The organism is Arsenicicoccus piscis (assembly GCF_022568835.1).
In the GTDB taxonomy this organism is placed as follows: domain Bacteria; phylum Actinomycetota; class Actinomycetes; order Actinomycetales; family Dermatophilaceae; genus Arsenicicoccus; species Arsenicicoccus piscis.
Window position 1 is genome coordinate 112,652 of record NZ_JAKZHV010000006.1, and the last position, 55,511, is coordinate 168,162.

Here is a 55,511-nt window from a genome sequence, read left to right on the forward strand (position 1 = left end):
GTGCGCGCGGGTCCAGCCCGGACCGTCCAGGAAGCGCCACTGGAAAAACTGTCCCGCCGAGGTCGGCAGCCGGTCGAGGTCACGACCGCGGACGGTGACGGTGGTCGTGGTGGGGTTCACGTGCTCTACCGACTCCACCCGCAGACCGTGGCGCCAGGAGGTGTACAGCGGCCGACCGATCCGGAACACGACGACCGCGACGGCAGCGGCGATCCACAGCCCCCACCAGAAGAGGGTGGCCGCCGGGCTGGCGCTGAAGTCGGCGCCCGTCCAGAGCTGGTGCGGCAGAGCAAGACCCGCGCCGAGGTAGCCGTACAGGTGGATCAGGTGCCACGACTCGTAACGCAGCCGGCCGCGTGCGTTCTTGATGCTGGTGGCGACCACCATGCACAGCGCCACGGTGCCACCGACCGCAAGCAGCATGCCCGGGTAGTTCAGCACCAGGTCGACGATCGTCCCCCAGAGGCCCGCCGAGCTGTCGGCGGCGTACCCCAGGGTGATCAGCACGATGTGCGCGACCATCAGGGTGAAGCTCGTGAAGCCGATCAGCCGGTGCCGGCGAGCGAGCTCGTCCTGGCCGTAGGCCCGCTCGGCGAGGGGGATCCGCGCCATCATCAGCACCTGGATCAGCAGCAGGTCCGAGGCCAGCAGACCGGTCAACCGGCCCCAGCTGTCGAGGATCCCGCCGAGCGAGCTCATCTGCTGCAGCTGACCGCCCGCGACCCACAGGCCCGTGACGAACAGCAGCGAGCCCCACATCGCGGCGGCGGCGAGATCACGCCACCTGGTCGGTGCGGCGACGCGGCGGGGACGGTCGGGAGTGGTGCGGATCGTCGGCTGCGGGGCGGTCGGCAGGTCCGTGGTGAGGGGCATGGTCTCGGTGGTCACGCTTCCACGATCGAGGCGATTCCTGTGCCGTTCCTATGCAGGGCCTCTGCCGCTCCCGTGCGCTTCGGGTGGGCCTCAGGTGCGCTTCAGCCCGGCGCCACCACGACCGCCGCGACCAGCCCGGCAGTCAGGCCGACCTCGACGAGAGCGCCCAGCATGTCGCCGCTCATCCCGCCGAGCCGAGTCGTCACGCGCCGCAGCAGCGCCGTCACGACGACCGCGGGCACGACCCCGATCGCGACGGCCGGCGGGATCCCGAGCCCGAGTGCGGACACCGCCACGCACAGCCCCCAGCCCGCAGCGGCGGCGGGCACCGGCACGGTGCCCGCGACAGCCGCCCCCAGTCCCGTAGACCGTGCGGCCGGCACGAGCGGGTTGCAGGCCCACGCGACCAGCTGGCGCGAGAGCACCACGGCGACGCCGCCGGCGACCAGTCCCCACCAGCCGTGCTGGGCCAGCTCGCCGAAGCAGGCCGCCTGCACCAGCACGACGAGCGCGATGGCGGCGGCGCCGCTCGGTCCGACGTCGCCGGTCTTCATCACGGCCAGCGCCCGCTCGCGGTCGTAGGACGCAGACAGCCCGTCGCACGTGTCGGCGAGCCCGTCGAGGTGCAGGCCTCGGGTCGCGAGCGCGAGGTACGCCACGCTGAGGCCGCCGGTGACCAGCGCGGGCAGGCCGGACCGACCGAGCAGGATCCCCGCGAGGCCGATCACGACCCATCCGGCCGCCAGCAGGATCCCCGGCAGCGGGGCGAGCACCATCGCCCGCCCGGCGACGCGTCGGTCGATCCGGGTGGGCGCGGGGACCGGCAGCGCCGTGAGCGTCCCGAAGGTCATCCGCAGGGCGTCACGCATCACGCGTGCTCACCACCAGGCACGACATCACCGACCACGGGTGCCGACGAGAGGTCGAGCACCCGACCGGCCACCACCAGGGACACCCGGTCGCAGGCGGCGGAGACGGCGGCGTTCAGCCGGCCGAGCTCGTCGCGGAAGACGCGCCCGGACGCGTGCGCCGGCACGACCCCGAGGCCCACCTCGTTGCTGACCACCACGACGTCGAGCGGCGAGTCCCGCAGGGCGGCAACGAGATCCGCTGTGGCCGTGCGCACCACGACAGCCGCATCCGCAGCCGAGTCCCACGCCCCGGCGTCGTCGATCAGCCGCGTCATCCAGGTGCCGAGGCAGTCGATCAGCAGCGCCCCCGGCCCACGCGTTGAGTCGTCAGCACGAGCCTCATCACCAGCCACGAGCGCGGCCAGGTCGGCCGACTCGACCGTGTCCCACTGCGCCGGCCGGCTCGCCCGGTGGGCCGCGACGCGGGCGCGCCAGTCGGGGTCGTCCAGCGGGATGAGCCCCGGTGCCACGTAGGTCACGTCGGCACGACCGGCGAGCAGCGACTCCGCATAGCGGCTCTTCCCGCTGCGGACGCCACCGAGGACGAGGTGGGTCGTCATGGCTCCTCCTGAGTGGTGACCGTGGCTGCGGTGGTTGCAGGGGCAGCGCTGGGTGAGGCGGCTGACGGGTCGGGCGAAAAGGTCACCGGCGCATCGAAGCTTGCCTTACGCACGGCCCGTCGCAGCGTCCCGAGCACCGGCCGTCCGGCGACGAGCACGAGCACGGCAGTGAGGATCCCGCGCGGCAGGTCCCACGCCAGCGACGTGATCACGTAGAACACGGCGTAGTGCGCGAGGTTCGTCGCCAGGGTGCCACCCGGCACGAACCCCGCCCCCTCGGGCGCCGACGACGTAGACAGGAACGGCCAGAACCAGAGGTTCATCACGAGGCCGTAGGCGAGACCGGCCACGAGACCGTACCCCGCCAGCGCGAGGCGCTCGCCCCACCCGTCACGTGGCACCGGCAGCAGCCCCGCACCGAGACACACCCACCCCGCGCAGAGCATCTGGAAGGGCAGCCACGGACCGATGCCGGTGAGGAACGCCCCGGTCAGCATCGCCAGGGCGCCGGTCACGAATCCCGTTGCAGGGCCGAGGACTCGACCGGCGAGGACGAGCAGGAAGAACATCGGCTCGAGCCCTGCGGTGCCGGCCGACAGGACGCGCAGGGCGCCTCCGGCCGCGGCCACGACACCCACCACGGCGATGGTCTTGGCGTCCAGACCCTCGGCGGTCATCTCGGCGAGGACGACGAGGGCGAGCAGCCCGACGAGCAGCGCGAACAGCCACGGCGCGTCGGTCTGGTGCTCAAGCACACCGGGGCTCGTCACGAAGAACGGCCAGGTGAACGCGGCGACGCCGACCAGGGTGACCAGGGCCAGGGCGAGGATCGTCGACGGCCGCAGCCGTGGTCGGGAGGTCATGCGCACCCCTCGACGTCGGCGACCGTCATGAGCGGCAGCGGATACATCACCTTGGCGACCTGGGGCGCGAAGGCCGGTGAGCCGCAGAGGATCTCGTGGGCCTCACCGTCCGCCACGATCTCGCCCTCGGCCACCAGCAGGACGCGGTGGGCGGTGTCGGCCGCGAGCTCTACGTCGTGGGTGGCGACGAGCACGGCGTGACCGGCCGCGGCGAGCTCGACGAGCGTCGCGCTCAACCGCTCCTTCGCGAGATAGTCCAGCCCGCGCGTCGGTTCGTCGAGCAGCAGCACCCCGGGGGAAGCGCTGAGCACGATGGCGAGGGCCAGCAGGAGCCGCTGCCCCTCGGACAGGTCGCGAGGGTGGCGGGCGTCCTCCACCGGCGCCGCGTCGGTCCCGAGCATCCGGTCGAAGAGACCGCGGCAGGTGCCGGGCGGCGCGCCGAGATCCCGGTCGGCCTCGGCGCACTCGCGGCCGACGGAGTCGGTGTAGAGGATGGTGCTCGGGTCCTGCGGCACGAGGCCCACCGCGTGCACGCGGTCGGCCGGCGTGGCCCGTGCGGGGTCGAGCCCACCGACCTCGACGGATCCGCGACGGCGGGGGACCAACCCGGCGAGCGCGCCCAGCAGGGTGGACTTGCCGGCGCCGTTGCGCCCCATCAGGGCGACGACCTCGCCGCGGTGCAGGGTGAACGTCACACCGTCCAGGACGGTGGTCCGGCCGCGCTCGACGACGAGCTGGCGAGCCCGCAACGCGGTCGCGCGATCCGACCCAACGGCCTCCGCACCCCGGGGCGCGGGTGACGGGTGACGGGGCAGGACAACGGCGCTCGAGGCCAGTCGGTCGCGCAGCCCGGCGGCGTCGCGCCGTGCGTCCCGCACCGAGAGCGGCAGCGGTGACCAGCCGAGGCGCCGCCCGAGCGAGACCACCGGCGGGTGCACGGGAGAAGCGGCCATGGCGACGTCGGGCGCCAGCACGGGCGTCGCCGAGCCGCCCCCGACGAGCACGATGCCGTCGCAGTGGTGCACCACCCGCTCCAGGCGGTGCTCGGCGACGACGACGGTCAGTCCGAGGTCGTGCACGAGGCGGGTGATCGACGCCAGGACGTCCTCTGCCGCAACGGGATCCAGCGCCGAGGTGGGCTCGTCGAGGACGAGCACGCGCGGTCCGGCGGCCAGCACGGCCCCGATGGCGACGCGCTGCTGCTGACCTCCCGACAGGGTGCGCAGCCCGCGCCGGCGGATCTCGGCCAGCCCGAGCAGGTCCAGCGTCTCCTCGACCCGGCGACGCATCGCCTGGGGCGCGACGCCGAGTGACTCCATGCCGTAGGCGAGCTCGTCCTCGACCGTGTCGGTCACGAACGACGACGCCGGGTCCTGGGCGACGAACCCCACGGCGTCGGCGAGGTCGCGCGGCCGGTGCGTCTGGGTGGAACGCCCCGCCACCGTCACGCGCCCGCTCAGGTGCCCGCCGCTGAAGTGCGGCACCAGGCCGTTGATCGCCCGCAGCAGGGTGGACTTGCCCGACCCGGTGGTCCCCACGACGAGCACGAGCTCGCCCTCGCCGATCGAGAGGTCGACCCCCTCCAGGGCCGGTGTCGTGGCGCCGGGATAGGTCAGCCCCACCCCGTCGAAGCGGATCGTCTCCGGGCCGCCGAGCACGCTCATGGCGTCACCCTCGGGGAGAGCACGGCGGCGAGGGCGGCCACAGCGATGGCGAGGGCCGCGAGGACGGGCGTCGCGGGGACGGCGAGCGGCATGACGGGCGGGTCGATGCCGTCCCAGCCCGCTCGGCTGGCGACGACGAGGACGACGGCCGGGACCAGCCCGAGACCCACGACGAGCCACTCGGGCGCCGCGAACCGCGGCTGGCGGTAGCGCGTGCGCCGGTCCCGGCGGGAGCCGAGGGTGAGCGACGCGAGGGCGAGGAGCAGGCCCGCGGCGAGGGTGGGGAGGCCGAGGACCATCGGGGTGCTGGCGTCGAGCAGCCCGTAGAGCCCGATCACGACGCCGAGCAGCCCGGCCACGGCGAGGACCGAGGAGAGCCGCCGTCCGCCACCCGGGGCGCGCCGCCCGTAGCCGCGCGCCTCCATCGACGCCGCGAGACGCAGCGACCGCTCGAAGCCGCCGTCGAGCACCGGCATCGCGAGCCGGCCGAGGTCGCGCGCCGAGCGGCCCGAGCGGCCGCGCAGCAGCTGACCGGTGCGGACGCGACGCGCGTCCTCGACCATGGCCGGCGCGAGCGAGAGGGCTACGACGACTGCGGTCCCCACGTCGTAGAGCGTGGCGGGGACGTGCCGCAGCAGCCGGCGCGGGCTGGCGAGCGAGTTTGCGGCGCCGACGAGCACCAGCAGCGCGGCGAGCGACAGGCCTTGGTAGAGGGCGAAGACCACCGCCTCGGCCGTGACCGGTCCACCCAGCTGCACCCCGGTCATCCAGTGCGGCAACGGGACTCGCGGCAGCTCGAAGAGCACGACCCGGCCCGAGATCCCGGCGCCCAACAGGCCGGTGAGGACGACGCGGAGCACGATGCCCACGAGGGCGAGGACCATGAAGCCGACCAGCGGCGAGCCCGCATCAGGGTCCTGACGCTCGGCGACCGTCCACACCGCGACCGCCACGATCAGCAGCAGCAGGACCGGGTTGGTGGTGCGCGAGGCCGCGACCGCGAGCCCGAGCGCCCACAGCCACCAGGCGACCGGATGCAGCCGGCGCGGCGCGCTGGGGCTGGGCACGAGGGCTACCGGACTCGTCGTGCCGCTCCTCAGGCGTTCCGGCGACGACGGGTCATCGCGATGAGCCCGCCGATGAGGGCGAGGACCACGACCGCGAGCACGATCAGGGTGGTGGCGTTCGAGCCGCCCGAGCTCTGCGAGTCCGACGCCGCGGGGGTCGCCGGGGCCGACGGAGCAGCAGTCGCGCCGCCGGTGGTGGTCGCTGCGGCTGCCGGCGACGGCGTGGCTCCCGGGGCGGCGCGGAACGCCATCGGGACCGGGGTGTCCGCCGCGGCCGCAGCGGTCGAGATCGTCGCGACCTGCTCGGAGCAGCCGGCCGTGGGGTAGCCGCCCACACCGCACACCATCCCCGAGTTGCTGAAGCGCACGTCGGCCGCAGCCGCGAGCACCTCCTGGCCGGTCGCGAGCATGGGGGCGCTGACGCAGGTGTAGTACGGCTTCGGCGGCGTGGTGCCCTCGTCGGCGGCGTCGGCGGACCGACCGAAGTCGATCACGACGGCGACCCGCTTCTTGCCGTCGACCGCCGGGGTGGTCGAGCAGGCCTGGGCGAACGTCACGGTCGCGCGGGGCACCCGCATCGAGTTCTCCGCGGCGACGGCGAACCGCCAGCCCTCGACCGAGCCATCGCCCGGATGGGTCATCGACGGGCCGTTGCTCGAGAAGCCCCACTTCGCCCCGGCCAGCTGCCAGTAGCCCCAGTAGCGATAGCCCCCGGCAGCCTGCGCCGACGGGGCCGGGAGCACGGTGAGCGAGACCAGCACCGCCAGCAGGGCGACGAGGACGCGCACGGCGTGCTGGGTCTGGGGACGAGCACTGGTGGGGGACACCGGGACCTCCTTGGGACAGGGGTCGCCGGGCACCTGGCTCGAGCGGCTCCGGTCCGCGTTCCACGACGGACGAGCGGGAGCCGACGCCACCGGGCAGGTGCTCCGGCTCACCTGGTCGACGGCATCGCTGCCGGTGGACCGGGCCTACGGTTGCGGGACAGCGCCGGACTTGGACCGGCTTCCCCCACCTGATGGTTTCGGTGGTCCGACCTTCCCACGCGGGCCGGGGCCAGTCAAAGACGCTCGCGTAGAGTGGCGGCGTGCCCGGCCGTGCGAGATCCCCGCTCGGGACGATCACCCGCGGGACCACCAACCCCAACCGGCTGCGCCGCTGCGATCGCTGGCTCGCCGGGCCGCAGGGTCACCGGTTGCGCCGGGCCGGCCCCGATCCGGTCGTCGTCGACCTGGGCTACGGCGCGTCTCCGGTCACGGCGCTCGAGCTGCACGACCGGCTCGCGCGGGTGCGCGCGGACGTGCAGGTGGTCGGCATCGAGATCGACCCGGCGCGCGTCGAGGTGGCCAAGCCGCTCGAGCGCGACGGGCTGCGCTTCGTCGTCGGAGGGTTCGAGCTGCCGGTGCCCGAGCCGCCGGTCTTCGTGCGCGCGTTCAACGTGCTGCGGCAGTACGCCGAGAGCGAGGTGCCCGCAGCCTGGCACGCGGTGCAGGAACGGCTGGCTCCGGACGGGCTGCTCGTCGACGGGACCTGTGACGAGATCGGCCGGCTCGCCTCCTGGGTTGCCGTAGACCGTGCCGGGCCCAGGTCCCTCACGCTCTCCTACCGGCTCGCCGGGCTCGCGTCGCCCGGGGTCGTGGCCGAGCGGCTCCCCAAGGCGCTGATCCACCGCAACGTGCCGGGGGAGCCCGTGCACGCCTTCCTCGAGGCGCTGGACACGGCGTGGACCCGCTCCGCCCACCAGGGCTCGTTCGGCGCCCGACAGCGGTTCCTCGCGACGGCCGCCGCGCTGCGCGACGACGGCTGGCCGCTGCTGGGCGACGAACGTCGCTGGCGGCTGGGCGAGCTGACCGTCGACTGGGCGGCGGTGGCCCCGGCGGAGGGGTCTGTCGGACCCCGGCACTAGGGTGTGCCGCGTGATCACCTCCTTCGGTTCTCGAGCCGTCGGGCTGCTGCTCGGCCAGCTGCTCGACCTGCTGCTCGGTGACCCGCGTCGGCACCACCCGGTCGCCTGGCTCGGGCGCCTCGCGCTGGGGCTGGAGCGGGTGGTCTACCGGCCCCAGCGGTGGCGTGGGGTGGTCTACACGGGGGTGCTGGTGGGTGGCGTCGTGGGCGTGGGTGGGGTCGTGGAGTGGCTCACCCGTCGACATCCCGCCGCGCACGCCCTGGCCACCGCCCTGGCCACCTGGACCGTGCTCGGCGGCACCAGCCTGGTCCGCGAGGGGCGGGCCATGTCCGCCCTGATCGAGCGGGCACCCGAGACGGCCGACGGTCTCGGGCCGGCCCGCGCCCGGCTGGGTCACCTGTGCAGTCGCGACGCCACGCACCTCGGCCGCGACGAGCTGGCTCGCGCCACCGTCGAGTCGGTCGCCGAGAACACCTCCGACGCGGTCGTGGCGCCGCTGTGGTGGGGTGCGGTGGCTGGCGTGCCCGGGCTGCTCGGCTACCGCGCCGTCAACACGCTGGACGCGATGGTGGGCTATCGGTCGGAGCGCTATCGCGAGTTCGGTTGGGCCAGTGCGCGTCTCGACGACCTGGCCAACCTCGTGCCCGCCCGGGTGTGCGCGCTCGTCACGGTGCTGTGCGCCCCGCTGGTCGGCGGCTCCGCCCGAGCGGCCGTCGACGCCTGGGACCGGGACGCGCCGCACCACCCGAGCCCGAACGCCGGGCCCGTCGAGGCGACCTTCGCCGGTGCGCTGGGGGTGCGGCTCGGCGGCACCAACCACTACGACGGGGTCGACGAGGACCGCGGCACCCTGGGCTCGGGCCGGCCGGTCGAGGTGGCCGACGTGGCGCGTGCCACCCGGCTGTCCCGCGCGGTCGGGATCGTCAGCGGGCTGGCCGCGGCGGGCGCGGTCGTCCTCGGTGCCGGGGCTGAGCGTGGCGGGGTCGTGCGTATCGGGGCGGTGGCGTCATGAGCCGCGGGCTGCTGGTGGCCGGCACGACGAGCGACGCCGGCAAGTCGCTGGTGACCGCGGGCCTGTGCCGGTGGCTCGCGCGTGAAGGCGTGTCCGTCGCGCCGTTCAAGTCGCAGAACATGTCCAACAACTCGATGGTCTGCCCCGACGGCGCCGAGATCGGGCGGGCGCAGTGGGTGCAGGCGCTGGCCGCCGGCGTCACTCCGGAGGCGGCGATGAATCCCGTTCTCCTCAAACCCGGCTCGGACCACACCTCGCACGTCGTCCTGATGGGTCGACCGGCCGGCCAGCTCCGGGCGGGCGAGTGGGCCACGGGTCGACGAGCGCTGGCCGAGGCGGCCTACGCAGCCTTCGACGACCTCGCCGCACGCTTCGACGTCGTGCTGGCCGAGGGCGCGGGGTCGCCCGCCGAGATCAACCTGCGCGAGGGCGACTACGTCAACCTGGGGCTGGCTCGGGCCCGTGACCTGCCGGTCGTCGTGGTCGGCGACATCGACCGCGGGGGAGTCCTCGCCGCGTTCTACGGCACGCTCGGGCTGCTCGACCCGGCGGACCAGGCCCACCTGAAGGGGTGGATCGTCAACAAGTTCCGCGGCGACCTCGGGCTGCTGCGACCCGGGCTCGAGCTGCTGCAGGAGCGCACCGGCGGACGCCCGGTGCTCGGGGTCTTGCCCTACCTGCACGACGTGTGGCTGGACTCCGAGGACGCCCTTGCCATCGCCGGCTGGTCGCGCGGCACACAGGGTGAGGCACCGCTCACCGTCGCGGTCGTCCGACTCCCGCGGGTGAGCAACGCGACCGACGTGGACGCCCTCGCCGGCGAGCCGGGGGTGCAGGTGGTGGTCACGGCCGACCCGGCCGTGGTCGAGCAGGCCGACCTCGTGGTGCTGCCCGGCACCCGCGCCACGCTCTCCGACCTCGACTGGCTGCGCCGCCGCGGGCTCGCCGACGCGGTGGTGCGGCGCGCCCGCCGCGGCGCGCCGGTGCTCGGGATCTGCGGTGGTCACCAGATGCTCGCTGAGACCATCGACGACCCGTTCGGCGTCGAGTCGCCTTCTCCCGCAACGGTTCCGGGGCTCGGGCTGCTCCCCACGACCGTGCGATTCGAGCGCAACAAGCGGCTCGGCACACCGAGCGGCGCCTGGCGCGACCGACCCGTCGACGGCTACCTCATCCACCACGGCGCCAGCGCGCTGCGGGAAGACGCAGGCGACGTCGAGCCGTTCCTGGACGGCTGGCGGTGTGGGTCGGTCTACGGCACGACGTGGCACGGTGCGCTCGAGGGCGACGCCTTCCGCCAGGCCTTCCTCACCGAGGTGGCCGACCGAGCGGGGCGTTCCTGGGCGCCTGACCCCACCGCGCCCGGCTTCGCGACCCGTCGCGCGGCCATGCTGGACCGGCTCGGGGACGCCGTCGCCGACCACCTCGACACGACCGCCCTGCGCGAGATGATGGGCCTATGAGCACCGCGCCCGTGACCGTCGTCGGGATCGGCGTCGACGGCTGGGAAGGCCTCGGCCCCGCGGCCCGCCAGGCCGTCGCGGCCGCCGCGGTCGTCATGGGTTCGGACCGGCAGCGCCGGCTCGTGGCCGGGCACCACCACGCCGACGAGGTAGACCTCCCCAAGCCCCTGCGCGAGCGGCTCACCGCCGAGGTCGACGAGCACGCCGACCGCGGGCTGGTCGTGCTGGCGAGCGGTGATCCCATGCACTACGGCATCGGGCGCACCCTCGTCGAGCTGCTCGGCGCCGAGCGGGTGCACGTCGTGCCGCACGCCTCGTCCATGTCGCTCGCCTGCGCCCGGATGGGCTGGCCGCTCGAGGACGTGACCATTGTTTCGGTCGTCGGTCGCCCGCTCGAGGCGCTGGCCCTGGCGGTGCGACCCGGTCGGCGGCTGCTGGTGCTGTCGGCCGACTCCGGCACCCCGGGCGAGGTCGCCGCGCTGCTGCGCCGCCTCGGTCTCGGGGACAGCCGACTGTCTGTGCTCGACGACCTCGGCGGTCCGGGCGAGCGCCGGGTCGACGGGGTGGCCGCCACCTGGTCGGCGAAGCCCGGCTCCGAGCTCAACATCGTGGCTGTTGACGTCCGACCCGACCAGGAGCCGCCGCGGCTCGCCGTGGTGCCGGGGCTGCCCGACGAGGTCTACGACAGTGACGGGCAGCTCACCAAGCGTCACGTGCGGGCCGCGACGCTCGCGACCCTGGCCCCCGCCCCCGGCGAGCTGCTGTGGGACGTGGGGGGCGGGTCCGGCTCGATCGCCATCGAGTGGATGCGGGCCGACCCTACCTGCACCGCCGTCACCGTCGAGCCGCACCTGGACCGGGTCGCGCGGATCCGCCGCAACGCCCGCACCCTCGGTGTCCCGGGCCTGCAGGTCGTGCCGGGCTCCGCACCGGGCGCCCTCGTCGGGTTGCCGCCGCCTGACGCGGTCTTCATCGGCGGCGGACTCACCCAGGTCGGCGTGGTCGACGCCGTCCTCGCGGCGCTGCGCCCCGGCGGGCGACTCGTCGCCAACACTGTGACGCTCGAGTCGGAGGCGGTGCTGGTCGACCTGTTCCGCCGGCTCGGCGGCACGCTCACGCGGTTGGAGGTGTCGACCGCCGACGCGGTCGGCTCGTTCGCCGCCTGGCGCCCCGCGCGGCCGGTCACCCAGTGGTCCTGGGTCGCGCCGGATCCCGTTGTGACGCAGGACGACCCGTGACCCAGGAGGACTCGTGACCGTCTACTTCATCGGTGCCGGCCCGGGGGCGCCCGACCTGATCACGCTGCGCGGTGCGCGGATCATCGAGCGAGCCCCGGTGTGTCTCTACGCCGGCGCGCTGGTGCCCGACGAGCTGCTCGAGCTGTGCCCGCCCGGGGCGCGGCTGGTCGACACCGCCCACCTCGACCTCGACCAGATCCTCGACGAGCTGGTGGCCGCGGACCGGCGCGGTGACGACGTCGCTCGGCTGCAGTCCGGTGACCTGTCCGTCTTCTCCGCCGTGGCCGAGCAGGTGCGCCGGCTCGAGGCGGCGGGGGTGGCCTACGAGATGGTGCCTGGGGTGCCGGCGTTCGCGGCCGCCGCGGCGGCGCTGGGCCGCGAGCTGACCGTCCCGACGGTCGGTCAGTCGGTCGTCCTCACCCGGGTCGCCCGCAACGCGACGGCGATGCCGCCCGGGGAGACGCTCGCGGCGTTCGGCCGGACGCGGGCGCTGCTCGTGCTCCACCTGGCGACGCACCTCGCCGACGGGGTGGTCGCCGAGCTGGTCCCGCACTACGGCGCCGACTGCCCGGCGGCGGTGGTCGCCCTGGCGTCACGCCCCGACGAGGTCGTCGTCCGGTGCACGCTTGGTGAGCTCGGTGACCAGGTGCGCGCCCACGGCATCCGACGCACCGCGGTCCTGCTCGTCGGCCAGGTGCTCGCCGCGAGCGAGTTCGCGGACTCCCACCTGTACTCCCCGGCCCGTGATCGGCACGACTGTGCCCTGCCACAGCCGGTGGCGGCCGATCGCACACCGTGAGCGCGCACAGTGCACGTCCGGTCGACATCCAGCCGCGAGGTGGGACGGGCGGCAGCGCCGTGCTTCACTGGATGGAGGTGACCGGCGCTGGAGCGCGTGACATGTGAGCTGGCTCGGGGGCCAGGAAGGGGTTCGCCGATGCAGGACGGGCGTTCCGAGGGGAGCAGACCGAACGACGGCGCGGCACGCGAGGCCTACCGCGGTCACGACTACGCCGCGGCGGCCGACCTGGCCGCCCGCATCGCGCAGGACGCTCTCGAGCGTCGCGACCTGGACGTGTGGTGGGACAACGCCGTCCTCTCGATCCACGCGCTCGCGGCCTGCGGACGGTTCGACCTGGCTCGGGACCGGGCGCTGGCCCTGACCCGGCACCCCGACGGACAGGCTCCGTTGCGGCGGGCCGAGGGGTGGACCCTGGCCTCGCAGAACGCCCGGCACGAGGGCGTGGCGCAGGCCCGCCGTGCGGTCGGCTACGCCGAGACCGCGCTGTCGCTGCTGCGCGAGCTCGACCTCGTGGCGTCCCCGGAGCTGCGGGGGCGGGCCTATGTCCGGGAGGCCGAGGCGCTGATCGCCTTCATCGGCGCCGCGGTCGGCTGCGAGGACCTGGAGCTGGCCGAGGTCGAGGTGCCACGCCTGCGTGAGATCTTCGACGAGCTGCCGATCGGACAGCCGGCCGCCCTCGCCGCCTGGGTGCTCGGCACCATGGACTACGCCGCCGGACGCCTCAGCCAGGGCGAGGCCTTCCACTCGGTCTGCGAGCAGCTGCTGGACCCGCGAGCCGACCTGCGCACCTGGGGGCGCTTCCACAAGGCGGCCGCGTTCGCACGCCTGGACGCCGGGCTCACCGAGGACGTGGGCCGCCACCTCGCGACCGCCCGTCCCATCCTGCGCTTCGTCGGCAACAACGAGGACGTCGCCGAGCTGGCCATCGGCGAGGCGCGGTTCCGGATCCGCACCGGCGACCTGCGCGGCGCCCTCGACCTGCTCGCCGAGGCGTCCGAGGCCGTCGCCGACGCGCCGCCGCGCTACCGCGCCGACATCGAGCGCTGGCGCAGCACCACGCTGGAGCAGCTCGGCGACCTGCTCGGTGCGGCCGAGGCCGGCCGGGCCGCCGCCCAGCTCTACCGGCTCGCCGGCCACGACTCGCGCGCCGACGACGCTCTCGCGAACGCCACCCAGCTCGTGCGGCTCGCCACCGCTCCCTAGCGTCGCTCTCGAGCGTCAGCTCCGGGGGCCTGCGGGTGCGCAGCGCCCGACGATCATCCCGGCGCGATCGATGCACACCACGTCGACCACGACCGGAGCGCCGTCGAGGACCCGCAGCGCCTGCTCGCGCGCCGTCTCGGCGACCGCGTCCCCCAGGGGCACGCCCGCGGCCTGGGACAGCTGGAGCGCCTCGAGCCCCGTGTTGACCCCGGCGAGCTGAGCCACGAGATCGCTTGGTGCGCCGCAGGACTCGGCTAGCCGGGTGAGGTGCGCCGGATCGACCTGCGATCGACCGGAGTGCAGGTCGAGGTGACCTGCGGCCAGCTTCGAGAGCTTGGCGAAGCCGCCCGCGATCGTCAGCCTCGGCCGCGGGTGGGTGCGCAGGTGCTTGAGCACGGCCCCCACGAAGTCGCCCATGTCGAGCAGGCCCTGCTCCGGCAGTCCGTAAAGCTCGGTCACCACGCGCTCCGACGTCGAGCCGGTGCAGCCGGCGACGTGCTCGATGCCGAGCGCCTCCGCGACGTCGATGCCGCGCCGGATCGAGTCGATCCAGGCCGAGCACGAGTAGGGGACCACGATGCCCGTGGTGCCGAGGATCGACAGCCCGCCGAGGATGCCGAGCCGGGGGTTCCACGTGTGCCGCGCCATCTCCTCGCCCTGGTCCACCGAGATCTCCACCACGGCGTCCACCTGCGGGCCGTGGTCCCAGGCCAGCGCCTCGGCGCGACCGGCAGCAGATGCCTCCGCCTCGCGCAGCGTGTGCCGGATCATCTGTCGCGGCACGGGATTGATCGCCGGCTCACCGACCTCCAGCGGTAGACCGGGCAGCGTCACCGTGCCGACGCCGTGCCCCGCGACGAATCGCGTGCCGCTGCCCGCAGGGCCGCGTCGCACACGCACCCGCACGACGGCCAGGTGGGTCACGTCGGGGTCGTCACCGGCGTCCTTGGTGACGGCCGCCTCGGCCCAGTCGTCGCCGACCCGCTCGTCGGTCAGCGCAAAGGTGGGCCGCTGACCGCGGGGGAGGGTGATGTCTACCGGATCGGGGAAGCTGCCGGTCAGCAGCGCCTCCCAGGCCGCCCGGGCGGCCGCCGTCGCGCAGGCACCCGTGGTCCAGCCAGGCCGCAGACCGGTGCTGTCGATCTGACCGGCGCGGCCACCGCGGGGCGCGTGCGCGTGCTCGCTCACCTGGGCATTCTCGCACCCCGGCAGAGCACGTCGGTCAGGCAGAATGCCTGCATGCCGCCTGATCCTCGCCCCACGGTGCTCGTGCTCGGGGGCACGGGGGAGGGTCGGGTGCTGGCGCAGCTGCTCGCGCAGGAGCCCGCCCTGCGGGTGGTCAGCTCGCTCGCCGGGCGCACCGAGAGGCCCGGCGTGCTGCCGGGGACGGTGCGGGTCGGGGGCTTCGGTGGTGTGGCGGGGCTGGCCGACTACCTGCGGGCCGAGCAGGTGGCGGCCGTCGTGGACGCCACGCATCCCTTCGCCGAGACGATGAGCGACCATGCGGCACAGGCGTGCTCGCAGACCGGCGTCCCGCTCGTCGTCGTGCAGCGCCCACCGTGGGTCGCGGGGCCGGGTGACCGATGGACGAGCGTGGCGACGGTCGCGGAGGCGGCGGTGTCTCTCTCCGGGATCGGCACCCGCGCCCTGCTGACGATCGGCCGACAGGGGGTCGGGGCCTTTGCTGAGGTCCGGGACGTCTGGTTCCTGGTGCGGTCCATCGATCCACCGACGACGCTGCCACCGGACGCCGAGCTGCTGCTCGACCGCGGGCCGTTCACCCTGGATGACGAGCGAGGACTGTTGCAGCGCAACGACATCGACGTCGTCGTGACCAAGAACAGCGGGGGAGCCGCCACCGGGGCCAAGCTCGTGGCGGCCCGCGAGCTCGGCATCCCGGTCGTCGTCGTGCAACGACCTGCGCTGCCGCCCGGCGTGCCCATCGTCGCCACCGCGGCCGAGGCGGTCGACTGGCTGCGGCGCCGCCTGCTGGACCCTCGCATTCGGTGCAACCAGAGGACGGTGACAGAATTGCGGCCATGAGTCTCAAGCCGAAGTCGAACCGTCCCAGCCCGAGCCAGGTCCGCGAGATCAACGACGCGATCCGCTACACGGTCTGGTCGGTCTTCAAGGTGAGCGAGCGGCTGCCGCAGGACCGGGCGGCGATCACGGCATCCACCCAGGAGTTCTTCGACGGGCTGGCCGACACCGGCGTGACGGTGCGGGGGATCTACGACCTCGCGGCGCTGCGCGCGGACGCCGACCTGATGGTGTGGTGGCACGCCGAGCGCGTGGAGGACGTCCAGGCGGCCTACTCCGCCTTCCGGCAGACCGAGCTCGGTCAGCACCTCGAGCCGGTCTGGAGCCAGACGGCGCTGCACCGGCCGGCCGAGTTCAACAAGAGCCACATCCCGGCCTTCATGGCCGACGAGGTGTCGCGCGCCTACGTGTGCGTCTACCCCTTCATCCGCAGCTACGACTGGTACCTGCTGCCGGACGACGAGCGCCGCTCGCTGCTGGTCGAGCACGGTCAGATGGCGCGGGACTACCCGGACGTGCGGGCCAACACGGTCTCCTCGTTCGCGCTCGGCGACTACGAGTGGATCCTGGCGTTCGAGGCCGACGACCTGGCCCGCATCGTCGACCTGATGCGGCACCTGCGCGGCTCGCGGGCCCGCCTGCACGTGCGCGAGGAGGTCCCGTTCTACACCGGGCCCAAGGTCGAGATCGACGCGCTGGTCGCCTCGCTGCCGTAGCCGGGCTCCGGCGTCACTGCGCGGTGGGGCGCAGCGTCAGAGACACCGAGTTGATGCAGTAGCGCTGGTCGGTCGGGGTGTCGTAGCCCTCGCCCTCGAACACGTGCCCGAGGTGGGAGCCGCAGGACGCGCAGCGCACCTCGGTGCGCACCATCCCGAACGACCGGTCGCTGAGCAGCTCGACGTTGTCGCCCTCGGACGGGGCGTAGAACGAGGGCCAGCCGCAGTGCGAGTGGAACTTCTCGGTGCTGGTGAACAGCTCGGCGCCACACGCCCGGCAGCTGTAGACCCCTTCGGTCTCGGTGTCGGTGTACTCACCGGTGCCGGCGCGCTCGGTGCCGCCCTCGCGCAGGACGTGATACTCCATGGGTGACAGCTGCTCGCGCCACTCCTGCTCGGAGCGCTGCGTGGGGTAGGCCGAGTCGGCGGAGGCGTCGGAGGGCTTCGCGGACCGGGAGAACGGGTTGCTGACCATGACCCGTTCAACGAACCGGGAGGCGTGAACCTTCCCGGCGGGGCCGAGCCCTACGATCGAGCCATGGTGACCAAGCCGGTGCTCCTCGACGTCCCCGTCCCTGCGCAGATCGACGCCTCCGGATCCCGAGAGGTCAAGATCTCCAGCCCGGACCGGGTGCTGTGGCCGGACGACGGCATCACCAAGCTCGAGCTCGCGCAGTACGTCGCGGCGGTGGGCGACCGCTTCCTCGCGGCCGTGGGCGACCGACCGGTCACCCTGCAGCGCTTCCCCGAGGGGATCGCGGGGGAGGAGTTCTACTCGAAGAACCCGCCGCGGGGTGTGCCGGCCTACGCGAGGTCCGTGACGGTCACCTACCCCTCCGGTCGCCGGCACCCGCAGCTGGTCATCGACGAGATCGCCACCGCCGTGTGGGCGGTGCAGATGAACACCATCACCTTCCACCCGTGGCCGGTGCGCACCGCGAACCTCGACAACCCCGACGAGCTGCGCATCGACCTGGACCCGCAGCCCGGGCGGGCGTTCGCCGACGTCGTCGAGGCGGCCCACGCCCTGCGCGAGGTGATGACCGAGGCCGGCCTGCACCCCTACGTCAAGACCTCGGGCAACCGCGGGGTGCACGTGTTTGCGCGGATCGAGCCGGACCACGAGTTCCTCGACGTGCGGCACGGCGTGATCGCGATCGCCCGCGAGCTCGAGCGGCGGCTGCCCGACCTGGTCACGACGGCGTGGTGGAAGGAGCAGCGCGGCGAGCGCATCTTCGTCGACTTCAACCAGGCCTGTCGCGACCGCACCCTCGCCTCGGCCTACTCGCCGCGGCCGCTGCCCGGGGCACCGGTCTCGATGCCGGTGACCTGGGAGCAGCTAGGCGACATCAGCCCTGGCGACTTCACCGTGCGCACCGTCCCTGACCTGGTGGCCGACACGCCCGACCCCTGGGCCGAGATGGCCACCCCGGGTCAGGTGGGGCCGCTGCAGCCGGCGCTGGAGTGGTGGGACCGGGACGTCGCCGACGGCCTGGGCGAGCTCAACTTCCCGCCGGACTACCCGAAGATGCCCGGCGAGCCGAGACGGGTTCAACCGTCTCGTGCGAAGCACTGACCTGCAAGAACGTGAGTCGATCGCGCAGTGGCGAGTATGCACAATGCATGCTCACCAGATAATCTAAGGGCATGGCCGAAGATTTGCAAGCGCTCGGAGCCAGCTTCGCGCGGTCCCTCAAGGCAGAGGGCCGCAGCGAGCGGACACGGCTGCTCTATGGCCAGTCGATCCGGCTCTACGCAAAGTGGCTGGCCGCTCAGGGTCATCCAGCGGACCTCGACCACCTGAACCGGGACCTGATCCGGGGGTGGCTGGGCGCGCTGCTCGACGTCAACCAGCCGGGCACCGTGAAGACCCGCTACCGAGGACTGTTCAGGTTCTGCGGCTGGCTCGCCGCCGAGGGGGAGATCCAGGCCAATCCCATGATCGGGATGACCCCGCCACAGCCCGAGGCCAAGCCCGTCCCGGTCCTGACCGACGACGACCTCTCGGCGCTGCTGCGAGCATGTCGGGGGCCCGACTTCGTCGACGTGCGCGACGAGGCCCTGTTCCGCGTGATGCTTGACTGCGGCATCCGAGTCTCGGAGGCCAGCTCGCTCACCGTCGACGACGTCAGGCTCGATGACGAGATGGCCTTCGTGCGCGGCAAGGGCAGCCGCGTGCGACCCATCTACTTCTCGGCTCGCACCGTCCAAGCGCTGGACCGCTACCTGCGCAAGCGACGAGCTCACCGATGGGCGCACCTGGCGACGCTGTTCCTCTCGCAGCGCGGCGGCATGTCACCGGACGGCGTGCGAGACAGGCTCGACGTGAGGGCGAAGCAGGCCGGTCTGGGCCACATGCACCCCCACCAGTTCCGGCACACGTTCGCGCACGACTTCCTGTTCAACGGCGGGCAGGAGCGAGACCTGAAGCGGCTCGCGGGATGGCGCTCCGACGTGATGCTCGAGCGGTACGGCGCCAGCGCTGCAGACGCTCGCGCACGAGCGGCCACCCAACGGATGAAGCGAGGAGACAGGGTTTGAACGTGGACGAGCACGAGGACGAGCGCGAGGCATTCAACAGCATGGTGCGCCAGGAACTCACGCTAATGAAAGCACTTCCCGCCGAGCACCGAAAGAAGGTCCTCCTGCTCAGGGCTTGGTGCCGCGCATGCAACACGCCCCTCTACGAGGTCTGGCAGTCGCCCACCCTCGCCAAGCAGGGAGTGATGATCCTGCGTACCCGCCCGACCGACCTCGAGACCTCTCCACCACTGCCGGACGTATCGCACTTGCCCACGGCCAAGGAGCGAGGCCAAGCCATCGCCCATGCTCGCGCCGGTGTGGAACACCCCCGCCAGGGCCCCCACGCCTTTGTCACGATGATGGTCAAACCCACTGATCGGCAACGTGACTCGTATGTCCGAAGCACCTGCAAGTGCCGCCAAGACAGCCGCAGGATGGGTTACCTCTACGACGCGCTGAAGAAGCGGAAGCGGCCAGGCAGACCAGTCGACATCAACATCCCACGGTCGCGCCGACACTCGACCATCGCTGCACCCTATGACCCAAGCATGGAGTGACCGTGTGCTAACGTTGCGCCTCAAGCCATGAGCACTCCGCACATGGTCGAGTCGCCGGCTGTGGGCTGAGCCCCCAGAACGTTCGCGCATCTCGATGGCATGCGAACCAGTACCCCGAGGGGGATCTGGTTTACCGTGTCCATTCCATCATCCGAACGTCACCTCACAGCCACGCTGGCCGCGCATGAGTCGTGGGCCAAGACCGACGACAGGTCCGCCCGCACCGCCCCAGCGCGACGAGCCTTCGACGAACGCTTCCTCGCCCAGGCGGACGGCGACCCCATCCGAGCCGAGCACCTACGTCGAGCGCACTTCACTCGTCTCGCCCTGAAGTCAGCCCAGGCCCGGCGCAAGGCACGAGAACTCAACGCCGCCGCCGAGGCCGCAGAGGCCGAGCTTCATGCGACCGGCGGCGACCCCCGGTGAGCCAGACGACAACGGGCCGGCCCCCTGGGGAAGGTACGCCGGCCCGTCACGATGCTGAGGGCCAGGGTAGCAACCCGACCGTTCCGGCGCTCACGCCACGACAGGCCGCAGCCGCGATCGATGGCGCCTACTGCGTGGTGGTGAAGGTGGACGGCAACCACCTACGCCGGCGCCTGTTCTTCGGGCTGCCGGCCGCGGAACGCGCGGTCGAGCGGGCCCGGGAGCGTGGCGCCGACGCCGAGCTGATCCTGTGCGAGCTGCACGCCGTGGGGGTGGTCGCATGACCTACCCCACGATCACGCCAGCCGACCTACCAGGCTGTCCGATCGACCTGACCGCGATGGACGAGAACGCCACCCACGCCTGGCACCACGCGTGGACCCTGGGCTACCTGTTCGGCCACGCGGCCGGATACGGCGCCGGCTGGCAGGCATCCGACGACAGCGCCGAGCGACTGCACCGGGCCGCGTTCGAGGCCGTGCAAGCGGCCGCTCGACAGCCGGCGCACGACGAGCTAGCGCGGCGCCGCTCCCGGTTCGGGGGTGCCGCATGACGTGGAACCTCACCGACCACGGCAGGCGGTACGTGCTGCTGCGGGCCCGGAACGCGCCACCGGGCGACGCCCGACGCGTCCTGACCGACGCCGGCGTGCCGGCCATGTGGTCAGCGCCAGGAAAGGGATGGCTGGTCCGTCGCGACCGGCTGGCAGACCTGCTCGCCCTGGCTCAGCGCCACGACGTCAAGGTCGTCGACTGGACCGGCCGGGAGGTCGCATGACCGCCCGACCAGCGGAGACCGCCGCGTGGGCGCGCCACCAGCAAGTCATGTGGGAGGAACGCGCGGGAGACCGCAACCTGCCCCTGTGGCTGCGCGTCGCGTCCCTGGCGATGGGCAAGCACGACGACCACGGGCACGCCCACTTCAGGCGGGGACAGGTCGCGCTAGTCCTGGCGACCGTACCCCCGAGCGGCGGCGAGATCGCCCCGTTAGACCGGCGCCAGGTGCACCGCGCGATCTTCAAGGCGGTCGAGTACGGGTGGCTCGCACCAGGGTCTAACACCCAGTGCCTACGCGTCCCCGACGGGATCGTCGGCGGGTGGCCCGGCAGCGGCCGCGCAGGCTGTCCCGTCACCAAACGTCGTCACTCAGAGACGACAAAACGCGGTCAGGCGGCCTGATTGTCATCCCTCAGTGACGACATTCGGTGTCACTCAGAGATGACATACGAGCCCCTGACCTGCGCAAACGCGGCGGCCCTCTATGAGTCTGCTCTAGAGCCGTCTCCACCCAACCGCACCAGCACACCCAACCGAAAGGACCACACACGTGCCAGCAATCTCCCCGCAGCAGGCGCTGACCCTGCTCAACGCGCACCCCACCATCACCGCCCAGGCCTTCGCGGACCTCGGCACCTACGTGGCCGACGCGCTCACCACGACCGGGGCCATGCCCGCCGACCTGCACGACCGAACCGCCACCATCGCTGCGGGGTTCGTCGAAGCCCAAGCCCTGAAGTGGGCGAGCACGCAGCTGCACGGCCGGCTGCCATGACCGGCCCCGCCGCGACGGGCTGCGAGCTCACCACCATCACCGCCCTCGGGGTGACGGTCACCATCGGCTACGACGACGACACCGAGCTCGACGTGGTCGGCCGGCGCCGCAGAACCGGGGAACCACTCGTGTGGGTGTGCCCCGAATGCCCCCACCCGGGATGCCCCCACGAGGAAGCCGCCCGCCTCACCTGGCGCGCCTACCGCCAGCTCAACCACCCCCGACACACCGTCGAGAGGACCGCATGATGCCCCCCACCCCGTACCTCGACCCGGCCCGCGTCACCGACCGGCACGACATGCTCGCTGAGGTCCTACGCGCCCAGGCACGCCAGGGCGACACCGCGTCGATCGCCCGCCTGGCCGAGCTCGACGCACCGCCCGCACCAGGCCCCCACGGCGGCCCACTGTGGGACCGCGAGCAGGGACGCGAGCACATGGCCGACAAGGTGCGCGCTCACGCCCAGCACGAACGCCGTCAAGACGAGCTCACCGAGCAGCGCCGACAGAACCGCGACGCCGCCAACGCCGCCGAGCAGCTGCTACCGGCGAAGGAACGAGCCGCCCGAGAAGCCGCCCGACGCGGCTGGACCAAGGAGTAGACCGACCATGACCACTGCCAGCACCACCATGCCGCTGCCCACCGTGCCCAGCCTGGCGCTGCGTGGCGCGCCACCCGAGACCCGTGTCCTCGCCGGCATCACCAGCGGCCCCCTCGCGCTGCTGCTCGACGCCGACGAGGACACCCGCCGCGCCCGGGCCGCGCTCGTCAACGCCGGCGACGCACTGAACCGCGCCGACCCCAACAGCAACCGCCTCGAGACCGAGGTGCAACGACTGCTCACCCTCAACGACGAGGGCAACCTCACCACCACCGACCTCGACGAAGCAGCCCACACCGTCGTCATCGCCCGAGACGCGCTCAGCACCCGCGACAACCTCGAGCAGCTGCTCGCCCACCGATTGCAAGGCACGTTCACCAGCGCCGCGCAACAGGTCACCGCCAACGCCTACAGCAGCCTCACCACCCAGCTGCACGCAGTCGTGGACCGCTACCAGGCGCTGAACGTCAGCCGCTACCGCGACGCCGAGGACGCACTCACCGCCGGCGACGGCGATGCCTGGCGCGAGTCCACCGGCCTCGCCGGCAAGTACGGCCAGCTGCGAGAAGCCCAAGCGCTGCTCGACGCGCTGCACACCACCCCGCAGTGGGACTCAGGCACGTGGTGCCTCGTCGGCCGCATCGCCGGCGCCACCAAGGTCTGGGACCAGGTCGGGCCCTGGGTCGCCGCAGTCAAGGGCGCGCACGTCGCCCGCCAGGTGGACGGCATGACCGTCACCGGACCCGGCACCAACCCACCGTGGCCCGACCCGCGGCACGGAAGCCACCGACAGTGGCTGACATGGCTCGCGGACAACCCGGCCGCCACACCGTGGATCCCCAGCCCACGACAGCGCAACACCGAAGCCGAGACCATCGCCGCAGCAGCCGTCGACTGGCGCGACAAGACGCACCCCCGCGTCGAACCACCAATCAGCGCCGGCACCCGCGCCCTGCTCGACCGCGCCAACCGCAACCTCATGTAACCCACCAGCACCAAGGACCCGCCACGCTCAGCACCCCCGGGGGGGCCACCCCCTCCTTGGGGGCCTGGCCCTCGTCCGGGACGTTCTGTGAGAAATGCTCCGTACGGTCTGGCGCGTCTCGCTGTGCTGAACCAACCTGACCGTCTGTGACCCCCCAGGAGAGCCAATGTCAGCCCCGAAGCACCCGAGCGTGAGGCGCCGCCGCAACGCCGTTGACCCCCTCAGGGCACTCCCGAGCACTGGGAGGGCAGGGGAGCCGCCCCCGTGGCCGTTGCAGCCGTCTGCGGCCCTGATCGGACGCCTGGACTATCTCGAGGACCGCGTCAGCGCCCTGAACAGCGAGATAGCCGACGCCCGGACGGGCCGGGAGAAGGGCACGGCACAACGACGGCTCAACGAAGCCACCCAAGGGCTCGCTGTGGCCCGCGTCGAGCTCGAGCAGACCTGTGCCACGGAGACCGAGCTCTGGGAGACGCTGTGGCGCACCCCGCAAGCGTCCATGTGGGACGGGTCGGCCGCGTTTACCCGGGAGGTCGCCACGTTCGTGCGCTGGCAGGTACGCGCCGAGCAAGGAGACCTCAAAGCCGCAGGGGAGGCCCGGCAACGCTCCGACCGGCTAGGGCTCACCCCGCTAGCGCTCATGCGGCTGCGGGCCGAGGTCGAGCGCGCCGAGGACGCCGAAGCACGCGGCCAGCGCCGGCGAACCAGCCGCACCCCCACCGATGCCGCCCCGGCCCGTCCCGACCCCCGGCAGGTCCTCAGACTGACACCCAACGGTCGATAGCCCGGCCCGGCGAATCCGTTGTGCGGGAACCTCATCAAACACGCCGACTGCAAGCACCTCGCAGTGGCAGTCATGGGGCGCATAGCAGGATGCGGCTCATGACGACCGACCAGTGGGACCTCATCTTGCAAGGGATTAGCCTTGCGGCGGCGATCGCGGCGGCCGGCTTCGCGTTCTGGAGCAGTCGCACGAGCCACAAGCAGCTTGGTCAGGTCAGGGCCGATGCCGAGAAGCGCGATCGGCAGTCCCGTGAAGCGCAGGCTCGTCGCATCTTCTGGGACTGGCAGCCCATTGAGTGGACGAACTCGATGACAGGTGTCGCTGTGGGTGAGGTCAGTGATGTCTTCGTCTGCAACGAGAGCGACGAACCCGTCGTGTCCGTGGTGGCGGTGGTCTGGGACAGCACGACTACGCAGTTCCGCTTCGAGCGCGTAGGGATTCTGCGTCCTGGCAACAGGCAAGGCGTCATGCGGGCGCGCTACGAAGGGGCCGCCATGCCGAAGATCCCGCCGGGGCCACCGAACGAGTTCTCTTACGACGCGCGCGGGTACCTCGAGTGTGCGGCTGTATTCCGTGACGCGGTCGGCACGTGGTGGATCCGGTACCCCGACATGACCCTCTCAGAGTGGTCGGGGCCGCAAGACTCGTACACGTCTATCGAGGACGCTGTCAGCGCACTGCTCACGCCGTGGCTCACCGACCACACGTCCACTTCGGTCACGGCCCCCTATCACTCCCAGCTGCGCGCCTTCCTCGACTTCATCGCCGGCGACGACCCGAAAGGCAAGACTGACTTAGGAGAGAACTAGCCCGCGGTCGACTCCCCAGCAGGGACCGGGCCCCCGGCGTGCGCACGCCGGGGGCCCGGTCCCTGCTGGTCAGGCCGTGCGTGCCGCGCGTCGCAGCAGACGCGCCGGGTCCCGGGTCAGGTCCTCGAGGACGCGGCCGACCTGCTCGACGTCGTCGAGCTCGAGGACGTGCTCGTCGGCGTCGGGGTCGATCACCAGCACGGTCAGCGGGCCAGCCTGCCACTGCCGGCCGTTGCTGCTGCGGTGCTCGCGCAGCACGCGCGCCAGCAGGTCGCCAGCGCCCAGGTCAGGCCCCAGCACGCGGGCCGACCAGCCACCTGCCGGGTCAGCAACCACGTCGACCTCGCACGCCCACCCCTCGCCGAGCGGCATCACGGCCGGCGCCGTCACGCCGTCGACCAGGTGAACGACCCGGCCGGGAGCGGAAGCAGACCCCGTGGCCTCGACGGCGTCGATCACTGCCAGCACGTCAGCGAGCGCGGCCGCGACAGCCTCGACCGTGGCCCGCCCGCGCGTGTCCGCGCGCGTCTCCACATCGACCCCGTCACCCAAGGGCGCCTCAGGACGCCAGCAGCCGGCCTCGTCGAGCCTCCACGACTGAAACAGCGACACCGTCCACGACGGCCCCTCGTGCGCGTCCCACCAGGCCATAACCAGCCCTTCGCACGGCCACACCTCCACCCGACCGGCCCACGGCAGCGCCGGCAGCGGGTGAGCCGACAGCAGGTCCTCACCCGACCAGTGCCGCGCCTGAGCGCACGTGGGCGAGTGCGGTTCGAACGTGACCACCGGGACGCCAGCCCAAGGCTGGCCCGACCCGGCAGACGGTGCGGAAACGGTGCTCGTGATGCTCATGACTGATCCTCTCTACCTACCTGATCGCCCGGCTGGAAGCCCCAGCACGGGCGCCTTCACAGACCGCCTCGGAGGACGGGACACCGCACGGCACGGCTCACAGCACGCACCAGCGGGAACCTTTTGAGCCGCAACAGTTTTCAAACGGCCGGGGGCGGGGGCGCCCGAGGACGCCGGGTGAGGCGCCGCGACTGCTTCACGCTGCCCGAGCCTGCGCAGACGGTGGAACCTGCCACGACAGACCCCGACGCCTCAGCCACGCCTTGGCGCCCTCCACGCCCGCGACCTCGGCCACGTCGAGCAGCTGCCAGGCGACCGGCGCGACAGCCCGCCACGCGTCAGCGTCGAGCACCAGCACGTCCTCGCCCTCCACGGTCTGCTCGGCCACCTGCTCATCCGTCAGTTCCTCACCCAGACGCGCCCACTCCCGCAGCCCCCGCGACCACGTCAGCTGCCGCTTGCCCTTGCTCGCCTGCTCCCACTCATGCCACAGGTCCAACGCGTCAGCATCACCCGTGCGAGCGACCTCGTCGAGCAGCTGGAACGGCGACCGCCCACCCAACCGGCCGTCCTTGGACATCCCCGCCACCGTCTCCCACACCAGCGACTTGGTCAGATAGGCGCCCATCGCGTCTGCCGCCTCCGACGCCACCCGAACGTCAAGCCCCGGCCCACGCAGCGCCGAATAGCCCTGACGCTCAAGACCCTTCAACCAGCGCGGCCACAACGCCTCAGCCAACCGGTCAGCGCACCCCTGCGTCACGTCAGCGTCCTCCAGCACCACCAGCACGTGGAAGTGCACATGCCAGCCCGCAGCGCCGTAGGTGACCTCTGTCGCCTTGACGAAACCCCGAACCCCCCACGCGGCCGCGATCGACTGCCAGCCACGCCCCGACGTCATCGACCGCCACGCCTTGGCCGTCGCCGCCCACGTGTCCTTCAACCGCTGGTTGCGGTGATGCCGCGCGGTCAACGTCACGAACATCACCGACTTGTCCTCCCGAGCAGCCGCCTCGAGCACCCCCGCCACGTCCTCCCGGCGCGCGTGCGCGATCTTCCCGGCACAGTGCGGGCACGCCCACACCGACCCGCACGACTGCACCCCCGAGAACCCGGCACGACCAGCACCGACACGCAGCCCCACGCTCGAACCGACCGGCGCCCGACCACACGCCCGGACCCGCCGCAACGTCGACAGGTCACCCAGCAGCCGGCGCCGCTCGTACCGCGTCGCACGATGCACCCGCCACCGGTCAGCGGAAGCAGTATTCGCAGTGTTACCAAGGCCCTTCGGGCCCTCGCCACGCCCGTGGACCTGCGGGCTCGCAAGCTCGCCCTTCGGCCCCCGCCGCGTCGTCGAGCCCTTCGGGCGGTTGGTGCCCGCGCTCACTGCTGCCACCGGTCCGAGTCGCGGATGACCTCACGAGCGGTGATCTCGCGCACCAGGTACGGCGCCGGTTCGGGCATCGCGACGTAGTGCACGGGCACGGCCGGGCCGTCCTGTGCGGCCCAGGGGGCGCCGTGAGCGCCGTTCACGTGCCCCGGGATGGTGCGGGGCGTCGCGACGGTCACGAACGCGCCCAGGGCGCCCACGATGAGCCCTGACAGGACCAGCCGGGCGGTGTGGTCGCTCGACCAGACCGCGACCAGCAGCAGGACCGCGCCGACGCACACCAGGCCCAGGCCGGCCAGGCGCCCGGTACTCATGCCGCACCCCCGGCCGCGTCCTCGAGGTCGTCGACCATCCGCAGCGCCGGGGCGTGCACCGACACGGGCAGCCCGAGCATGGCGTCAGCCGGCGACGACAAGCGGACCGCGGCCCGGTACTGCTCGTAGCTGGTCAGGTCCGCGCGGAACCGGCGCGTGCCGGCCCCCGGGAGCGTGACCACGCCGACGCCAGGGGACCAGTCGCCGCACTCCGACCCGAACCTTGCCGCGACGTCGGGAGAGTGCAGCATCCGCAACGCCTCGGAGGAGTCCACCCGCAACGTGATCGCGGCCGAGAAGTTCGAGCGGGAATCGGTGTCGATCGACGCCGCTGACAGCCGCTGCCCAAGCACCAGGACTCGCACGCCGACCTTGGCGCCCTCAGCGACCAGCCGGCCCAGCTGAGAGTCGAACGCGGCCAGCAGCTTGGTCCCGCCTTGGTCCTTCACCGCACGCCGCGCGCCGGGCAGCTCTTCGACGACCACGACGAGCAACGGGTCGTCGACCGTGAACACGTCGATCTTGTCCGCTCCCGACGCGCGCAGCCGCCGAACCCGGTCGTCCATCACGTCGACCAGGTGCCCGAGCACGTCGACCGCGCCGCCCATGTCCGCGGTGCCGCACGCGATCAGGCCAGGGAAGCGGCCCAGGTCCTGCCACGGGCCCAGCAGCAGCCCGGACGGGTCGACACCGACCACGGCGACGTCCTCACGGCCCGCCAGCGAGCCCAGCAGCGCGTAGGACAGCACCGACTTTCCCGACCTCGTCGAGCCCTGAACGGCCATGTGCGTGGGGGTGCGCCAGTCATGGCACACCGGTGAACCGTCCTCTCCGCGACCGACCACGGGCGCCACGACACCAACCGCGGCCGGCCAGGCACGGGCCGTGGCGAGGACGTCCACGAAGATGCACCGCAACGCGACCAGACCAGGGCCGGCCGGCACGTCGTGGACCGCGACAGCGCCCAGGTCAGCGCCGATCGCGTCAGCCTTCGCGCGGATATCGGCGCTCGAGAGCCCACGCGGGACACGGATCGTCAGGACTGCATCGACCGGTGACGCGTCGACCCACACCTGAGCGGGCACCCAGTGCTCGACCTTGGAGCGGGCCCCGTCGTCAGCCTTGACCGTCCGGTAGGCCACCTCGCCCAGGTCCAGCGCCCGCGACAGCCCCGGCCAGGCAGCCCGGACCGCGCGGGCGATCCGACGAGCGCGCCACCACACCTCGAACGCGTGGCACTGGCGCGGCGCCACCATGCCGGCCACCTGCATCACCAGCCCGGGCAGTAGCCACACCAGCGTCAGCAGCACGACGGTCACGAGCTCACGGGTCAGCAACGCCACCAGTGCCGCGACACCTAGCACGACGGTCCACACCATGTGTCGGGCCGACCGCCTGGCCACCGACACGACAGCGGCCCCGCCCCGACGAAGGGAAGGGGCCGCTGCCAACGAGTTGAACGAGGTCACGCCGCGTCCTGCTTGCGCGACACCTGCTGCGCGCTGACCAGACCGTCAGCACGCCAGGACTCCACCAGCCCGCCCGCACGGTTCACCCGCACGTCGCACGCCAGCTGCTCGAAGTGGATCACCTCGAACGCTGCCGGGGTGGGCTGCGTCGCCGCCGCGACCCGGACCCGGGCCACCACGGTGGACTGACGCCCGAAGCTCTCCGACAGGTAGGACACCTCCACGTTCCACAGCGGACGGCCCTGCTCGTCGACCTCCTGAGCGTCCGAGGACCGGCGACGGCCCGTAGCGGGGTCGTCCACCCACACGTTCACCTGGTCGACCACCCCGGTAGCGCGCAGCTGCTGACGAGACGAGTCAACGAAGAAAGTAGCCATGACCATGCATCCTGATTCCGAGCGCCCTTGTGACAGAGACGATTACGCCAGGCCCCGCAGCGAGGGCGCCCTACCAGGCACCACGGGCCCCAGCGGGGAAATCAGGACGTGCTGAGCGGCGCAACGAGCGCCAAGGCGATGAGGGCCACCCCACCAGATGGGTACACTGTGACCACGGTTCCGCTCCCTTCGTGAGCGTCGAGCCCAGGCCCCTGGCAGGTGTTGCATGCACCTACAGGGGCCGACCTGTGTTTCGGGTCAACGGGGCGCATGATCTCGCCCGATAACCCGGGCCACAGCGCTCACGATCCGCGCGCTCAATCAGGTCCGACGTACACCGCACACGAGGCAGACACCCCGAAGATGCCCGGCGAGCCGCCGCGCGTGCAGCCCAGCCGCAAGAACGCGCAGAACTGGGAGACCGACGGCGTCACGCCCAAGCCCGCCGGCTGATCATCGGTCCGGAGCGCACGGGGAGCCCCGTCACGCGCCGGTCAGCACCTCGGCGAGGTCGTAGTCGGGCGCGCGAGACACCTGGGCGAGCGAGCAGCTCATCGGGTCGCGGTCCGGCCGCCAGCGCAGGAAGGTCACGGCGTGCCGGAAGCGGGACTTCTCGAGCTGGTCGAACGCCACCTCCACGACCCGCTCGGGACGCAGCGGCACATAGCTGACGTCCTTGCTGGAGGAGAAGCGCGACCGGTCGGTCTCGGCCGCCACGACGGCACCGTCGTCGTCGCGCTGCACGAGCGGTGCCAGCTCGTCGATCAGCTCGAGGCGGCGCTTGGCGGTGAACGCGGCGATGCCGCCGACGTTGACGATCCGCCCGTCCGGGGTCACCAGCCCGAGCAGCAGCGAGCCGACGCCCTGCCCCGACTTGTGCACCCGGTAGCCCACGACGATCGCCTCGGCGGTGCGCTTGTGCTTGACCTTCAGCATGGTCCGCTTGCCCTGCTCGTAGGGCTGGTCCAGCGGCTTCGCGACCACCCCGTCCAGCCCCGCGCCCTCGAACTCCTCGAACCAGCGCCGCGCCTCGGCCACGTCGTCCGTCGTGCGGGTCAGGTGCACCGGCGCGTCGGGCGCGAGCCCCTGCAGCGCCGACTCCAGCCGGGCGCGGCGGGTGCGGAACGGCAGCCCGGTCAGGTCCTCGTCGCCGAGCGCCAGCAGGTCGAAGCACACCAGCTCGGCGGGCGTCTCGACGGCCAGTTTGCGGATCCGCGACTCGGCCGGGTGGATCCGCTGGGAGAGGGCGTCCCAGTCCAGCCGCTCGGCACCGGGCCGGCCCTGGCGCACCACGATCTCGCAGTCGACGGCGCAGCGCTGCGGCAGGTGCTCGCGCACGAGGTCGACCACCTCGGGGAAGTAGCGGGTGAGCGGCTTCTGACCGCGGCTCGCGAGCTCCACCTCGTCGCCGTCGCGCAGCACGATGCAGCGGAAGCCATCCCACTTCGGCTCGTAGACCACCCCGCCGGCGACGGAGTCCGGCTCGGGGACGGTGGGCACGGCCTTCGCGAGCATGGGCGCGACGGGCAGGGAGAGCGGCAGGTCCATGGCGCTCATTGTGCCCGTGGGTGCAAGGATGAGCGGGTGGGGCACACGAAGGTGAGCACGAAGGCGGTCGTCGCCGGCACGGTGTCGGGGGTCCTCGCCACGGGGGCGGCTGCGGGGTGGATGGGGGCCGCGGTCTACCTCGCGCGCAAGGTGGTCACGCCCGAGCGCGACCGGCCCGACGACACGGCGATCCTCGCGCTGACGGCCGACACGATCACGCTGGGCCGCACGGCCGAGACGGTGGTGCGCGGGCGCTACGGGCTGTTCTTCGACGGGGGCGAGGGACACCTGCGGTTCGGCGAGATCCTTGCCGACGACCCGCAGGCCGGGTCGGTCGTGCGCGAGATGCACGGCGTCGACGCCGGCACCCCGCATCCCGGCACGGGGCGCTTCCACTCCTACTACTACAGCCTCGAGCCGTCGCTGTCGGTCGGCCTCGCGACCCACCACATCACCATCCCGAGCCAGGTCGGGCCGCTGCCCGCGTGGGTGGTGCCGGCGCCCGACGCAGACCTGCCCCGGCGCCGCTGGGCGATCCTCGTGCACGGTCGCGGGGCCGCGCGCGACGAGACCGTCCGAGCGATGCGGACCCTGCACGAGCGCGGTTTCACCTCGCTCGCGGCGACCTACCGCAACGACCCGGACGCCCCCGCGAGCTCCGACGGGCGCTACGGCCTGGGGCTGTCGGAGTGGCAGGACGTGGACGCCGCGATCCATCACGCGCTGGCCGAGGGTGCCGAGCAGATCGTGCTCGTCGGGTGGTCGATGGGCGGCGCCATCGTGCTGCAGACGCTCGTGAACTCCGCTGTGGCAGAACGGATCTCGAAGGTTGTGCTCGACGGCCCGGTGGTCGACTGGTCGGACGTGCTGTTCCACCACGCCCGCGAGATGAAGGTGCCGACCCCGCTCACCGCGCTCAGCCTGCGGCTGCTCGCGGCCCCGCCCGCGCGCCACCTCGTCGGGGTGCACTCGGCCATCGACCTGTCGTCCACGGACTTCGTGGCCCGCGCCGGCGAGATCCCGTGCCCGGTCCTGATCATCCACTCCCTCGACGACGAGTTCGTGCCGAGCGGGCCGGGCCGCCGACTCGCGGCAGATCGTCCTGACCTGGTGACCTTCGTACCGTGGCGCGAGGCGCGGCACTGCAAGGAGTGGAACGTCGACCCGCAGCGCTGGTCTCGCGTCGTGGGTGAGTTTGTGGACCGGCCCTGATTTGTGGGCCGGACCTGACAAGATGTGCCGATGGGTAAGGATTCGAAGGCCAAGAAGAAGGCCAAGCGTGCCGACCAGGACCAGCAGGGCACGGGCGACGGCGCCGTCGTGAGCAAGGCCGAGGAGGCCGCGGCCAAGGTCCGCGCCCGGGTCAAGAGCGCCAAGAAGCTCGCCAAGGCCCGCAAGGCCGAGCGCGCCGCTGCCGAGGCCGCCCTCGCCGCGAGCTCGACGGTCGAGGACATCGCCAAACAGCTCGGCATCCCCGCCGCGCCCCCGCCGCCGTTCGAGGACCTCGGGTCCCAGCTGCGCGTCGAGCGCGGGTTCGTCCTCGCCGACCTCGACCCGCGCAGCACCCCGGGCTACTCCGGTGACAAGCGCAGCGCCGAGCTCGACCTCGAGGCCGGCCGCGCCGAGCTGTCCGACCTGCAGGAGCGGCTCTTCGCCAACGGCAAGGACGGCGAGGGCCCGTCGGTCCTGCTCATCGTGCAGGGCATGGACACCTCCGGCAAGGGCGGCATCATGCGCCACGTCGTCGGCGCCACCGACCCCGGCGGCGTGAAGTACACCGCGTTCAAGGTGCCGACCGCCGAGGAGCGCGCCCACGACTTCCTCTGGCGCATCGAGCGTGCCCTGCCCGACCCCGGCCAGCTCGGCGTCTTCGACCGCTCGCAGTACGAAGACGTGCTCGTCGTGCGCGTCCACGACCTGGTGCCGCAGGCGGAGTGGAGCAAGCGGTATGCCCAGATCAACGCGTTCGAGCGCGCCGCCGCCCGCAAGGGCATCGTCGTCGTCAAGGTGCTCCTGCAGATCTCGTCCGACGAGCAGAGGGCCCGCCTCGGCGAGCGCCTCGACCGGCCCGACAAGTTCTACAAGTTCAACCCGGGTGACATCGACGAGCGGGCCCGCTGGTCCGACTACCAGGAGGCCTACCAGGCGGTGCTGGACAAGACCAGCACCAAGGGAGCGCCCTGGTACGTCGTCCCCGCGGACCGCAAGTGGTACGCCCGGCTCGCTGTCCAGCAGCTGCTCCTCGAGCACCTGCGCGACCTCGACCTGCAGTGGCCCGAGGCCACCTTCGACGTCGAGGTCGAGAAGGAGCGGCTCGCCGAGACCTGACCGGTAGACCTCCCGCCGGCATGCGCGAAGGCCCCCACCTCACGAGGTGGGGGCCTTCGCACACAGGCCTACTGCTTGGTGCCGTCCTTGTCGGACGTGGCCGACTTCTTGGCGCCCTTGCCCTTGGCGGGCTTGCTGGGCTCGGAGGTCTCCGCGGAGTCCTCCGCGGAGACCGCCGCCGGGTCCTCGGTCGGCAGCGACCCCTCGTCGAGCGCCACCGTCTCGGCGACCGTCTCTGGGGTGACCGGCTGGGTCGGGGTGGGCGGCGAGGTGGGGTTGCGCGACGCCGTGGAGCCGAGCGCGGCCGTCGAGCGCGGGGTCGCGACCCCCGGGGTGGGCGACTCGAGCGGGCGGGTGGACTGCAGCACGACCACGGTGCGGGCGGGGACCCGGTGGACGGTGCCCGCGGCCCAGGGGCCGGCGTCGTCGGCGCGCGACTCCTGCTCGTCGTCCGCGTCGTCGGCGGCCGTGTCGAGCACGATGGTCCACTCGGCGCCGAACTCCTCGGGCGGCATGGTGAAGTCGATGACGTCGTCGTGCGCATTGAAGAGCATGAGGAAGTCGTCGTCGATGACCTTGCGACCGCGCTGGTCGGGCGAGGGGATCCGTTGCCCGTTGAGGAACACCGTCACCGTCTTCGCGTAGCCGCTGGTCCAGTCGGCCTCGGTCATCAGCGAGCCGTGGGCGGTCATCCACTCGATGTCGCCGATGTCGCTCATGCCACCGTGGTCCGCGGCCCCGCCGAAGAAGCGGCGGCGCCGGAAGCTCGGGTGCGCGGCGCGCAGCGCGATGACCTTGGCGGTGAACTCGATCAGGTCGGCCTGCTCGGTCGTGAGCGCCCAGTCCATCCAGGAGATCTCGTTGTCCTGGCAGTAGACGTTGTTGTTGCCCTCCTGGGTGCGGCCGTACTCGTCGCCGTGGGCGAGCATCGGCACGCCCTGCGAGAGCAGCAGGGTCGTGAGCAGGTTGCGCTGCTGGCGGGCGCGCAGCTTGTTGATCGCCGGGTCGTCGGTCGGGCCCTCGACGCCGCAGTTCCACGAGCGGTTGTGGCTCTCGCCGTCCCGGTTGTCCTCGAGGTTGGCCTCGTTGTGCTTCTCGTTGTAGGACACGAGGTCGCGCAGCGTGAAGCCGTCGTGGGCGACGATGAAGTTGATCGACGCGATCGGCTTGCGGCCCGAGTGCGCGTAGAGGTCGGACGAGCCGGTGAGGCGGCTCGCGAACTCGCCGAGGGTCGCCGGCTCGCCGCGCCAGAAGTCGCGGACCGTGTCGCGGTACTTGCCGTTCCACTCGGTCCACAGGGGCGGGAAGTTGCCGACCTGGTAGCCGCCGTCGCCGACGTCCCAGGGCTCGGCGATGAGCTTGACCTGGCTGACCACCGGGTCCTGCTGGATCAGCTCGAAGAAGACCGACAGCTTGTCGACCTCGTGGAACTGGCGGGCGAGGGTCGCGGCGAGGTCGAACCGGAAGCCGTCGACGTGCATCTCGGTGACCCAGTAGCGCAGCGAGTCCATGATCAGCTGCAGCACGTGCGGGTTGCGCATCAGCAGCGAGTTGCCGGTGCCGGTGGTGTCGTAGTAGCTCGCGAGGTCGCGCGACACCAGCCGATAGTAGGCGTTGTTGTCCAGCCCGCGGAAGGACAGGGTCGGGCCCAGGTGGTTGCCCTCGGCGGTGTGGTTGTAGACCACGTCGAGGATGACCTCGATGTCCGCCTCGTGCAGTGCCTTGACCATGGCCTTGAACTCGGTGACCTGCTGGCCACGCTGGCCCGAGCCGGAGTAGGCGTTGTGCGGCGCGAGGAAGCCGATCGAGTTGTAGCCCCAGTAGTTGGACAGCCCCTTCTCCTGAAGGGTGGTGTCCTGCACGAACTGGTGGACCGGGAGCAGCTCGATCGCGGTGATGCCGAGCTTCTTCAGGTGGGCGATCGTCGCCGGGTGACCGATCGCGGCGTAGGTGCCGCGGATCTCCTCGGGGATCTCCGGGTGCGTCATCGTCAGGCCCTTGACGTGGGCCTCGTAGATCACGGTGTCGTGGTACTCGTGCTTCGGCGGGTGGTCGTGGCCCCAGTCGAAGTAGGGGTTCACCACCACCGAGAGCATGGTGTGGGGGAGGGAGTCGTCCTCGTTGAACGAGCCGTCCTCGAAGTCGTAGGAGAACAGGGACTGGTCGTGGCTGACCTGTCCCTCGATCGCCTTCGCGTAGGGGTCGAGGAGGAGCTTGGCAGGGTTGGCGCGGTTGCCGGAGGCAGGGTCGTAGGGCCCGTGCACGCGGTAGCCGTAGCGCTGTCCCGGCTGCAGTGCGGGCACGTACGCGTGCCAGACGTAGCCGTCAACCTCGGTCAGCTCGACGCGGGTCTCGGTGAGGTCGTCACCGATCAAGCAGAGCTCGACCTTCGTGGCGACCTCGGAGAACACGGCGAAGTTGACGCCGCTCCCGTCGTAGGTGGCCCCGAGGGGGTAGGGCTTTCCAGGCCAGATTTCCATGGCGATACGAAGTCCTTGTCTGTGCGCGGCGGTCGGTGCGACCACCGGATGTGTCGCCCTCGCCACTGCGCCGCACGGTCAACCGCTCGGGGGCCGCGGCGCGTTGCGACCCCGCAAGTTTACCGGGTGGTTGGGGATGGGTTCGCCCGACGCGCTAGCGGGAGTGCTCGCGCAGGGCGCTCAGGTCACGGGTCCACAACGCCTGGGAAGGCCACTGGTGTCACACCAGCCCCAGGCGTCCCAGCGACCCTACCGTCTTGAGCATGCCCACTCGCGCCGCGCTCCGCAGCCGGGTCGCTCGGATCCCCGGCGGCCTCTCCTGCTGGCGACTCGCGCGCCTGACCGTGCGGCTGTGCCTGCGACACCGGGTGACCGGGCTCGCCTCCGAGGCCGGCTTCTTCGCCCTGCTCTCGCTGCCACCGCTGGTCCTCGGCCTGTTCGCGGGGCTCGGCTACGTCGGGACCTTCATCGGCCCGGACCGGGTCGCCGAGGTCGTGCGGTCCATCGAGGTCTACGCGACGCGGTTCCTCTCCGACGACAGCATCAGCGCGGTGCTCGTGCCCACGGTCGACGAGGTGTTCCGCGGCGGGCGCGGCGACCTGGTCTCGCTCGGCTTCCTGCTGAGCCTGTGGTCCGGGTCGCGCGCGCTCAACGTCTTCGTCGACACGATCTCGATCATGTACGGCCAGAGCGGGGTTCGCGGCATCGTCCGGACCCGGGCGCTCAGCTTCACGCTCTACACGCTCGCGGTGCTGCTCGGCGCGGTCGTCGTGCCGCTGGTCCTGCTCGGGCCCGAGCTGCTGGCCGCGGTGCTGCCGGCGCCGCTGATGCTGCTCGAGACGCTCTACTGGCCGACCGTGGGGCTCGCGGGCGTGGCGGCGCTGACCTCGCTGTTCCACATCGCCACCCCGCGGCGCAGCCCGTGGGCCCGCGACCTGCCGGGCGCCGCCCTCGCCGTCGCCCTCTGGCTGGCGAGCTCGTGGGTCGTGCGCACCGGCCTCGCCGCGTCCATCGGCGGCACCTCGATCTACGGGCCGCTCGCGTCGCCCATCGTCCTGCTCATCTGGCTCTACACCCTTGCCATCGCCGTCCTCATCGGAGCTGCCATGAATGCCTCGGTCCGTCAGCTGTGGCCCGTCCCGGACCGCGCCAGCACCCGCGCCCGGATCGTCGAGCTCGTCCGCGACGAGCTCGATCGGCGCCGCAGCCCCTCGCCCTGGGGACCCGTCATGGCGGGCCTCGTGACGCCGGTCGGAGGCGCCACGCGGACGGCCGGGGGATTGGACTCCACTCCCAGGCATCGGCTAGTGTCGGTGAGCACGCACAGCGGGTGAGCGACCATGCCTGGTCGGTCACGCGAGGTGAGTAGGCGGACATAGCTCAGTTGGTAGAGCGCAACCTTGCCAAGGTTGAGGTCGCCGGTTCGAGCCCGGTTGTCCGCTCCAGAGGTCCTCGGATCTCTCGGGTCCCGCTGCGGCGGGTCTCGACCCGGTGGAGTGGCCGAGAGGCGAGGCAACGGCCTGCAAAGCCGTGTACACGGGTTCAAATCCCGTCTCCACCTCGGGCCACCAGTTCGCCGGTGGCACGGGCGATTGGCGCAGCGGTAGCGCGCTTCCTTGACACGGAAGAGGTCACTGGTTCAAACCCAGTATCGCCCACGGACCGACGGCCCCCGTCAGCGCCCAGCGCCGCCGGGGGCCTTCGACGTCCCATCTCGACGTGCTCGGTGGATCAGTCGCCGCGGGGAAGCGCACTGAGCACCGCCCGGAGTTGGTACGGTTGGGCTCACGGAAGGTGACGTTTTCACCCTCTCTGCACCGGAACTTCGCCTGAGCAGCCCCTCAGATTGCTCGCAGCCATGACGGAGCGTAGCCCTGGACCTCTTCCCTGACGACGGTCGGCCACCGGCCGAGGACGACCCCGACCTGCGTCGGCGCGGCCGTAAGGCGTTCCTCGCGGTGGCCGGGGGAGCCGGCGCGGCGTCGCTGGCCGCGGTCCTGCTCGTCGCGGGGCTCTACCCGGGTCTGCGGTTCACCTCCGCGGCCCCGGTCTCGTCCAGCGCCTCGAGCCCGACGGCGAGCGCGAGCGCCCGCCCGGCCTTCACCGCTGCCAAGGACTCGCCGGCGCAGACCGTCCTCACCCGGTTGCTGGCGCCCACACCAGGTGGTCTGCCTGACGGGTTCAGCCCGGCGTCGTCGATCTCGGGCACCGTCTCGCCGGCCGTGTCCCCGACCTGCGACTCACCCGTCGCACCGGTGCTGTCGCGCTCGCGGTCGTTCGCCGCCGGGGGAGCGCCGGTCGGGTCGGGTCTGACCGTCACCGTCTCGGCCTACAGCGCGGGCGCCGGTGCGCCGGCCATGGACGCCATGCGCACGGCGCGCAGCGAGTGCGTGCGCGGCGCCTCGGTGACCCAACGCACCGGCTCAGGGGCGGGCTCAGGGGTGCAGGCCCTCGACGCCGTCGAGCAGCGGGGCCGCGCCACGATCCGCTCGGTGCTGCTGCGACGAGGGGACGTGATCGTGTCCGTCACGGGCAGCGCGGTGGCCGTGCCCGACGGGCTGCCCGCGGACCTCGACGGGCGGCTCGCCGCGCTCCTGCAGGGCGTGTGCCTCAAGCAGGACGGCACGACCACCGATTTCACCCGCTCGGTGCTGGCGGGCGTGCAGCGCTACACCGGCCTGCTGCAGGACCAGTCCGTGCCGCTGCCCACCTCGGCGGCCGCCTTGCCGGCGCTGGTCTCGCCGTCGGCGACGCCCGAGCTCCCGGAGCCGGTCAGCGCGACGCCCCCGCAGTTTCCCTTCTGGCCGACGCAGACCCCGGTGCCGGTCAACCGGCCGACCGCCCCGGCCGCCCCGACGCCCTACCCGACGGCCACCGGGATCCAGGTGCCCATCGAGGACCCGGACGGTCCTGGGTGCGGCTGGGCGTTCACCGGCATGCTCGCCCCGGCCTTCGACCCGAAGGCCGCCGCGGCGATCGAGCAGCAGCGCCGCACCGACGCCATCGCCGCGATGGGGGCCGACGTGGCGGCGTACCCGGCCAAGGCACAGGCCTACGCCCAGTCCTTCGCCCAGTTCGACGCCCAGGCCAAGGCCTACCTCGCGTACGTCGACGCCATGGGGCAGATCGAGTCCCAGTGGGCGGTGCAGCGCGCCCAGCAGCAGGCCTACGCGGACGCGCTCATTGCCTACCAGCAGGCCACCCAGGCCTACCAGCAGCAGCTGACCGAGCGCGCCGCGGCCCAGCAGCGCTTCGAGCAGGCCGTGCAGTGGTGCGCGCAGTACCCGCAGGGCTACCCGCCGCCCACCACCCCGGCGCCGCCGTCCCCGGACACCGCGACCCCGACCGACCCCAACGCGCAGCCGACGCCGAACCCCACCGGCCCGACGGCGACGCCGGTCGCGCCGGTCGCGCCCCCGCCGAGCGGGGTGCCGGCCACCTGCCCGCCGCAGCCCGACCCGCTGCTGGCCCAACCTGCCCCCACGTCGCCGGCGTCACCCGCGCCGCCGCCCGACCCCAGGCCCACGCCGTGAGCGCGTTCTCTGCGGGTCCTGAGCCGCCGGGCCGCCGCGCGCTGGTGGGACGGCTGGCGGCGGGTGGGGCGGTCGCCGGTCTGCTGATGGCCGCGGTGGCGGCGCCCGCGGTGATGACGGCCGGGGCGGCCTCCAACGCGGTGGTCGACTACTGGGACGGCCTGCCGACGACGCTGCCGTCCGAGCCGCCGCCGCAGCGGTCGACGATCCTCGCGGCCGACGGGTCGAAGATCGCCGAGTTCTTCCAGGAGAACCGCGTCCCGCTGCGCCTCGCCGAGGTCGCGCCCATCGCGCGCCGGGCCGTGGTCGCGGTCGAGGACGACCGGTTCTACAGCCACGGCCCCATCGACCTGCGCGGCACCCTGCGGGCGCTGGTCAACAACTCCGCCGGCGGTGGGCGGCAAGGCGGGTCGACGCTCACCCAGCAGTACGTCAAGAACCAGCTGCTCAACACCGCGACACGGGCGACGAGAAGGCGCGGGCCACCGAGGTGTCGTTGGCGCGCAAGGCGGCCGAGGCCCGCCTCGCGGCGGCGCTCGAGAAGACGATGACCAAGGACCAGATCCTCGAGGGCTACCTCAACATCGCCTACTACGGCGACGGTGCCTACGGCATCGGCACGGCGGCCCAGCACTACTTCTCGGTGCCGGCGTCGAAGCTGTCGCTGGAGCAGGCCGCCCTGCTGGCGGGGTTGGTGCAGAACCCGATCGGCTACGACCCGACGCTGCACCCGGAGGCCGCCCGGACGCGGCGCAACATCGTGCTCGCCCGGATGCGCGACACCGGGGTCATCACGGCGGCTCAGGCCTCCGCGGCACAGCGCACGCCGGTAACGCTCAAGCTGTCGGACCCGGCCAACGGGTGCACGGCCAGCCGCTACCCGTTCTACTGCCAGTGGATCAAGGACACCCTGCTCACCGACCCGACGTTCGGCGTCAACGCGGCCGCCCGCAAGCGGTTCGTCGACCGCGGGGGACTGGTGATCAAGACGGCGATGCAGCCGAAGGTCATGGCGGCGACCCAGAAGGCCGTCGACGACGCGCTGGGGCGCGACAACCAGTTCGCGGCGGGCGTGGCGGTCGTGCAGCCGGGCACGGGCCACGTGCTCGGGTTCGCGCAGAACCGCACGTTCGGCGTGAAGCCGGGACAGACCAACGTCAACTACCCGACGATGCGGTCCTTCCAACCCGGCTCGACGTTCAAGCCGATCACCTACGCGACCGGCCTCGAGAACGGCTTCCCCGTCGAGGGCACGATCAACGCCCCCGCTCGGTTCTACCCGACGTCGATGAACGCGCCGCCCGCCGGCTACTACCGCAACCAGTCGTCCGTCGATGCCGGTGTGCTGACCGCAGGACAGGCGATCGCACGGTCGTCCAACACCTGGTTCCTCACCCTGGAGCAGGACGTGGGTGTGCCCAAGGTCGCCGCAATGGCCGACCGGCTGGGCTACGGGCTGAAGAGCAAGGTGGGGCCCCGGGACGGGTCGCTGACGCTGGGGGCCTACGACACGTCCCCGTTGCGGATGGCCGCGATCTACGCGTCGTTCGCGGCGCATGGCAGGGTGTGCGCCCCCATCGGCATCGTGTCGATCACCGACGCGACCGGGGCGGCCGTCAAGGTGCCGTCGGCCGGCTGCCACCAGGAGGTCCGCGCGGGCATCGCCGACGCCGTCACTGCCGGCCTGGCCCAGACGATCGACGGACCCGACCCCTACCGCACGGGCAAGAACCTCTCGCTCGGTCGGCCCGCGGCCGGCAAGACCGGCACCACCGACGGCAACTCGGCGGTGTGGTTCGCCGGCTTCACGCCGCAGCTCGCCACGGCGGTGTGGGTCGGGGATCCCCGCGGTGGTCAGGCGCACCCGGTGAATTCCCTACGGCTGTATGGCAATCGGATCTCGTCGGTCTTCGGCTCGACGGCGGCTGGACCCATCTGGCGGGCCGCCATGCTGGCCATGCACGAGGGGGCTCCGGTGCAGCACTTCGCGCCCGTCGGGCCGGCCGAGCTGTCCGGCGCCACGTCGATCACCCCGGACGTGCGCGGGCTGACGGTGGACCAGGCGATCGGCGACCTGCAGCGGTCCGGCTTCACCGTGACGATCGCACCCCAGACCGCAGCGGAGAGTGCGACGAGCAAGCCCGGCCAGGTCGCCTCCCAGACGCCCGCGCCGGGGACCGTCGTCGGGCTGCGCGGGACGGCGCGTCTGGTGCTCACGGCCGGCTCGGACACCAGCAAGGTGGTCCCGGCTCCGTAGCCCCTGCGGCGTCCGGTTCTGCCGCTGGTTCTACGGGCTCGGCGTTTTGTGGAAGTCCCTTGGCGTGGGCTAGAGTTGGGTGTCGCGCGGGAGACCGTGCGCGCGGACATAGCTCAGTTGGTAGAGCGCAACCTTGCCAAGGTTGAGGTCGCCGGTTCGAGCCCGGTTGTCCGCTCAGGTGAAAGGGGCGCGAGTTCGCTCGCGCCCCTTTCTTCACGGGCGATTGGCGCAGCGGTAGCGCGCTTCCTTGACACGGAAGAGGTCACTGGTTCAAACCCAGTATCGCCCACCACAAGACATCGGCCCCCACCATCTGGTGGGGGCCGATTGCGTTATGCTGCAAGCAATCTCGACTAGGCGATGGCGGGCGACCGGGCGTGCTCGGACACGTTGCCCTCGCACGAGCAGTCGCCGTTGGGGCACTGCTCACCGACGGTCTCGGCGGCCTCACGCAGCCGGGCCAGGATCTGGCTGAGCAGTCGCGACACCTGCACCTGGCTCACGCCGAGCTCGTCGGCGATCTCCTGCTGGGTCTTCTCCTGGAAATAGCGCAGCTGGACGATCCGCCGCTGCCGGTCGGTGAGGCAGGTCAGCAGGCTGTGCACGGTGATCTGGTCGACGAGGCGGCTCAGGTCGTCCTCGGCGTCGGGGAGGATCTCACCGAGCGTGGCCGCGTCGGCGGCGGAGCCGAGCGGGGTCTCCAGGGACACCGGCTCGTAGCCCGTGGCGGCGCGCTCGATCTCGGCGATCGTCGTGACGGGCACACCGAGGGTGTCGGCCACCTCGTCGAGCGTGGGCTGGCGTCGCAGCGACTGCTCCAGCTCCTGTTGCACCTCGCGCAGGCGCGGGCGCAGCTCCTGCAGCCGGCGCGGCGGGCGGACCAGCCAGCACCGGTCGCGGAAGTGCTTGCGCAGCTCACCGGTGATCGTCGGGGCGGCGAAGTCCGCGAGGGTCGCGCCCTTGGAGGGGTCGAACCGCACGATCGCGAGGACGAGGCCCAGGCTGGCGACCTGCTCGAGGTCCTCACTCGGCTCGCCACGGAAGCGGTAGCGCGACGCGAGACCGCGCGCGAAGGGGAGGTAGGCGTTGACGACGCGCTGGTAGATCCGACCGCGCTCGTCGGCGGGCAGGTCGTGCACGCCGGTGAGGAGGAGCTCGGCCTCGCCGGGCCCGAACGGACCGTGGCTGGCCCGCGTGCGCGGCGCCTGGGTCGTGGTCTCGGGCTCCGTGCTGCCGGTGGGGGGTAGAGATGCCTCGGCGGGGGAAAGGGTAGGCGGGCGGTTGGTCTCTGGCATCGGAGCTCCTCGATCAATCGGGGAGTGAATCGGCCTGGTCTGGACCGGAGGGCCCGCACGATGCGAGGGGGCCCTGCTAGCCCAACCCTACTAGTCAGTTGGCCCGGCGCGGCAGCTTTGTCACAAAACGGTTTCGGTGCAGGCTGAGGCCATGACTGCCTCCGACGACGTCCGGCTCTGGGTCGACGGAGAGCTGGTCCCGGCCACGGCCGGGAGCGTCAGCGCGCTCGACCACGGCAGCACGGTCGGTGACGGGGCGTTCGAGGTGGCCAAGATCGTCGACGGAGCGCCGTTCGCGCTCTCGCGCCACCACGCCCGGCTCGCCCGCTCGCTGGCCGGCCTCGGGCTCCCCGCCCGATCTCGACGCCCTCGACGCGGGGATCGCTGCGGTCCTCAGCCCGCAGGCGGGGCCGACGATCGAGTTCGGCCGCTTGCGCTACTGGGTCACCGCCGGGCTGGGGCCGCTGGGCTCGGACCGGTTGCGCCTGCGTCCGCCGCATCCGACGATCGTCGTCGCCGCGAGCCCGGTAGACCGTCCGCCCGAGTCAGGCGCCCTCGTCACCGTCCCGTGGACCCGCAACGAGCGGTCCGCGACGGTCGGCCTCAAGACCCTGTCCTACGCCGACAACGTCCTCGCGCTGCGCGAGGCCACCAGCCAGGGCGCCATCGAGGCGGTCTTCGCCAACACCCGCGGCGAGCTGTGCGAGTGCACCGGGTCCAACATCTTCGTCGTGCCGTCGTCGACCGACGGGGTGATCGTCACGCCGCCGGCGGACTCGGGGCTGCTGCTCGGCATCACCCGTGAGCTCACCATCACCTGGTGCCGCGAGGCCGGGATCGAGGTGCGCGAGGAGGCGCTGCCGCTGCACGGTCTACAGGAGGTGGACGAGGTGTTCATCACCTCGACGACCAAGGACGTGCTGCCGATCCACCGCGTCGACGACCGCGAGCTGGTGGTTGGTCCGGTGTCGCGCCGGGCGCGTGAGATCTTCACCGAGCGTGCTCGCCAGGACCTCGATCCATGACCATTCTGCTAAGCAGCATGGTTGACCGGGGGTGTGGCAGGGTAGGGAAGCCACACCGGGATGGTGATCCAGCCAGCCCACAACCTGAAGGAGAACCATGGGACTCGACGACAAGATCAAGAACGCCGCCCAGGACCTGCAGGGCAAGGCCAAGGAGGCCACCGGCAAGGCGACCGACAACGAGCGCCTCGAGGCCGAGGGCCGCACGGACCAGGCCGGCGCCGACCTCAAGCAGGCCGGCGAGAAGGCCAAGGACGCGTTCAAGAACTGAGGCCGTCCGGCGTCCGGGCGGCCTGACCCGCAAGGAGCTCCGTGCATCGCCCGGACGCGCACCCTCGAGGTGAGGCTCGCACCCGTCGCGAGCGCTGGCACGCCCAGCGCACCCGCTGGCGCACCGACCCACGCACGTCCCTGCTCTACCGGGGCGTGGTGGTGGTGCTCGGCTTCGTCGTCGTGGTGATCGGGCTGATCCTCGTCCCCTTCCCCGGACCGGGTTGGCTCATCGTGTTCTGCGGTGTGGCGATCTGGTCCGAGGTGTTTCCGTGGGCCGAGCGGCTGCGCGACCGCGGCTTCTTGCTGCTGCGCCGCTGGGAGGCCTGGGTCCTGACGTTGCCCGCCTTCTGGCGCTTCCTCGGTGGGGCGATGACGGCCCTCGGCATCGCGACGGGACTCGCGCTCTACGTGTGGTGGTCCGGCGTCCCGAACTGGCTGCCCGACGTCATGGAGCACCGGGTCGAGGAGTTCTTCCGCAGGCACCTGCCGGCCAGGCCGGCCTGAACTCGTCGGGCGGCGTGGCCGATTGGCATCCGGCGCCCCCGGGCCGGTACCCTTGCGGAGTTGCGCTCACCCGCAACGCTGGACGTGTAGCTCAGTTGGTTAGAGCGTTCGCTTCACACGCGAGAGGCCAGGGGTTCGAGTCCCTTCACGTCCACCAGCCAAGAGGCCCGAGATTCTGCGGAAAGGCAGAGTCTCGGGCTTCTTCTATGTGGCCGTGCACCTGCCACAGGCGGGGATCGGGACAAGGTCTTGTGAGTTTGAGTCGATGGCTAGGCTGACGGTGGCGAGCCACGCTATGCGCCCGAAGGGACGTCAGCCTAGCCATCGAGCAAGACGAAACCCCGGCGATGTGGCTGGGCCAGGGATCGTTCCGGGGTCTTCGAGACGAAACTATACCGAGGGAGTCGGGGTATTGCCAGACCAACCTGACGAAGCGGTCGACTATGAGCGCCTGGAGTGGCTCCTGACTGAGGAGCGGCTCGGTTCCTACTTCCGGGCCGCCAACGGGGAACGGGAGCCAGCATTTGCTCTCTACGAGTGGAACATCGAGGCCTCGGCCGCGGCCGTTTCCCTGTCCGCGATGGTTGAGGTCGTCCTCCGGAACGCTCTGGACCGGGAGATGGCCGTCCTCGGCGAGGCGAAGGGGTGGTCCGACTGGCTGGATGACGCTCCCTTGGACCATCGCGCTCGCAAGGACGTCAGGCAGGCCCGGGAGCGAGCCAGCCGAGGTCGACGAAGCGCCACGCGCGGTCACGTCGTTGCCGAGCTGAACCTCGGCTTCTGGCGATTCCTCATGAGCAAGCGATACCTGACCAGTCTGTGGATCCCCGCCCTCGTCAAAGCATTCCCCGGCGCTGAGGGGGATGCTCGCACCACGCAGCGTCTGCTGGAGGGGCACGTCGAGCAGATCAACTTCCTCAGGAACCGAGCTGCGCATCATGAACCCATCCACCGACGGGATCTGCTGTCCGACCTCGACCGTGCCATGTACGTCGCGGGGTGCATCTACCCTGTGGCCGGCCGGTGGATCCGGAGCAGGGAGACGTTGAGCAGCACCGTGGCGCAGCGACCCGAGACGCAGTCCCGAACAGAGGGCGCGTAGGGGTGCTAGCCCGGTATTGCGGGGTTTCGTCGGTGCTGGGTGGCCCGTGGAACTCGGCGACGAGGGAGTCCGTGAGGCGCGCGCCACGTCGAGTTTGCCGCCGAGGTGAGGCGTGCGCGACGCTGGTGCCATGGTCCCTCCTCAGGTGCTTCGGTACCGCCTCGAGCGCATCCAGGTCTTCCCCGTCAAGGACGCTCCTGGACGCCGGCTCAACCAGGGCACGGTCACGGCGTGCGGCGTCATCGGCGACCGCCCCAAGAAGCGCGCGCTGCTGGTCACGAGCAGCGAAGACATGATGAATGACGAGCCCCGCAGCAACCTGGTGGTCGACGTGCCGAGCGAGACCCTCCGTCGCGCCACGGGCCACGAGATGCACATCGGTGACGTCGTCGTCCGCCTCGGACGCCAGCCGAGCGAGTGCCCCGGGCTCTACGCCGAGGTCGTCCGCACAGGGGACGTCCTCGTGGGCGACGTCGTCGTCATCGACTAGCGCGGCCGCACTTGTGGCGGCGTAGATTTGATCCGTCCGGTTGTCGTGCGGGTCTCAGGGGCAGGGTGAGGCGCCATGAAGCTCAGCGTTGCGGGTGTGATCGTGAGCGCCTTTTTTACTGGCCGCCTGCTCCGGCGACGGTACGTCCCCGCAGGGCGCCGAAGGCGGGTCCGACCACAGCGTCACCACGGTCTACTCCACTCTTTCCGAGGCCTCGCGCGACTCCTCGCTCATCGTCCGGGGGACGGTCACGGGTCCACCGCAGATGGTGCGCGCGGACGAGGACGGCGCTACGGGTGCGACGGTGCCGCTCTACGACGTCAGGGTTGAGAAGGTCCGCAAAGGAGCGGTCCAGACCGAGACGGTGAAGGTCCGGACCCTGGGCACGGATCCAGGGGCCGACTATCCCGTCCTCCAGCAGGGGCACACCTACGTCCTGTACCTCAGCCCCTTCATGTGGCACCCAGGCACGTCCACGGGCGAGTTCGTCATCACCGGCCAGCAGGCTCTGCCTATCAGCTCCACGGTGGGGACGCTCGACGCACCGGCTCCATGGGGGAGCTGCAGGCCGCGGTGTCTGCAGCCGCAGCTGAGGGCTAGCCGGCGCGTCGGAAAGCTCGCTGCGGGCGCTCGCCCGCGTAATGCTGTCGGTTCCCGTGCGCGGGGGCGGATAGGCTGGTGAGTGGCTCGAAGAACGAGCCACCTACCTGCAACCAAGGAGTCCCACCGTGCCAGCCGAGATTACCGTGTCCATCGCCGGAAGCGAGCGATCGGTCGCGGCGGGCACTACCGCGGCCGACCTGTTCGGCGGCGACAAGCGCGTCGTCGTAGCCCGGGTGGACGGGGAGCTGAAGGACCTCACCTACGTGCTCGAGGACGGTCAGTCCGTAGAGCCGGTGGACATCGCCAGCGAGGACGGCCTCAACGTCCTGCGCCACTCCGCGGCCCACGTCGCCGCCCAGGCGGTGCAGCAGGTCAACCCGAGCGCCAAGCTGGGCATCGGGCCGCCCATCAAGGACGGGTTCTACTACGACTTCCAGGTCGACCAGCCGTTCACGCCCGAGGACCTGAAGCAGCTCGAAAAGGTGATGCAGCGCATCATCAACGAGGGTCAGACCTTCGAGCGGCGGGTCGTCAGCGACGAGGCCGCGATGGTCGAGCTCGCCGACGAGCCGTTCAAGCTCGAGCTGATCGGGCTCAAGGGCGGCATGTCGCACGACGACGAGGAGGCCGGGGCCGGCGTCGAGGTCGGGGCCGGCGAGCTCACGATCTACGACAACGTCCGGCGCGACGGGTCGCGCGCCTGGGGTGACCTGTGCCGCGGGCCGCACCTGCCCAGCACCAAGCTGATCGGCAACGCCTTCTCGCTGATGCGCTCCTCTGCCGCCTACTGGCGTGGCGACCAGCGCAACCAGCAGCTGCAGCGCCTCTACGGCACGGCGTGGCCGTCCAAGGAGGAGATGCGGGCCTACCTCGACCGCCTGGCCGAGGCCGAGAAGCGCGACCACCGCAAGCTCGGGTCCGAGCTCGACCTCTACTCCTTCCCCGACGAGATCGGCTCCGGCCTGCCGGTGTTCCACCCCAAGGGCGGGATCATCAAGCGCGAGATGGAGGACTACGTCCGCCGTCGGCACATCGAGGAGGGCTTCCAGTACGTCGGGACGCCGCACATCGCCAAGGAGAACCTCTTCCACACCTCGGGGCACCTGCCCTACTACGCGGACACGATGTTCCCGCCGCTGCACGTCGACGAGGAGCGCAACGCCGAGGGTGAGGTCACCAAGCCGGGGCAGGACTACTACCTCAAGGCGATGAACTGCCCGATGCACAACCTGATCTACCGCTCGCGCGGTCGGTCCTACCGCGAGCTGCCGCTGCGGCTCTTCGAGTTCGGGCACGTCTACCGCTACGAGAAGTCCGGCGTCATCCACGGCCTCACGCGGGTGCGCGGCTTCGCCCAGGACGACTCGCACTCCTACGTCACCGAGGAGCAGGCGCCTGCCGAGATCAAGCACCTGCTCGACTTCATCCTCGGACTGCTGCGCGACTTCGGCCTGGACGACTTCTACCTCGAGCTGTCCACGCGCGAGACCGAGGGCGCCAAGGCGGGCAAGTTCATCGGCTCCGACGAGCAGTGGGAGACGGCGACGCGCGTCCTCGAGCAGGTGTGCCTGGAGTCCGGGCTCGAGCTCGTGCCCGACCCAGGCGGCGCCGCCTACTACGGCCCCAAGGTGTCGGTGCAGGCGCGTGACGCGATCGGCCGCACCTGGCAGATGTCGACGATCCAGTACGACTTCAACCAGCCGGCCGGCTTCGGCCTGGAGTACCAGGCGGCGGACGGCACGCGCAAGCAGCCGGTGATGATCCACTCGGCCAAGTTCGGGTCGATCGAGCGGTTCATGGGCGTGCTCGTCGAGCACTACGCCGGTGCGTTCCCGGTGTGGCTCTCGCCGGTTCAGGTGCTCGCCATCCCGGTCGCCGACGAGTACGCCGACTACCTGAAGGAGATCGCAGACCGCATGCGGCGCAAGGGGATTCGGGCCGAGGTCGACTACTCCGACGACCGTTTCCCCAAGAAGATCCGCACCGCCTCGAAGTCGAAGGTGCCCTTCGTGCTGATCGCCGGCGAGGAGGACAAGGCCGCGGGCGCGGTGTCCTTCCGCTACCGCGACGGCTCGCAGCGCAACGGCGTCCCGGTCGACCAGGCCATCGACGACATCGTGGCCGCGATCGAGTCTAAGGCTCAGGTCACCACCGCACCCACCGCTCCGTAGACCGTGCGCTACAGGTGCTTGAGCGCCTCGCGTCGGGAGAGCCCCGAGAGCTCGGGGTGCGCGCCCACGAAGGCGCGCACCCACTCGGGCTCGACCCGCGCGTGGTCGCGCAGCGCCCAGCCGATCGCCTTGCGGATGAAGAAGTCCCGGTCCGCGAGGTTGGCCTCGATGACGTCGCTGAGCAGCGCCTGGTCGACGTCGTCACGCAGGCCGACCTGAGCGATGATCGCGGCGCGACGCACCCACGGGTCGTCGTCGGCTGCCCACTCCCGCAACCGAGTTCGCTCCACCTCCGGCTCGCGCACCAGCACGGATCGGACCAGGTGGGTGGCGATGTCGTCGACCACGTCCCACCACGCACCCGAGTGAATCATGCTGCGCCACAACGGCATCGAGTCGGAGTCGACCCAGCGGTCGTAGGGGCGGGCACGGGCGACGGCGATCGCGGCGTACCACTCCTTACGGAACTCCGCCTCGTGCCAAAGCCTTTCGATGGTCGACGACCACTCGGCGCGGGTGGCCAGCCGCAGGTCCGGGTCGCCGATGATCGGGCGCAGCGTCGTGCGCAGCTGCGGTGAGGTGAGTCCTCGGTAGGGCATCGCGGACTTCATGTAGCGCTGCTGGCCGGCTGCCCGCTCAGGGTCGGACCCGTGGGCCAGGGCTGCCCGGATCTGCTCGACCAGGTCAGGCATGCCCGCCGTCCTGCCGTCGTCGGACACTCGCGAGCACGTCCGCGTCGGCGCGGAAGTCGATGCGCGTCACCACGCCGTCCGCGATCGCGAAGTCGAAGACCACCCGCGCCGCGCCGCGGTAAAACCACGCCGCACCGGCGCGGTCGGCCACGAGCACCGGGAGCGCCGCGGCCGCTGCGCCGTTGAAGAAGGTGGCAACGGCCTCGCGGCCCTCGATGCGCTCGGGGGTCCCGGCGAGCACGGCCGCGGGGTCCGCCCCGATGACTGCGTCCGGCGCCAGCAGCTCGAGCAGGCGCCCGAAGTCGGCGCCCCGCGCCGCGGCCAGGAAGGCGTCGACGACCTCCCAGTCGGCGAGCTGGTCGCGAGGACGCGCGGCTCGCACCTTCGTGCGCGCCCGCGACGCGAGCTTGCGGGCGGCCGCCGGGCTGGTGTCGAGCATCGTTGCGATCGTGGCGAACTCGAAGCCGAAGGTGTCGTGCAGCACGAATGCCACCCGCTCGCTCGGGGTGAGCTGGTCGAGCACCACCTGCAGTGCGACCCCGACGGTCTCGGCGAGCTCTACGCCGTGGGCGGGGTCAGCCGCGGCCGCAGAGGTGGGCACTGACGTACCGGCCCGCCCGGCATCCTGGCTCTCCAGGTGCTCGTCCGCGACGGGCGTGGGCGTGTGCGCCCGCAGCCGGTCCAGGCACAGCCGGGTCGTGACGGTGGTCAGCCAGGCGGGCAGGCTGTCGATCTCGGTGTCGGACCGGTCGAGACGCAGCCACGCCTGCTGCACGATGTCCTCGGCCTCTGCAGCGTCCCCGAGCACCCGGGTGGCGAGCCCCACGAGGCGAGGACGCTCCGCCTCGAACGCCGTCGTCTCCTGCGCGCTGCGCACCATGACGTCATCCTTCCACCAGCTGGGCTGTCACACGCCCGGTGCGGGCGGTGTCTACAGGGAGAAGGACAACGCAAGACACCACGACGAGAGGCGGCACCATGCCCAGCACCAGCACCTTCCGGATCCCGAAGGCCGAGATCACCGGCCTCTACGGGATGGTTCTGCGACAGGTCTCCAAGCGGATGTTCGCGGGGGAGATCCCGGACAGCATGTATGTCTACTTCCACAACCGACCGGTGCTCCGCGCGGTCACGTCGTTCTCGATGAAGGCGCAGCGGTGGCACACCCTCGACCGGCAGCTCGCGTCCTACGCGCAGGTGCTGACGGCCGGCGTGGTCGGGTGCAGCTGGTGCGTCGACTACGGCTACTACCTCGCGCAGCACGACGGGCTCGATCTTGCGAAGCTGCGCGAGGTCGGTCGGTGGCGCGAGTCGGCGGTGTTCACGCCGGTCGAGCGGGCGGTGCTGGAGTACGCCGACGCCATGACCCAGACCCCGCTGACGGTGACCGACGAGATGGTCGCGGGGCTCGTGGAGTCCCTCGGTGCACCAGCCGTGGTGGAGCTGACCCAGGTGGTGGCGCTGGAGAACATGTATGCGCGCTTCAACCACGCCGCGGGCGTGAGCAGCCAGGGCTTCTCGGACACCTGCGAGATCCCGCAGCCCGTAGCCTCGTCCTCGTGAGCACCAGCGCCGAGCCGCGGGACCCGACCGACCCCTACCTGGCGCACCGGAGCCTGCTGTTCACCGTGGCCTACGAGATGCTGGGGTCCGCGGCGGACGCCGAGGACGTGCTGCAGGAGGTCTGGCTCCGCTGGAAGCCCGTAGACCTCACCACCATCCGTGATCCGCGCGCCTACCTGGTGCAGGTCACGACTCGCTTGGCGCTCAACCAGATTCGCACCCTGGCGCGGCGCCGCGAGACCTACGTCGGACCGTGGCTGCCCGAGCCGCTGCTGACCGCACCCGACGTGGCGGAGGACGTCGCGCTGGCCGACAGCGTCTCGACCGCGATGCTGCTCGTGCTCGAGACGCTCGGGCCGACCGAGCGCGCGGTGTTCGTGCTGCGGGAGGTCTTCGACCTGCCGTATGACGAGATCGCGACCGCCGTCGACAAGTCCCCGGCCGCCGTGCGCCAGATCGCCCACCGGGCGCGTGGCCACGTGCACGCCCGGCGGCCGCGCGGCGTTGTCGAGGGCGCGAGCCAGGAGCAGGTGATGGAGCGATTCGTCGCCGCCGTGGCCACCGGCGACCTCCAGGGGCTGATGGACGTCCTCGCCCCCGACGTCGTGCTGATCACCGACGGGGGAGGGGTCAAGAAGGCCGCCCTTCGGGCCATCCACGGCACCGAGAAGGTGCTGCGCTTCATCGCCGGCGTGGTGCCGCAGGACGCGACCGGTCGGGCCGCGGCCGTCGCCGTCAACGGCGGCCGGGGCCTGAGCTTCAGGTTCGCCGGCGAGCTGGACACGATCGTCACCGTGCGCCTGGACGAGGGGCGGGTCAGCGCTATCTACTGCGTCCGAAACCCGCACAAGCTGGGCCGCCTCACGACCGAGGTGCCGCTCGGCCGATGAGGTGAACCACATTCGTAAGGGCATTGCAGATATAAGTGCAACCCACGTAGGCTCGTGGGACCCGAACCGTTGGAGATGTCATGTCCACTCCCGTCACCAACCGTCTTCTCACGACCGAGGAGGATGCTCGCCAGGCTGAGGGCGTCCTGCAGCAGATCGTGGGCCCCCAGGGTGTCCTGTCGGCTGGACATCACAATCACGAGATGACACCCCTGCCGCGTGAGATCGGCGTGCTTCTTCAGCAGGTGCTGCAGGCGGTGGCCCGAGGATCGACCGTGACTGTGACGGCCATCCCGGCCGAGGTCACTACGGTGACGGCAGCGGCCATGGTGGGCGTCTCTCGACCCACGCTCATGCGCATGATCCGGGACGGTGAGCTGCCGGCCCACAAGGTGGGGACGCACACGCGACTCGCGTCCGCCGACGTCACGGCATTCATCGAAGCTCGCAGGGCGCGACAGCGGGCAGCGTTCGATGAGTTGCGCAGCATCCTCGACGACTAGTTGATTCATCCGACATGGCCTCGATCAACTGTCTAGTGTCGAGGTCATGTCGGGGTTCGGGGTGGTGCGCGTCTTCGTCGACGCCAACGTTCTCTACTCCCGCACGCTCCGGGACTGGCTCTTCTTGATGGCCTTGGAGACGTCCCCTCCGCCCTATGGTGTGTACTGGTCCGAAGATGTGCTCGCCGAGGTCGTGCACAACCTGCGGAAGAGCTATCCGGACTGGGATGCAGCGCAAACCGGACGCATACGCCAACTCTTGATGAGAAGCTTCGAAGGCGGTCTGGTGGACGACTTCGTCGTCGACGGTTCCTTCACCGGATCGGATGCTGCCGACGCACACGTCCACGCTGCAGCTACCCGATGTCACGCTTCTTTTCTCCTAACCAGCAATGTCCGGGATTTCGATCCGGACAGCGAGGGCTTGCCGTACGAGGTGATCACTCCGGACGACTTCTTCGTCCTGGTGGACGACACTGTCCCCACCCTCGTCCGGGCAGTCACGGTGAGCCAGATGGACTATTGGGCAAAGAGGCGTCCTGAGGCGCGCTTGCCCCACTACTTGCGAAAGGCTGGTTGTGAGAACTTTGCAGAACGGGTCAGGAGGCATCAGGCCCGGATCGGCGGTCTACCGCCTGGCTTGTGAGAGACCGGTGCCCTTCACGTGCTGGGTCCAAATGTTGGGGAGCGCGTTCAGGGTTCCCGGGTCGGCCCGCTCAGGCGGACCGGGGGGCGTACATGATCACGGCCACGCCGACAAGACAGATGAGGGCGCCCGCGACGTCGTAGCGGTCGGGCCGGAATCCGTCGACCACCATGCCCCACGCCAACGAGCCCGCCACGAAGACACCGCCGTAGGCCGCGAGGATGCGCCCGAAGTTCGCGTCGGGCTGCAGGGTCGCCACGAAGCCGTAGAGCCCGAGTGCGATGACCCCCGCGCCGGCCCAGAGCAGGCCGCGGTGCTCACGCACGCCCTGCCACACGAGCCACGCCCCGCCGATCTCGGCGAGGGCGGCCAGGACGAACAGCACGAGGGACTTGACGATCGGCATGCGGACCAGTGTCTCAGCGTTCGACCCACGGCCGGGGAGGTCCTAGGGTCGGTGTCGTGAAGGGGCAGGTGCAGGCGAGCCTGGTCGCCCTGGCGCTGGTGGCCGTGGCGGCCGGTGTCGCGGTGGGGCGTTCCAGCGGTGTGTCGGCGGGGCTGGGTGTGGGCGCGGTCGCGCTGGCGCTCACCGGGGTCTACGGCTGGTGGTCGTTGCGCACGGGGCCACACGTGTCGTGGACCCAGGCCACTGAGCAGCTCGCCCAGGGCCGGGCCGTGGTGCTGTGGAAGCCTGGTTGTGTCTACTGCGAGCGGCTGCTCCGGGCGCTGGGCAGGAACGAGCGGGTGACCTGGGTCAACGTGTGGCAGGACGAGGACGCCAACGCGCGGGTGCGTTCGCTGAACGACGGCAACGAGCTCACCCCGACCGTGCTGGTCGGGGACCAGGTCCTGCGCAACCCCTCGGCGGGCGAGGTCGAGGCGAGGCTCAGCCGGCGTCGGTGACGCACTCGTAGAGCCCCACCGTGTTGCCGTCGAGGTCGGTGAAGATCGCCCACCAGCTCGTCTCGCTGATCGGCGACTTGTCCATGACGACGGTGCCGCCCTGCTCGGTGACCTTGGCCAGTGTGTCCTCGATGGAGTCCACCTCGACGTAGGACCGCGGTTGGGTGAAGTCGTCGCTGCGCGGCGCGAGCCCGCCGCCGCTGATCTTGTTGGGGGCCTGCCACATCGGGTAGCCCTCGAAGCCGGGGATCTCGTTGATCTGCCAGCCGAACAGCGTGCTGTAGAACTGCTTGGCCCGGTCCGTGTCAGCGACCGGGATGTCGATGTGGGTGATGTCGCCGTGTGCCATGACTGCTCCTGCTCGCGTGTGCCGACGGTGCGCTCGGTCGAGCGGCACCCACCACGCTAGCGAAGGCTGGGGATGTGCGCATGAACGCGTGGGGTGCGCAGGGTCGGGAGGGCGGCGTCTCTCGGATTCGTGCGCGTCTCTCGCGAGGGTGCGCGGATTACCGGGTAGGGCGGGTGGCCCGGTGCGGGATGGGGGACTCGGGGAACGCCTCGAGGTAGATCTCGCGCGCCCGGGCCAGCTGACCGTCTTCGAGGGGTGCGACCTGCACCTCGCTCACGAGCCGGCCGCAGCAGCCGCGGCGAACCCCTTGTCCAGGTCGACGAGGATGTCGTCGATGTGCTCGATGCCGACGGCGAGGCGCACCAGGCCGGGGGTGACGCCGGCGCCGAGCCGGTCCTCGTCGGAGCCCTGCGAGTGGGTGGTCGTGGCGGGGTGGATGACCAGCGACCGCACGTCACCGATGTTGGCTACGTGGCTGTGCAGCTCGCAGCCGTCGACGAACGCGCGACCGGCGTCCAGGCCGCCGACGATCTCGAACCCGAGCACGGCGCCCGAACCCTTCGGGAGGTACTTGTCGGCGAGCGCCTTGCCCGGCGACCCCTCCAGCGAGGCGTAGAACACCTCGCTCACCTGCGGGTGCTGGGCGAGGTAGGCGGCGACCTTGGCGGCGTTCTCGACGTGCCGCTCCATCCGCAGGCTGAGGGTCTCGAGGCCGAGCGCGATCAGGAACGCGTTGAACGGCGAGACGGCGGACCCGAGGTCGCGCAGGAGCTCTACCCGGGCCTTGAGGATGAACGACAGGTTCGCCCCGAACGCGGACCCGACCCCGAGATCACGACCGAACACCAGCCCGTGATAGCTCTCCGACGGGGTGCTGAACTGGGGGAACTTCTCGGGGTCGGCGTAGAAGTCGAACGACCCGCCGTCGACCAGCGCACCCGCGATGGAGGTGCCGTGACCGCCGAGATACTTGGTCGCGGAGTAGATCACGACGTCGGCGCCGTGCTCGAGCGGACGCAGCAGGTAGGGCGTCGCCACCGTGTTGTCGACGAACAGCGGCACCCCGGCCTCGTGCGCGATCGCGGCCACCCCCTCGATGTCGAGGATCTGCTGGTCGGGGTTGGAGATCGTCTCGCCGAAGAGCAGCTTGGTGTTGGGCCGGATCGCGGCCTTCCACGCGTCGAGGTCGCCGGGCGCCACGAACGTCGTCTCGATCCCGAGCCGGGCCAGGGTCGAGGAGAGCAGGTTGAACGTCCCGCCGTAGAGCGCGGCGCTGGACACGACGTGGTCGCCGGCCTGGCAGACGTTGAGGATCGCGAAGGTCGTGGCCGCCTGCCCGCTCGCCAGCAGCAGCGCGCCGACGCCACCGTCGAGGGCGGCCAGGCGCTCCTCGA

59 protein-coding genes, 6 tRNA genes and 1 riboswitch (2 of these 66 running past the window's edge) are annotated in these 55,511 nt (G+C 71.5%); of the genes, 43 read left to right on the forward strand and 22 right to left on the reverse strand.

Annotated elements, in window-relative coordinates; all coding sequences use genetic code 11:
• The 7 genes from MM440_RS12170 to MM440_RS12200 form a co-directional block, all read right to left on the reverse strand.
• On the reverse strand, positions 1-888 hold the 5' portion of the coding sequence (locus tag MM440_RS12170; RefSeq protein ID WP_241444579.1) for a ferredoxin reductase family protein. Its footprint begins 552 nt before the window's first position; 888 of the gene's 1,440 nt are visible here — the first part of the coding sequence; the start codon lies at positions 886-888; the stop codon falls past the left edge of the window.
• Positions 889-974: 86 nt separating this feature from the next.
• The gene (locus MM440_RS12175) at positions 975-1,742 is read right to left on the reverse strand and encodes an adenosylcobinamide-GDP ribazoletransferase (RefSeq protein WP_241444580.1); all 768 of its coding nucleotides are present in this window, start codon (positions 1,740-1,742) and stop codon (positions 975-977) included.
• Positions 1,742-2,344: a bifunctional adenosylcobinamide kinase/adenosylcobinamide-phosphate guanylyltransferase gene (locus MM440_RS12180; protein ID WP_241444582.1), complete on the reverse strand. Its 603-nt coding sequence runs from the start codon at positions 2,342-2,344 to the stop codon at positions 1,742-1,744. Before MM440_RS12180 ends, MM440_RS12175 begins: the two co-directional genes overlap by 1 nt.
• Positions 2,341-3,207: an ECF transporter S component gene (locus MM440_RS12185; RefSeq protein ID WP_241444583.1), complete on the reverse strand. Its 867-nt coding sequence runs from the start codon at positions 3,205-3,207 to the stop codon at positions 2,341-2,343. The genes MM440_RS12180 and MM440_RS12185 overlap by 4 nt, the downstream gene beginning before the upstream one ends.
• The gene (locus MM440_RS12190) at positions 3,204-4,871 is read right to left on the reverse strand and encodes an ABC transporter ATP-binding protein (protein ID WP_241444584.1); all 1,668 of its coding nucleotides are present in this window, start codon (positions 4,869-4,871) and stop codon (positions 3,204-3,206) included. The genes MM440_RS12185 and MM440_RS12190 overlap by 4 nt, the downstream gene beginning before the upstream one ends.
• Positions 4,868-5,938, reverse strand: a complete 1,071-nt coding sequence (locus MM440_RS12195; RefSeq protein WP_241444585.1) for an energy-coupling factor transporter transmembrane component T — start codon at positions 5,936-5,938, stop codon at positions 4,868-4,870. The genes MM440_RS12190 and MM440_RS12195 overlap by 4 nt, the downstream gene beginning before the upstream one ends.
• Before the next feature lie 29 nt (positions 5,939-5,967).
• Positions 5,968-6,765: an SCO2322 family protein gene (locus MM440_RS12200; RefSeq protein WP_241444586.1), complete on the reverse strand. Its 798-nt coding sequence runs from the start codon at positions 6,763-6,765 to the stop codon at positions 5,968-5,970.
• Positions 6,766-6,840: 75 nt separating this feature from the next.
• Positions 6,841-6,972: riboswitch (cobalamin riboswitch) on the reverse strand.
• Positions 6,973-7,025: 53 nt separating this feature from the next.
• Here MM440_RS12200 and MM440_RS12205 point away from each other — a divergent pair.
• From MM440_RS12205 to MM440_RS12230, 6 genes are all read left to right on the forward strand, one after another.
• Entirely contained in the window at positions 7,026-7,844 is an 819-nt protein-coding gene (locus MM440_RS12205) for a class I SAM-dependent methyltransferase (protein WP_241444587.1), read from the forward strand.
• Positions 7,845-7,854: 10 nt separating this feature from the next.
• Positions 7,855-8,856: a cobalamin biosynthesis protein gene (locus MM440_RS12210; RefSeq protein ID WP_241444588.1), complete on the forward strand. Its 1,002-nt coding sequence runs from the start codon at positions 7,855-7,857 to the stop codon at positions 8,854-8,856.
• Positions 8,853-10,319: a cobyric acid synthase gene (locus MM440_RS12215; protein WP_241444589.1), complete on the forward strand. Its 1,467-nt coding sequence runs from the start codon at positions 8,853-8,855 to the stop codon at positions 10,317-10,319. The genes MM440_RS12210 and MM440_RS12215 overlap by 4 nt, the downstream gene beginning before the upstream one ends.
• Entirely contained in the window at positions 10,316-11,557 is a 1,242-nt protein-coding gene (gene cbiE, locus MM440_RS12220; RefSeq protein WP_241444590.1) for a precorrin-6y C5,15-methyltransferase (decarboxylating) subunit CbiE, read from the forward strand. The genes MM440_RS12215 and cbiE overlap by 4 nt, the downstream gene beginning before the upstream one ends.
• Positions 11,558-11,570: 13 nt before the next feature.
• A complete protein-coding gene (gene cobM, locus MM440_RS12225) occupies positions 11,571-12,356 on the forward strand; it encodes a precorrin-4 C(11)-methyltransferase (protein ID WP_241444591.1) in 786 nt (261 codons plus the stop codon).
• 138 nt (positions 12,357-12,494) lie between these two features.
• On the forward strand, positions 12,495-13,562 hold the full coding sequence (locus tag MM440_RS12230; protein WP_241444592.1) for a hypothetical protein: 1,068 nt from the start codon (positions 12,495-12,497) through the stop codon (positions 13,560-13,562).
• A 15-nt stretch (positions 13,563-13,577) separates the two neighbouring features.
• Here the strand turns inward: MM440_RS12230 and MM440_RS12235 are convergent, their stop codons facing one another.
• A complete protein-coding gene (locus MM440_RS12235; RefSeq protein WP_241444593.1) occupies positions 13,578-14,750 on the reverse strand; it encodes a cobalt-precorrin-5B (C(1))-methyltransferase in 1,173 nt (390 codons plus the stop codon).
• Positions 14,751-14,801: 51 nt separating this feature from the next.
• Here MM440_RS12235 and MM440_RS12240 point away from each other — a divergent pair, with 51 nt between their 5' ends.
• Together MM440_RS12240 and hemQ are read left to right on the forward strand one after the other, a co-directional pair.
• The gene (locus tag MM440_RS12240) at positions 14,802-15,605 is read left to right on the forward strand and encodes a cobalt-precorrin-6A reductase (RefSeq protein ID WP_241444594.1); all 804 of its coding nucleotides are present in this window, start codon (positions 14,802-14,804) and stop codon (positions 15,603-15,605) included.
• Entirely contained in the window at positions 15,602-16,318 is a 717-nt protein-coding gene (gene hemQ / locus MM440_RS12245; RefSeq protein WP_241444595.1) for a hydrogen peroxide-dependent heme synthase, read from the forward strand. The genes MM440_RS12240 and hemQ overlap by 4 nt, the downstream gene beginning before the upstream one ends.
• Before the next feature lie 13 nt (positions 16,319-16,331).
• Here hemQ and msrB read toward each other — a convergent pair whose 3' ends face one another.
• Positions 16,332-16,793: a peptide-methionine (R)-S-oxide reductase MsrB gene (gene msrB / locus MM440_RS12250; protein WP_241444596.1), complete on the reverse strand. Its 462-nt coding sequence runs from the start codon at positions 16,791-16,793 to the stop codon at positions 16,332-16,334.
• Positions 16,794-16,856: 63 nt separating this feature from the next.
• Between msrB and ligD the strand changes: the two genes are divergently transcribed.
• From ligD to MM440_RS12310, 12 genes are all read left to right on the forward strand, one after another.
• The gene (gene ligD, locus MM440_RS12255; protein WP_241444597.1) at positions 16,857-17,894 is read left to right on the forward strand and encodes a non-homologous end-joining DNA ligase; all 1,038 of its coding nucleotides are present in this window, start codon (positions 16,857-16,859) and stop codon (positions 17,892-17,894) included.
• Between the two features lie 71 nt (positions 17,895-17,965).
• Complete coding sequence (locus MM440_RS12260) at positions 17,966-18,859, forward strand: tyrosine-type recombinase/integrase (RefSeq protein ID WP_241444598.1); 894 nt, start codon at positions 17,966-17,968, stop codon at positions 18,857-18,859.
• 2 nt (positions 18,860-18,861) lie between these two features.
• On the forward strand, positions 18,862-19,398 hold the full coding sequence (locus MM440_RS12265) for a hypothetical protein (RefSeq protein ID WP_241444600.1): 537 nt from the start codon (positions 18,862-18,864) through the stop codon (positions 19,396-19,398).
• A 572-nt stretch (positions 19,399-19,970) separates the two neighbouring features.
• Positions 19,971-20,108: a hypothetical protein gene (locus MM440_RS12270; protein ID WP_241444601.1), complete on the forward strand. Its 138-nt coding sequence runs from the start codon at positions 19,971-19,973 to the stop codon at positions 20,106-20,108.
• The gene (locus tag MM440_RS12275) at positions 20,105-20,377 is read left to right on the forward strand and encodes a hypothetical protein (RefSeq protein WP_241444602.1); all 273 of its coding nucleotides are present in this window, start codon (positions 20,105-20,107) and stop codon (positions 20,375-20,377) included. Before MM440_RS12270 ends, MM440_RS12275 begins: the two co-directional genes overlap by 4 nt.
• Entirely contained in the window at positions 20,374-20,601 is a 228-nt protein-coding gene (locus tag MM440_RS12280; protein WP_241444603.1) for a hypothetical protein, read from the forward strand. Before MM440_RS12275 ends, MM440_RS12280 begins: the two co-directional genes overlap by 4 nt.
• A gap of 549 nt (positions 20,602-21,150) precedes the next feature.
• The gene (locus MM440_RS12285; RefSeq protein ID WP_241444604.1) at positions 21,151-21,375 is read left to right on the forward strand and encodes a hypothetical protein; all 225 of its coding nucleotides are present in this window, start codon (positions 21,151-21,153) and stop codon (positions 21,373-21,375) included.
• On the forward strand, positions 21,372-21,623 hold the full coding sequence (locus MM440_RS12290) for a hypothetical protein (RefSeq protein WP_241444605.1): 252 nt from the start codon (positions 21,372-21,374) through the stop codon (positions 21,621-21,623). The genes MM440_RS12285 and MM440_RS12290 overlap by 4 nt, the downstream gene beginning before the upstream one ends.
• Positions 21,623-21,976 carry a hypothetical protein gene (locus tag MM440_RS12295; protein ID WP_241444606.1) on the forward strand — a complete coding sequence of 118 codons (354 nt, stop codon included), beginning with the start codon at positions 21,623-21,625 and terminating at the stop codon, positions 21,974-21,976. The genes MM440_RS12290 and MM440_RS12295 overlap by 1 nt, the downstream gene beginning before the upstream one ends.
• 7 nt (positions 21,977-21,983) lie before the next feature.
• On the forward strand, positions 21,984-22,961 hold the full coding sequence (locus tag MM440_RS12300; RefSeq protein WP_241444607.1) for a hypothetical protein: 978 nt from the start codon (positions 21,984-21,986) through the stop codon (positions 22,959-22,961).
• 271 nt (positions 22,962-23,232) lie between these two features.
• Positions 23,233-23,745: a phage terminase small subunit gene (locus MM440_RS12305; RefSeq protein ID WP_241444609.1), complete on the forward strand. Its 513-nt coding sequence runs from the start codon at positions 23,233-23,235 to the stop codon at positions 23,743-23,745.
• A gap of 98 nt (positions 23,746-23,843) precedes the next feature.
• The gene (locus MM440_RS12310; RefSeq protein WP_241444610.1) at positions 23,844-24,554 is read left to right on the forward strand and encodes a hypothetical protein; all 711 of its coding nucleotides are present in this window, start codon (positions 23,844-23,846) and stop codon (positions 24,552-24,554) included.
• Between the two features lie 69 nt (positions 24,555-24,623).
• Here the strand turns inward: MM440_RS12310 and MM440_RS12315 are convergent, their stop codons facing one another.
• From MM440_RS12315 to MM440_RS12340, 6 genes are all read right to left on the reverse strand, one after another.
• Entirely contained in the window at positions 24,624-25,409 is a 786-nt protein-coding gene (locus tag MM440_RS12315) for a hypothetical protein (protein WP_241444612.1), read from the reverse strand.
• Positions 25,410-25,605: 196 nt separating this feature from the next.
• Positions 25,606-26,553: a protein rep gene (locus tag MM440_RS12320; RefSeq protein ID WP_241444614.1), complete on the reverse strand. Its 948-nt coding sequence runs from the start codon at positions 26,551-26,553 to the stop codon at positions 25,606-25,608.
• A 242-nt stretch (positions 26,554-26,795) separates the two neighbouring features.
• On the reverse strand, positions 26,796-27,116 hold the full coding sequence (locus tag MM440_RS12325; RefSeq protein ID WP_241444615.1) for a hypothetical protein: 321 nt from the start codon (positions 27,114-27,116) through the stop codon (positions 26,796-26,798).
• Positions 27,113-28,459, reverse strand: a complete 1,347-nt coding sequence (locus MM440_RS12330) for an FtsK/SpoIIIE domain-containing protein (RefSeq protein WP_241444617.1) — start codon at positions 28,457-28,459, stop codon at positions 27,113-27,115. The genes MM440_RS12325 and MM440_RS12330 overlap by 4 nt, the downstream gene beginning before the upstream one ends.
• 122 nt (positions 28,460-28,581) lie before the next feature.
• Positions 28,582-28,962 (reverse strand): hypothetical protein, encoded by a 381-nt coding sequence (locus tag MM440_RS12335; RefSeq protein WP_241444619.1) that lies wholly within the window; start codon positions 28,960-28,962, stop codon positions 28,582-28,584.
• Between the two features lie 483 nt (positions 28,963-29,445).
• Positions 29,446-30,510: an ATP-dependent DNA ligase gene (locus tag MM440_RS12340; RefSeq protein ID WP_241444621.1), complete on the reverse strand. Its 1,065-nt coding sequence runs from the start codon at positions 30,508-30,510 to the stop codon at positions 29,446-29,448.
• Between the two features lie 36 nt (positions 30,511-30,546).
• On the opposite strand from MM440_RS12340, the gene MM440_RS12345 reads away from it, so the two are divergent.
• Complete coding sequence (locus MM440_RS12345; RefSeq protein ID WP_241444623.1) at positions 30,547-31,722, forward strand: alpha/beta hydrolase; 1,176 nt, start codon at positions 30,547-30,549, stop codon at positions 31,720-31,722.
• 30 nt (positions 31,723-31,752) lie between these two features.
• Positions 31,753-32,838, forward strand: coding sequence for a PPK2 family polyphosphate kinase (locus MM440_RS12350; RefSeq protein WP_241444625.1), 1,086 nt, complete (start codon positions 31,753-31,755; stop codon positions 32,836-32,838).
• 68 nt (positions 32,839-32,906) lie between these two features.
• Here MM440_RS12350 and glgX read toward each other — a convergent pair whose 3' ends face one another.
• On the reverse strand, positions 32,907-35,318 hold the full coding sequence (gene glgX / locus MM440_RS12355) for a glycogen debranching protein GlgX (protein ID WP_241444627.1): 2,412 nt from the start codon (positions 35,316-35,318) through the stop codon (positions 32,907-32,909).
• A gap of 263 nt (positions 35,319-35,581) precedes the next feature.
• Between glgX and MM440_RS12360 the strand changes: the two genes are divergently transcribed.
• From MM440_RS12360 to MM440_RS12400, 9 genes are all read left to right on the forward strand, one after another.
• Positions 35,582-36,652: a YihY/virulence factor BrkB family protein gene (locus MM440_RS12360; protein ID WP_241444629.1), complete on the forward strand. Its 1,071-nt coding sequence runs from the start codon at positions 35,582-35,584 to the stop codon at positions 36,650-36,652.
• A 35-nt stretch (positions 36,653-36,687) separates the two neighbouring features.
• A tRNA-Gly gene (locus MM440_RS12365) sits at positions 36,688-36,763 on the forward strand.
• A 45-nt stretch (positions 36,764-36,808) separates the two neighbouring features.
• Positions 36,809-36,879 (forward strand) — tRNA-Cys (locus MM440_RS12370).
• A gap of 25 nt (positions 36,880-36,904) precedes the next feature.
• Positions 36,905-36,976, forward strand: a tRNA-Val gene (locus MM440_RS12375).
• Between the two features lie 300 nt (positions 36,977-37,276).
• Positions 37,277-38,851 (forward strand): hypothetical protein, encoded by a 1,575-nt coding sequence (locus MM440_RS12380; protein WP_241444631.1) that lies wholly within the window; start codon positions 37,277-37,279, stop codon positions 38,849-38,851.
• Positions 38,848-39,402, forward strand: coding sequence for a transglycosylase domain-containing protein (locus MM440_RS17050; RefSeq protein WP_338155654.1), 555 nt, complete (start codon positions 38,848-38,850; stop codon positions 39,400-39,402). Before MM440_RS12380 ends, MM440_RS17050 begins: the two co-directional genes overlap by 4 nt.
• Positions 39,342-41,108 carry a penicillin-binding protein gene (locus MM440_RS17055; protein ID WP_338155655.1) on the forward strand — a complete coding sequence of 589 codons (1,767 nt, stop codon included), beginning with the start codon at positions 39,342-39,344 and terminating at the stop codon, positions 41,106-41,108. Before MM440_RS17050 ends, MM440_RS17055 begins: the two co-directional genes overlap by 61 nt.
• 102 nt (positions 41,109-41,210) lie before the next feature.
• A tRNA-Gly gene (locus tag MM440_RS12395) sits at positions 41,211-41,283 on the forward strand.
• Positions 41,284-41,325: 42 nt separating this feature from the next.
• Positions 41,326-41,400 (forward strand) — tRNA-Val (locus tag MM440_RS12400).
• A gap of 61 nt (positions 41,401-41,461) precedes the next feature.
• Here MM440_RS12400 and MM440_RS12405 read toward each other — a convergent pair.
• A complete protein-coding gene (locus MM440_RS12405; RefSeq protein WP_241444633.1) occupies positions 41,462-42,403 on the reverse strand; it encodes a sigma-70 family RNA polymerase sigma factor in 942 nt (313 codons plus the stop codon).
• A 248-nt stretch (positions 42,404-42,651) separates the two neighbouring features.
• On the opposite strand from MM440_RS12405, the gene MM440_RS12410 reads away from it, so the two are divergent.
• From MM440_RS12410 to thrS, 7 genes are all read left to right on the forward strand, one after another.
• The gene (locus tag MM440_RS12410; RefSeq protein ID WP_338155656.1) at positions 42,652-43,428 is read left to right on the forward strand and encodes an aminotransferase class IV; all 777 of its coding nucleotides are present in this window, start codon (positions 42,652-42,654) and stop codon (positions 43,426-43,428) included.
• Positions 43,429-43,525: 97 nt separating this feature from the next.
• Positions 43,526-43,699: a CsbD family protein gene (locus tag MM440_RS12415; protein ID WP_241444635.1), complete on the forward strand. Its 174-nt coding sequence runs from the start codon at positions 43,526-43,528 to the stop codon at positions 43,697-43,699.
• Between the two features lie 41 nt (positions 43,700-43,740).
• Complete coding sequence (locus tag MM440_RS12420) at positions 43,741-44,205, forward strand: PGPGW domain-containing protein (protein ID WP_241444636.1); 465 nt, start codon at positions 43,741-43,743, stop codon at positions 44,203-44,205.
• An 80-nt stretch (positions 44,206-44,285) separates the two neighbouring features.
• Positions 44,286-44,362: transfer RNA gene (locus MM440_RS12425), tRNA-Val, on the forward strand.
• 255 nt (positions 44,363-44,617) lie between these two features.
• Entirely contained in the window at positions 44,618-45,307 is a 690-nt protein-coding gene (locus MM440_RS12430; RefSeq protein ID WP_241444637.1) for a hypothetical protein, read from the forward strand.
• A gap of 130 nt (positions 45,308-45,437) precedes the next feature.
• Entirely contained in the window at positions 45,438-45,797 is a 360-nt protein-coding gene (locus MM440_RS12435) for a hypothetical protein (protein WP_241444638.1), read from the forward strand.
• Between the two features lie 728 nt (positions 45,798-46,525).
• Positions 46,526-48,571, forward strand: a complete 2,046-nt coding sequence (gene thrS, locus MM440_RS12440) for a threonine--tRNA ligase (RefSeq protein WP_241444639.1) — start codon at positions 46,526-46,528, stop codon at positions 48,569-48,571.
• 8 nt (positions 48,572-48,579) lie between these two features.
• Here the strand turns inward: thrS and MM440_RS12445 are convergent, their stop codons facing one another.
• Complete coding sequence (locus MM440_RS12445) at positions 48,580-49,263, reverse strand: DNA alkylation repair protein (RefSeq protein WP_241444640.1); 684 nt, start codon at positions 49,261-49,263, stop codon at positions 48,580-48,582.
• Complete coding sequence (locus MM440_RS12450) at positions 49,256-50,143, reverse strand: sigma-70 family RNA polymerase sigma factor (RefSeq protein ID WP_241444641.1); 888 nt, start codon at positions 50,141-50,143, stop codon at positions 49,256-49,258. The genes MM440_RS12445 and MM440_RS12450 overlap by 8 nt, the downstream gene beginning before the upstream one ends.
• Positions 50,144-50,241: 98 nt before the next feature.
• Here MM440_RS12450 and MM440_RS12455 point away from each other — a divergent pair, with 98 nt between their 5' ends.
• The 4 genes from MM440_RS12455 to MM440_RS12470 all read left to right on the forward strand — a co-directional run bounded on the left by MM440_RS12455 (position 50,242) and on the right by MM440_RS12470 (position 52,865).
• Positions 50,242-50,826, forward strand: coding sequence for a carboxymuconolactone decarboxylase family protein (locus tag MM440_RS12455; protein ID WP_241444642.1), 585 nt, complete (start codon positions 50,242-50,244; stop codon positions 50,824-50,826).
• Positions 50,823-51,716, forward strand: coding sequence for an RNA polymerase sigma-70 factor (locus MM440_RS12460; protein WP_338155657.1), 894 nt, complete (start codon positions 50,823-50,825; stop codon positions 51,714-51,716). Before MM440_RS12455 ends, MM440_RS12460 begins: the two co-directional genes overlap by 4 nt.
• An 80-nt stretch (positions 51,717-51,796) precedes the next feature.
• Positions 51,797-52,219, forward strand: a complete 423-nt coding sequence (locus MM440_RS12465) for a helix-turn-helix domain-containing protein (RefSeq protein WP_241444643.1) — start codon at positions 51,797-51,799, stop codon at positions 52,217-52,219.
• Between the two features lie 46 nt (positions 52,220-52,265).
• Entirely contained in the window at positions 52,266-52,865 is a 600-nt protein-coding gene (locus MM440_RS12470; protein WP_241444644.1) for a PIN domain-containing protein, read from the forward strand.
• A gap of 70 nt (positions 52,866-52,935) precedes the next feature.
• Here the strand turns inward: MM440_RS12470 and MM440_RS12475 are convergent, their stop codons facing one another.
• On the reverse strand, positions 52,936-53,271 hold the full coding sequence (locus MM440_RS12475) for a YnfA family protein (protein WP_241444645.1): 336 nt from the start codon (positions 53,269-53,271) through the stop codon (positions 52,936-52,938).
• Positions 53,272-53,327: 56 nt separating this feature from the next.
• Here MM440_RS12475 and MM440_RS12480 point away from each other — a divergent pair, with 56 nt between their 5' ends.
• Positions 53,328-53,768: a glutaredoxin domain-containing protein gene (locus tag MM440_RS12480; RefSeq protein WP_241444646.1), complete on the forward strand. Its 441-nt coding sequence runs from the start codon at positions 53,328-53,330 to the stop codon at positions 53,766-53,768.
• Here the strand turns inward: MM440_RS12480 and MM440_RS12485 are convergent.
• Both MM440_RS12485 and MM440_RS12490 read right to left on the reverse strand, forming a co-directional pair.
• Positions 53,752-54,117, reverse strand: a complete 366-nt coding sequence (locus MM440_RS12485; RefSeq protein ID WP_241444647.1) for a VOC family protein — start codon at positions 54,115-54,117, stop codon at positions 53,752-53,754. The genes MM440_RS12480 and MM440_RS12485 overlap by 17 nt on opposite strands.
• Positions 54,118-54,390: 273 nt before the next feature.
• On the reverse strand, positions 54,391-55,511 hold the 3' portion of the coding sequence (locus tag MM440_RS12490; protein WP_241444648.1) for an O-acetylhomoserine aminocarboxypropyltransferase/cysteine synthase family protein. It continues 208 nt past the right edge of the window; the window shows 1,121 of its 1,329 coding nt (coding positions 209-1,329); its start codon lies off the right edge, out of view; the stop codon is at positions 54,391-54,393.

Excerpts from the sequence above, each read along its gene's own strand:
- MM440_RS12175 (WP_241444580.1), bottom strand. The coding sequence starts at position 1,742 with ATGCGTGACGCCCTGCGGATGACCTTCGGGACGCTCACGGCGCTGCCG.
- MM440_RS12180 (WP_241444582.1), bottom strand. The coding sequence starts at position 2,344 with ATGACGACCCACCTCGTCCTCGGTGGCGTCCGCAGCGGGAAGAGCCGC.
- MM440_RS12185 (WP_241444583.1), bottom strand. The coding sequence starts at position 3,207 with ATGACCTCCCGACCACGGCTGCGGCCGTCGACGATCCTCGCCCTGGCC.
- MM440_RS12190 (WP_241444584.1), bottom strand. The coding sequence starts at position 4,871 with ATGAGCGTGCTCGGCGGCCCGGAGACGATCCGCTTCGACGGGGTGGGG.
- MM440_RS12215 (WP_241444589.1), top strand. The coding sequence starts at position 8,853 with ATGAGCCGCGGGCTGCTGGTGGCCGGCACGACGAGCGACGCCGGCAAG.
- cbiE (WP_241444590.1), top strand. The coding sequence starts at position 10,316 with ATGAGCACCGCGCCCGTGACCGTCGTCGGGATCGGCGTCGACGGCTGG.
- MM440_RS12230 (WP_241444592.1), top strand. The coding sequence starts at position 12,495 with ATGCAGGACGGGCGTTCCGAGGGGAGCAGACCGAACGACGGCGCGGCA.
- MM440_RS12240 (WP_241444594.1), top strand. The coding sequence starts at position 14,802 with ATGCCGCCTGATCCTCGCCCCACGGTGCTCGTGCTCGGGGGCACGGGG.
- hemQ (WP_241444595.1), top strand. The coding sequence starts at position 15,602 with ATGAGTCTCAAGCCGAAGTCGAACCGTCCCAGCCCGAGCCAGGTCCGC.
- msrB (WP_241444596.1), bottom strand. The coding sequence starts at position 16,793 with ATGGTCAGCAACCCGTTCTCCCGGTCCGCGAAGCCCTCCGACGCCTCC.
- ligD (WP_241444597.1), top strand. The coding sequence starts at position 16,857 with ATGGTGACCAAGCCGGTGCTCCTCGACGTCCCCGTCCCTGCGCAGATC.
- MM440_RS12260 (WP_241444598.1), top strand. The coding sequence starts at position 17,966 with ATGGCCGAAGATTTGCAAGCGCTCGGAGCCAGCTTCGCGCGGTCCCTC.
- MM440_RS12275 (WP_241444602.1), top strand. The coding sequence starts at position 20,105 with ATGACCTACCCCACGATCACGCCAGCCGACCTACCAGGCTGTCCGATC.
- MM440_RS12280 (WP_241444603.1), top strand. The coding sequence starts at position 20,374 with ATGACGTGGAACCTCACCGACCACGGCAGGCGGTACGTGCTGCTGCGG.
- MM440_RS12290 (WP_241444605.1), top strand. The coding sequence starts at position 21,372 with ATGACCGGCCCCGCCGCGACGGGCTGCGAGCTCACCACCATCACCGCC.
- MM440_RS12295 (WP_241444606.1), top strand. The coding sequence starts at position 21,623 with ATGCCCCCCACCCCGTACCTCGACCCGGCCCGCGTCACCGACCGGCAC.
- MM440_RS12300 (WP_241444607.1), top strand. The coding sequence starts at position 21,984 with ATGACCACTGCCAGCACCACCATGCCGCTGCCCACCGTGCCCAGCCTG.
- MM440_RS12310 (WP_241444610.1), top strand. The coding sequence starts at position 23,844 with ATGACGACCGACCAGTGGGACCTCATCTTGCAAGGGATTAGCCTTGCG.
- MM440_RS12315 (WP_241444612.1), bottom strand. The coding sequence starts at position 25,409 with ATGAGCATCACGAGCACCGTTTCCGCACCGTCTGCCGGGTCGGGCCAG.
- MM440_RS12325 (WP_241444615.1), bottom strand. The coding sequence starts at position 27,116 with ATGAGTACCGGGCGCCTGGCCGGCCTGGGCCTGGTGTGCGTCGGCGCG.
- MM440_RS12335 (WP_241444619.1), bottom strand. The coding sequence starts at position 28,962 with ATGGCTACTTTCTTCGTTGACTCGTCTCGTCAGCAGCTGCGCGCTACC.
- MM440_RS12340 (WP_241444621.1), bottom strand. The coding sequence starts at position 30,510 with ATGGACCTGCCGCTCTCCCTGCCCGTCGCGCCCATGCTCGCGAAGGCC.
- MM440_RS12350 (WP_241444625.1), top strand. The coding sequence starts at position 31,753 with ATGGGTAAGGATTCGAAGGCCAAGAAGAAGGCCAAGCGTGCCGACCAG.
- glgX (WP_241444627.1), bottom strand. The coding sequence starts at position 35,318 with ATGGAAATCTGGCCTGGAAAGCCCTACCCCCTCGGGGCCACCTACGAC.
- MM440_RS12360 (WP_241444629.1), top strand. The coding sequence starts at position 35,582 with ATGCCCACTCGCGCCGCGCTCCGCAGCCGGGTCGCTCGGATCCCCGGC.
- MM440_RS12405 (WP_241444633.1), bottom strand. The coding sequence starts at position 42,403 with ATGCCAGAGACCAACCGCCCGCCTACCCTTTCCCCCGCCGAGGCATCT.
- MM440_RS12415 (WP_241444635.1), top strand. The coding sequence starts at position 43,526 with ATGGGACTCGACGACAAGATCAAGAACGCCGCCCAGGACCTGCAGGGC.
- MM440_RS12435 (WP_241444638.1), top strand. The coding sequence starts at position 45,438 with ATGGTCCCTCCTCAGGTGCTTCGGTACCGCCTCGAGCGCATCCAGGTC.
- MM440_RS12445 (WP_241444640.1), bottom strand. The coding sequence starts at position 49,263 with ATGCCTGACCTGGTCGAGCAGATCCGGGCAGCCCTGGCCCACGGGTCC.
- MM440_RS12450 (WP_241444641.1), bottom strand. The coding sequence starts at position 50,143 with ATGGTGCGCAGCGCGCAGGAGACGACGGCGTTCGAGGCGGAGCGTCCT.
- MM440_RS12455 (WP_241444642.1), top strand. The coding sequence starts at position 50,242 with ATGCCCAGCACCAGCACCTTCCGGATCCCGAAGGCCGAGATCACCGGC.
- MM440_RS12465 (WP_241444643.1), top strand. The coding sequence starts at position 51,797 with ATGTCCACTCCCGTCACCAACCGTCTTCTCACGACCGAGGAGGATGCT.
- MM440_RS12470 (WP_241444644.1), top strand. The coding sequence starts at position 52,266 with ATGTCGGGGTTCGGGGTGGTGCGCGTCTTCGTCGACGCCAACGTTCTC.
- MM440_RS12475 (WP_241444645.1), bottom strand. The coding sequence starts at position 53,271 with ATGCCGATCGTCAAGTCCCTCGTGCTGTTCGTCCTGGCCGCCCTCGCC.
- MM440_RS12485 (WP_241444647.1), bottom strand. The coding sequence starts at position 54,117 with ATGGCACACGGCGACATCACCCACATCGACATCCCGGTCGCTGACACG.